The sequence below is a fragment of the Aestuariivirga sp. genome (assembly GCF_037139295.1).
GTDB lineage: Bacteria > Pseudomonadota > Alphaproteobacteria > Rhizobiales > Aestuariivirgaceae > Aestuariivirga.
In genome coordinates this window covers 1-41,480 of the sequence record NZ_JBAXGR010000031.1, presented here as the reverse complement: position 1 = coordinate 41,480, position 41,480 = coordinate 1, and the positions used below count along the sequence as shown (strand labels likewise).

The window sequence follows — 41,480 nt, the reverse complement described above, 5'->3', positions numbered from 1 at the left end:
CCTGCCCGCCCTCGACAGATCCGCGACAATGTCGCAGAGGCGCGGCGCATCGCCCTCGGCCTGCGCGACAGGCCAGATGAGGGCCACCGTCTCCGCCGTGTCGCCCAGGTCGTCGCGCGACATGCGGAAGAGTTCCGGGTCGAAGCGACTCTCGCCGATTTCCGAGAGAACGCGGCGCAACGGGAATGCGATGGGCAGGCCGTCAGTCAGTGCAGCCAGCGCAAATCCGCGATCGGGATCGGGCGTTGCCAGAAAGTAATTGCGCATCAGCATGAGCTTGGCGTTGCGCGCCGGCGTGTAGGTGAGGCGGTCGAGGAGCTGCGAGAAGGCCTTCATTCGGCATCGTCCTCGCGGCCCACGAGGCGCAGTGCGCGCGCCGTGATCTGACGCTTGCCAAGTTCGTGGACCAGCGCCTCCTCGCGGCCATGGGTCACCCAGACTTCGCGCGCACCCGTCTCGGTGACGGTGCGGATGAGCTCCGGCCAATCGCAATGATCCGATATGATAAGTGGCAGCTCGACGCCGCGCTGGCGCACGCGCCCACGGATGCGCATCCAGCCCGAGGCGAACCCCGCAAGCGGATCGGCAAAGCGGCGCGACCAGCGGTCGCCTAGGGCGGAGGGTGGTGACAGCACGATCTCACCCGCAAGCTTGCCGGGTGCTTCCATGGCATTGGGAACCTCGCCGAGGTCAATGCCGCGCGACACGTAGTAATCCGACATCGCGCGCAGTGCACCGTGCAGCCAGATGGGCCGCTCATAGCCTGCCTGACGAATGAGCTTGATGAGGCGCTGGCACTTGCCGAGGCCATAGACGCCGATCTGGTGGGTGCGCTCGGGAAAGTCCCTGAGTGAGGCGAGAAGCTTTTGGACTTCCGCCATGTCGGGCTCATGGCGATAGACGGGAAGGCCGAAAGTGGCCTCCGTCACGAAGAGATCGCAGGGCACGAGTTCGAAGGGCTCGCAGGTCGGGTCCGCATGGCGCTTGTAATCGCCCGAAATCACGGCGCGCTGGCCGTTGTAGTCGATCACCACCTGGGCAGAGCCGAGAATGTGCCCGGCAGGCACGAGCGTGACCGTGACGTCCTTCACCTTCAATGCTTCGCCATAGCCAAGTGCCTGCGCCTGCCCCAACGCGCCAAGGCGCAGGCGCATGATGGCGAGTGTATCCGCCGTGGCCAGCACCGCGCCGTGACCGGCGCGCGCGTGGTCCGAATGGCCATGCGTGATGACAGCGCGCGGCACCGGCCCCGAGGGATCGATGAAAAAATCGCCGGGTACGCAATGAAGCCCGGAAGGACCGGGCATCAGCCAGCTTTCGAAGGGAGGGGAAAATGCCATGACCCGCCCAATGTCATGCGCGGGAGGATGTTTCGCAATGGGGATGGCGGAAATGGGTGCGGGGAGCCCGAATTGGGGCTCCCCGCCCAAACAGAGGCACCGGGTACGCAGTACATGATCCCGGATCGCCGTGGCACTGGGACTGCAAATGTCGCCGTGGCCATGGATGCATCATGGGGTGTTGCGGTTTCCAAACGGTTTAGAGGGTGCGAAGAAAGGCTTAACGCCCAAGGGGTTGCCGTCTCAGCGCGGCACAGGCAGGCTTGAAGAACCCAACCAGCGGTCGAGGAAACGCGAAAGCCAGTCCTTGACGGGCGCATCATGCAGCAGGTTGCCTTCGAGATGGGCGGCTGAATTCTGCGCATTGGGAAGCACGAAGCGGTGCGCCCCGGTGACACCCCACCGGTGCATGGTGAGGCGCGTGACCTCCGGGTGGAACTGGATGCCATAGGCCTGCGCCCGATAGCGGAAGGCCTGGTTCTCGAAGGTGTCGCCCGTGGCCAATCGCACCGCGTCCTTCGGCAGCGTGAGGCCTTCGCGGTGCCAGTGATAGACATGGGGCGGCCAGGGGCCATGGTCGCTGCCCTCTACCGTGGGCCGGAGCGGATAGTAGCCGATCTCGACAAGGCCATCGGCATGGGGCCCGACGGTGCCACCCAAATGCTTCGAGAGCATCTGCGCGCCGAGGCAGACGCCAAGGAAGGGCTTCTCCTCCTTCAACGGCACGCCGATCCAGTCGATCTCGCGGGCAATCCAGGCGTCAGGATCATTGGCGCTCATCGGGCCACCGAAGATGACGGCACCGGCATGATGCGCCAGCGTTTGCGGCAGCGGGTCACCGAGGCAGTGGCGGCGAATGTCGAGGCGATAGCCCTTGTCCTGCAGCATGTGGCCGATGCGGCCCGGGGTGGAGCTTTCCGAGTGAAGGACGATGAGAATGTCGCGCGCCTCGCTCATCCGCGCCGCCCCAGCATGTGGTCGAGCGAGAAGCTTCCCGGCCCGGCCTTGATGATCAGCAGCAGCAGTGCCGCCCAGGCGCCGTGGAGCGCATAGGGGCCGGCATGCACGAAGATTTCGAAGACGATGAGCAGCACGAGAAGCCCCAGCGCCACAAAGCGGCTTGCCAGCCCGACGGCGAGCAGGATGGGCAGCGCGAACTCCGCCAGCTGCGTGGCGATCGCCGCTGCCTCATAGGGAATCCAGCGAATGTTCCAGCCGCCGAGATACATGGTCATCGTGGCGGAGCGCGGCTCGATGATGTTCCAGCTTCCGGAGACGCGGGCGCGGCCCGCTTCCCAGATCAGCCATGCCACCGAGAGGCGCGCCAGCAGCGCGATGAAGGAATAGGGAATGCGCTCGAGCAGGCGGATGAGCGGGTCGAACAGGCGCATCACGCTAGACCTCCGCCACGGCGGGTGTGGCCTGCCGGCTGCGGCCCTCGAGGAAGACGATGGCAAGGCCGGCCGCCATGATAAGCGCCATGCCGGCGATGGCCAGCGCATTGGGGATCTGGCCGAAGACCAGCACGCCCGAAATGCCGGCCCAGATCATGAAGGCATAGTTGAAGGGCGCCACCACGCGGGCGGGCGACATGCGATAGGCCATGTAGATGAAGGAGTGGCCGCACATCAGGAAGAAACCCGCGATGAACATCAGCCAGCCGTGGCGGAAGGTGGGGGATACCTGTGTTTCGAACAGAAACGACATGATGAGTGCGCCCACCATGACGATGAACAGCGTGGAGAAGGTGACGGCGAGTGCCGGCGTGCGGGCCGGCACCTTGCGCGAGAGGATGTCACGGAAGGCAGCACCCACCGCTGTGAGGAAGCCAAAGATGGCGAAGGGCGAGGAGGCCACGCCGCCAGGCTGCGCCACCATAAGCGCACCGGTGATGCCGAGGCCGACGAGGAAGAGGCGGAGGCCGCCCACCTTCTCGCCAAAGAACACCCACATGCCGAGCAGCACGATCAGGGGCGAGATCTGGGCGATGGCGGTGACATCGGCGATCGGCATGTTGGCCAGCGCCGTGATGAAGGCGAGGATGGCGAGAAGCTCGCAGCCTGAGCGCAGCAGCACCCAGGGGTGGAAGGCCTTGGGCAGTTCACGGATGAGGCCCAGCGCGAAGATCAACGGCAGGCACCAGATGATGGCCGCGATGCCGCGCATGACCAGCACCTGGAAGGGGGGCGCATCCTCCAGCGCCAGCTTCATGCAAGTGTCGTTGGCGACGAAACTGCCGGTGGCCACGAGGATGGCGGCGATGCCGCGAAGGTTCTGGGAAAGGGCCATTCAGTCCGGACGGGGTGAAACGTGATTCGGCAGAGGATAAAGCAATTCGGGAGCGGGCGAAGGGGTGTCGTTGGCTGGGCGCCATGCGTTCGCCCCCCCCTCCGTCATCATGCCCGGGCGTGACGCGGGCATCCGCTTCGCGACCACGGCGAAGGATCGCAGGGTCAGGCCCGGCGATGATGAGCCTGGGGATGCCCATCTCACCTAAAATAAGATTTTAGTCCTTGACAGCGCGCGCTCGATGTGCTAGAAAGGGGCATACTCCGAAATTGGGTCTCACGATTTCATCATGCGCAGGCTTGACCCGGGCAGCTTCTTTGGCGGGCACCAGAGAGGATCGTCGAGACAAGCCCGGCGATGATGATTGGAGCGGGAGAGCTGGGGAGCGGCGGCTAGTTCGGCAGTGTGATCGGCACCTTCAGATAATGCACGCCGTTGGCCTCCGCCGGGGGAAGCTTGCCGGCGCGCATGTTGACCTGGATGGACGGCAGGAGAAGCGTGGGAGCGGAGAGCGTGGCGTCACGCGTGGTGCGCATCTTGACGAAGTCGTCTTCCGAGACGCCCTCGTGAACGTGGACGTTGCGGGCCTTCTCCTCGGCCACCGTCGTCTCCCAGGCATAGTGCTTGCGGCCATCCTTGGGCAGGTAGTCGTGGCACATGAAGAGGCGGGTCTCGGGCGGCAGCGCCATGAGGCGGCGGATGGAGCGGTAGAGGATGCGGGCGTCGCCGCCGGGGAAGTCGGCGCGCGCCGTGCCGTAGTCGGGCATGAACATGGTGTCGCCGACGAACACGGCATCGCCGATCTTGAAGGAGACGCAGGCAGGGGTATGGCCCGGCGTGGCCAGCACTTCGCCGGTGAGGTTGCCGATCTGGAAGCGGTCGCCGTCCTTGAACAGCATGTCGAACTCGGAGCCTTCGCCGGAGACGTCGATTGCATTGAACACCGGGCGGAAGATCTTCTGCACGTCCTTGATGTGCTCGCCGATGGCCACCTTGGCACCGGTCCTGAGCTTGACGTAGGGGGCGCCCGAAAGATGGTCGGCGTGGACATGGGTTTCGAGCACAAGCTTGATGGTGAGGCCCAGGTCCTTCGCCTTGGCGAGGATGGCATCGGCCGAGGTGACGTTGGCCTTGCCGGACTTGTGGTCGTAGTCGAGCACCGGATCGACCACGGCGGCATCCTTCGTCTCGGGATCGCCGACGAGATAGCTGACGGTGTTGGTCGGCTCGTCGAAGAAGGCTTGGATGATGGGCTTGCTCACGATCGGCCGCTCCTCGGTCACGAATTCGCTTGACAGTATATTAGAGAATTCTAACTTATCAAGCATCGAAATGGAGGTGCCGATGGGCACGATGATGCTCGACCGCTCGCTCGCGGGCTTCGAGGAAAAGGCCACCGAGGCGGCACAGATGATGAAGGCGCTCAGCAACGAGAAGCGCCTGATGATCCTGTGCAAGCTGCTGGAACATGGCGAGATGAGCGTCAACGCGCTGATCGAGCATGTCGGACTTTCGCAATCCGCCCTGTCGCAGCACTTGGCCCGCATGCGCGAGGAAAAGATCGTCGACACCCGGCGCGACGCGCAGCAGATCTTCTACCGCGTCGCCGACCCGCGGGTGAAAGATATTCTCACCACGCTCAAGAACACTTTTTGCTGAGGAATTTCACGATGGCGCTCAAGCACATCAACGCGGCGGAAGCCAAGAAACTCGTGGACCAGGGCGCACTGCTCATCGATGTCCGCGAGGACCATGAATATGACGACGAGAACATTCCCGGCGCGCGCAATGAGCCCTTGTCACGCATTGCCGGCGCGGAGATCACGGGCGTGCCGGCCGTGGTGTTCCACTGCAAGTCGGGTGCCCGCACGCGGATGAGTGCCACAGCACTGGCCCACTGCACCGATGCCGAAGTTTACATCCTCGATGGCGGCATCGAGGCATGGAAGGCGGCGGGGTTTCCGGTGAAGCGCGGGTAGGCTCGACCGCATCTCTTGAAGTCATCATCGCCGGGCGTGACCCGGCGATCTCTTTTGGTGGCGGAGATGAGGATGCCCGGGTCAAGCCCGGGCATGATGAGTTGGAGAGTTGGCTAGATCGCGCGCGTCAGGAACACGCTGTTCGGATCAAGCTTGTAATCGCCGAACGGCAGACACTCCTCGAAGCCGTGCGCCTTGTAGAGCGCTACTGCGGGTTCGAAATAACCGAAGGAACCCGTCTCGAGGCTGAGGCGTGTGAGGCCCCTCGCTCGTGATGTCTCGACGATGTGCGTCAGCAGGGCGCTGCCGACGCCGCGGCGTCGGGCAGCCTCCGAGGTGTGCATGGATTTTACTTCACCGTGGGTTTGATCCAGCGGCTTCATGGCGCCAACGCCGAGCAGGGTTTCACCGTCCCAGGCGGCCCAGAAGTCAATCTCGGGTGCGGCCAGCCGGGACACGTCGAAGACATGGGCGCTGCCCGGCGGCGTCACCTCGTGGCACTTGTCGAAGTGGTAACGCAGCAACCGGAGGATGCGGTCGTCGGTCAGGTTGCCTCTTGAGATTTGCATTTTTTGCTCCTCTGGGCAGGATGGTAACGTCGCGCCCACGAAATTTTATTGCTGATTTTGGGGCTGCCTGATTCCTATCTTGCGCTACGCCCCTCATTCTGTCATACAGAGATAGGACAGCGACACTGTCCTTTCGTGGCATTCTCAAGGTAAGTGGACCCCGGATGATCCGGAATACGACCACCAAGACCCTGAAAACGACGGCCAAACCGGCCGGCGATGCCTCTCGGCTGCCCCGCGCTACGCTCCGCAAAAGCAACTGAGGGCGAGCGCTCAGGGCGAAAATGCCCAGGAGTTTGATCGCCCTGACGGGTCCGGCGCCACCCGAAGGCACCACCCTCAAGAGATCGACACCTGCGCAAGATACGAGGAAGACCCACCGGGCCCAGGACGGCCCCGGCGGGAGGATGGGATGAGGACGAGGCAAGGAGAGTTGGCCATGAACATTCAATACCGGCCAGAAGGTCTTCCGGAGGCGCACGGTCTTTATGACCCGCGCAACGAGCATGATGCCTGCGGCATCGGCCTCATTGCCAATATCCAGAATGTGAAAAGCCACCGCATGGTGGCTGATGGCCTGTCCATCCTCAAGAACCTCGAGCATCGCGGTGCCGTGGGTTCCGACCCCAAGGCGGGCGACGGTGCGGGCCTGCTGCTGCAGATCCCGCATGGCTTCTTCGCCGAGGAGGCCAAGCGCTTGGGCTTCGAGCTTCCCGCTGCAGGCCATTATGGCGTGGCCCAGCTGTTCATGCCGCGCGAGCCCCTGTACCGCCAGGACGTCGAACGCATCTGGTGGGAAACGACGCGCGAAGAGGGCCTGAAGGTTCTGGGCTGGCGCGACGTGCCGGTTGATTCCACCGTGCTCGGTTATTCGGTGAAGGGCACCGAGCCCTTCCACCGCCAGCTGTTCATCGGCCGCGGCCCCACGATCCGCGACGAGGCGCATTTCGAGCGCAAGCTCTTCGTCTGCCGCAAGGTCGTGTCCAACCGCGTGCTGGAAGTGCTGGGTGGCAAGGCCCGCACCTATTACCCGGTGTCCGTGAGCGCACGCACGCTGGTCTACAAGGGCCTGGTGCTCGGCAAGGACCTGGGCGCTTACTATCGTGACCTCGAGGACGAGCACCTCGAAAGCGCTTTCGCCATGGTGCACCAGCGCTTCTCGACCAACACCTTCCCCAGCTGGCCGCTGGCACACCCCTATCGCTTCGTCTGCCACAACGGCGAAATCAACACGGTGCGCGGCAATTACAACTGGATGGCCGCGCGCCAGGCCAACATGCGTTCCGACATTTTGGGCGAGGACCTCTCGAAGCTGTGGCCGATCTCCTATGAGGGCCAGTCAGACACCGCGTGCTTCGACAACGCGCTCGAATTCCTGACCATGGGCGGCTATTCGCTGCCCCATGCCATGATGATGCTGATCCCCGAGGCCTGGGCGGGCAATCCGTTGATGGACGAGGACCGCCGCGCCTTCTACGAATATCACGCTGCCCTGATGGAGCCGTGGGACGGCCCCGCCGCAATGGTGTTCACCGACGGCAAGATGATCGGCGCCACGCTGGACCGCAACGGCCTGCGCCCGTCCCGCTACATGACGAGCGATGACGGGCACATCCTGCTCGCCTCGGAAATGGGCTGCCTGCAGTTCGCCGAAGAGCACATCACCCACAAGTGGCGCCTGCAGCCGGGCAAGATGCTGCTCATCGACCTCGAGCAGAAGCGCATCATCGCCGACGAAGAACTGAAGAAGCAGCTCTCCACCGCACATCCCTACAAGGAGTGGCTGAAGCGCACGCAGATCGTGCTGAAGGACCTGCCCGCCTCCAAGACGCGCCGCGCACATTCCACCGTGCCGCTGCTCGATCGCCAGCAGGCATTTGGCTACACGCAGGAAGACCTCAAGGTCCTGATGGCGCCCATGGCCCAGACGGGACAGGAGGCCGTGGGCTCCATGGGCAATGACGCGCCGATCTCGGCGCTTTCCGACCGGCCCAAGACGCTTGACACCTATTTCAAGCAGAACTTCGCGCAGGTGACGAACCCGCCCATCGACCCAATCCGCGAGGAGTTGGTGATGTCGCTCGTCTCCTTCATCGGGCCGAGACCGAATCTGCTCGATCTCAAGGGCACCTCGACGCACATGCGCCTCGAGGTGGCCCAGCCGATCCTCACCAACGAGGACCTCGAGCGCATTCGCACCATTGGTGCGGTGGCCGACAACCCGTTCCGCACCGCCACCATCGACATCACCTATGACGTGGCCAATGGCCACAACTACATGGAAGCGGCGCTTGATTCCGTCTGCGCTCTTGCCGAGCGGGCGGTGAAGGATGGCTACAACATCATCATCCTGTCGGACCGCGCGGTGTCGGCCGAGCGCGTGCCGATCCCCGCGTTGCTGGCGACCTCTGCCACGCATCACCATTTGATCCGCAAGGGACTGCGCACGCAGGTTGGCCTCGTGGTCGAGACGGGCGAAGCGCGCGAGGTGCACCAGTTCTGCGCGCTTGCGGGCTACGGCGCAGAAGCCATCAACCCCTATCTCGCCTTCGAGACGCTGGAGCACATGCTCCCCACGCTCGAGGAAAAGATCACGGCCTATGAAGCGCTGAAGCGCTACATCAAGGCTGTCGACAAGGGCATCCTGAAGGTCATGTCCAAGATGGGCATCTCGACTTACCAGTCCTATTGCGGTGCCCAGATCTTCGATGCGGTCGGCCTCTCCACCGATTTCGTAGCCAAGTATTTCACCGGCACGGCAACGCAGATCGAGGGCGTGGGCCTTCTCGAGATTGCGGAGGAAGCCTTCCGCCGCCACGAGAACGCCTTTGGCGAAAATCCGGTGTTCCGCGCGGCCCTCGACGTCGGTGGCGATTATGCACAGCGCATTCGCGGCGAGGCGCATGTGTGGAACTCCGACACCATCTCCAACCTGCAGCACGCAGTGCGCGGCAATGCCAAGGACAAGTACGTCGCCTTCGCCAAGGCGGTGAACGAGCAGTCCGAGCGGCTGAAGACCATGCGCGGGCTGTTCCGCATCCGCACGGCCGAGGAGATGGGCCGCAAGGCGATCGACATCGCGGAGGTCGAAACCGCCGCGAGCATCGTCAAGCGCTTCTCGACGGGTGCGATGTCCTATGGCTCGATTAGCCGCGAGGCACATACCACGCTCGCCATTGCCATGAACCGCATCGGCGGCAAGTCCAACACCGGCGAAGGTGGCGAGGAGTCAGACCGTTACACGCCGATGGCCAATGGCGACTCCATGCGCTCGGCGATCAAGCAGGTGGCGTCGGGCCGCTTCGGCGTGACGACGGAATATCTCGTCAACTCTGACATGATGCAGATCAAGATGGCGCAGGGTGCGAAGCCCGGTGAGGGCGGCCAGTTGCCGGGCCACAAGGTGGATGCCACCATCGCCAAGGTGCGCCACTCAACGCCGGGCGTCGGCCTCATCTCGCCACCGCCGCACCATGACATCTATTCGATCGAAGACCTGGCGCAGCTGATCTTCGACCTCAAGAACGTGAACCCGGCGGGGCAGGTTTCCGTCAAGCTCGTGTCCGAAGTGGGCGTGGGCACGGTGGCGGCCGGCGTTTCCAAGGCGCATGCCGACCATGTGACGATCTCGGGCTATGAGGGCGGCACAGGCGCTTCGCCGCTCACATCCATCAAGCATGCGGGCCTGCCGTGGGAGATTGGCTTGGCCGAAACCCAGCAGACGCTGGTGGCCAACGACCTGCGCGGCCGCATTGCGGTGCAGGCCGATGGCGGCATCCGCACCGGCCGCGACGTGCTGATCGCTGCACTGCTCGGTGCCGACGAGTTCGGCTTCGCCACGGCACCGCTGATCGCGGCGGGCTGCATCATGATGCGGAAGTGCCACCTCAACACCTGCCCCGTGGGCGTGGCGACACAGGACCCGGAGCTCAGGAAGCGCTTCAAGGGCCAGCCGGAGCACGTCATCAACTACTTCTTCTTCGTGGCCGAAGAGCTGCGCGAGCTGATGGCGGCGATGGGCGTGAAGAGCTTCAACGATCTCGTCGGCGAAACATCTTGGCTCGACCAGGCCACGGCGATTGCCCACTGGAAGGCGCGCGGCCTCGACTTCGCGAAGATCTTCGCGAGGCCCGACGTCGTGGCCCCTGTTGCCACCAAGAAGGTGAGCGCGCAGGACCATGGCATCGACAAGATCCTCGACCGCAGGCTGATCGCGGAAGCAAAGCCCGCCCTTGAGAGCGGCACGCCGGTGGTGCTCAATTCCGAGATCCACAACTATGATCGCACGGCGGGCGCCATGCTGTCAGGCGAAGTCGCCCGGCGCTATGGTCATGCCGGGTTGCCGGAGGACACCATCACGGTAAAGTTCAACGGCATCGCGGGCCAGAGCTTCGGCGCATGGGCGGCCCGCGGCGTGACGCTGGAACTGACGGGTGAAGGCAACGACTATGTCGGCAAAGGCCTGTCGGGCGGCAAGCTGATCGTGCGTCCGCAGGACAAGATCGGCTTCGTGCCCGAGAAGTCCATCATCGTCGGCAACACGGTGCTCTATGGCGCGATCACTGGCGAGTGCTACTTGCGCGGTGTTGCGGGCGAACGCTTCGCGGTGCGCAACTCCGGTGCTGTTGCCGTCGTCGAGGGCGTGGGCGACCACGGCTGCGAATACATGACAGGCGGCGTTGTCCTCGTGATCGGCGAGACCGGCCGCAACTTCGCGGCGGGCATGTCAGGCGGTGTCGCCTATGTGCTCGACGAGGCGGGCGACTTCGCCAAGCGCTGCAATCTCTCCATGGTCGACCTGCAGCCGGTTCCGGCAGAGGAGAAGACCACCGAGAAGCTGCTGCATGCGAGCGGAGACCTGATCAGCCATGGCCTCGTCGACGTGACCTCGCACATGGACCGGCATGATGCCGAGCGGGTGCGCGAACTGCTGAGCCGCCACATGAAGTATACGAACTCCTCACGCGCCAAGGACATTCTCGACAACTGGGCGGACTTCCTGCCGAAGTTCGTGAAGGTGATGCCGGTCGAATATGCCCGCGCCCTGAAGGAACTCGAAACGGCACAGAAGACCAGCGACGGCATGACGATCGGCGTGAAGAGGAGCGCATAAGATGGGAAAGATTACGGGTTTCCTCGAGATCGAGCGGCAGGACCGCAAGTACACGCCAGCCGCCGACCGGGTGCGGAACTACAACGAGTTCGTCATTCCGCTGTCGGCGGAAGCAGTGAAGAACCAGGCGGCGCGCTGCATGAACTGTGGCATTCCGTTCTGTCACAGCGGCTGCCCGGTGAACAACCAGATCCCCGACTGGAATGACCTCGTCTATTTGGGCAACTGGGAAGAGGCCTCGCGCAACCTGCACTCGACCAACAACTTCCCCGAATTCACCGGCCGCGTTTGCCCCGCCCCTTGCGAGGCGTCCTGCACGCTGAACATCGAGGATACCCCGGTCACCATCAAGACCATCGAATGCGCCATCGTCGACCGCGCCTGGGAGAGCGGCTGGATCAAGCCCGAATCCTACCGCGACAAGACCGGCAAGAAGGTGGCCGTGATTGGCTCCGGCCCCGCAGGCCTTGCCGCCGCACAGCAGCTGGCGCGTGCGGGCCACAATGTTCATGTGTTCGAGAAGAACGCGAGGGCTGGCGGTCTTCTTCGCTACGGCATTCCTGACTTCAAGATGGAGAAGCACCTCATCGACCGCCGCGTCACGCAGCTGGAAGCGGAGGGCGTCACCTTCCATTATGGCGCACACATCGGCGTCACGCAGGATGCACAACAGCTGATTGACAGCTTCGACGCGGTGGTGCTCTCGGGTGGATCCGAGAAGCCGCGCGACCTGGCCGTGCCGGGGCGCGAGCTTGGCGGCGTTCACTTCGCCATGGAGTTCCTGCCGCAGCAGAACCGCCGCGTGGGCAAGGAAGCCCCGCTCGACAACCGCCCTATCACGGCGGAAGGAAAGCACGTCGTGGTCATCGGTGGCGGTGACACGGGCTCGGACTGCATCGGAACGTCGATCCGGCAGGGAGCGCTGTCGGTCGAGCAGCTCGAAGTCATGCCGAAGCCGGCGGAGAAGGAGGACAAGCTGCTCACCTGGCCGAACTGGCCGCTGAAGCTGCGCACCTCGTCCTCCCACATGGAAGGGGCCGACCGCGAGTTCTCGGTTCTCACCAAGTCGTTCTCGGGCGAGAATGGCCAGGTGAAGAAGCTCAACTGCGTGCGCGTCGATGGCGCGATGAAGGAAATTCCAGGCTCGGAATTCGAGCTGAAGGCCGACCTCGTGCTGCTGGCCATGGGCTTCATCTCGCCCGTGCAAGACGGACTGCTGAAGTCGCTAGACGTCAAGATCGACGCGCGCGGCAATGTCGAAGCCAATGTGATGAACTACAAGACCTCGGTGCCGAAGGTGTTCTCGGCAGGCGACATGCGCCGCGGCCAGTCGCTCGTCGTCTGGGCCATCCGCGAGGGCCGCCAGGCGGCGCGCGCGGTGGACGAATACCTGATGGGATCGACCACCCTGCCGCGCTGAGGCGGCACATATGACTGACGACCATCATCGCCGGGCTTGACCCGGCGATCCTTTTTTTGTGGCAGTGGAAAGGATGCCCGGGTCAGGCCCGGGCATGATGCGTCTGGTTAAGGCGCTGGCGCCGCGAAATCATCGGGCCTGCCGGCGGGCGCGGTCTCCGGATTGCCGAGCTTGAACAGGCGCTCCGCACCGCTGCCCGTGGGGGCGATATCACGCAGGGTCTTGAGTGCTGCTTCCGGCCCCAAGTCACCCGCCGCCAGCAGGATGGCGTTGGCGGTGACGCCCTCGGGCTGCACGGTATAGGACCCGCCGTCCGTTATCGCCTGGCCGAACAGCGGCACGGCATCGGGCTTGGCCTCCGAGTCGGACTTGTTGAGTTCGGGGACATCGAGCCGCGAGGTCTTTTCGCCGGGCGCGCTTTCGGACACATCAGCGGCCGCGGGCGCTTCGCCTGCCTTGATGGCGGCGAGCACCTGCTCGCCCATCAGGTTGTTGCCGGCCTTGAAGAAGGAGATGCCGTCACGCCCTCGCAGCTTGATGATGTTGGCGGCACCATCGGTGGTGGAATCCGTGTAGGTGCCGTCCGGGTTGGTGAACTGCTTGCGGAGGTCGAGGAAGGTCATGCCGCGCTTCTCGACAAGGTCCTTCTGCAGGGCGGCAATCGACGTCATTGCGGCGTCGTAGTCCGGATCGCGCATAGGGGGCGGCGCCACCCAGATGACGCGCGCCTTGGACGCCGCCAGCTGGTCCAGCAGCAGGTTTGCCTGCTTCGTATAGGCAGCCGCCCATTCCGGCGTTCCAAAATCATAGCGCATCTCGCCGTCGCGGATCATCTGGCGATCATTGGCGCCGAGCATCACCACGATCACGTCATAGGCGTTGCCTTCGAGGATCTTCGGCACGGTGGCGGCCCAGTCATAGACCTCCGGGCGCGCGAGGCCTGATTCCTCGTTGAAGCGGATCGACACGTCATAATCGCCGCCAGGTTCGGTGACACGGGAAAGACCTGCGCCGAGACCCCCGCCCAGCGCATCGCCAATCGACAGCACCTCGAGGATGCGGCGTTCATCCGTTGGCTGTGACTGATCGGACGCAGCCGGTCTTTCGGCGGAGGGCTGCGGCTGCGCCATGCCATCTGTTGCGGAGGAACCCATGATCGGCGCATCCGTCGTCTGCGCGACGGCGGGCACGGCCCACAGCAGCACGGCGGCGAGAATGGCGACGACACACTTCATCAGCTGTTCTTCTGGATCGACTGCAGGAGCTTGACCGAAGGCACGCCGTCGAGCGGCAGTCCGTTCTTCTTCTGGTAGGCGAGTATCGCCTCATAGGTGCGGGCACCGAAGCGGCCGTCTCTGCCACCGGTCTCGAAGCCCAGCGCGTTGAGGCGGTTCTGCAACTCGACGCGTTGCTTGTAGGTGAGGTCGTAATTGACGTCCGGCCAGGACGCAACGAATTCGCCCTTGCCGCGGATACGATCGCCCAGATGGCCCACTGCCAGCGCATAGGAATGCGAGAGATTGTAGTCCATGATGGCGAGGAAGTTCCTTGTCACCAGGAAGCGCGGGCCGGAAACGCCTTGCGGCACCATGACGAAGGCATCGGCACCAGGCGAACCGAACTTGGCGCCGTCGGCGCGCTTGAGACCAAGCTTCTCCCACTCTGCCACCGTCTTCCAGTGCGAACGGCCGACAAGGGCCATGTTGAAGCCCTTGGGCAGCGTCACTTCCCAGCCCCAAGGGCGGTCCATCTTCCAGCCGGCCTTGGCGAGATAGTTGGCGGTGGAAGCGAGCGCATCCTGGTAGTTGTTCCAGATGTCCTTCTTACCATCGGCATTCCAGTCGACTGCATAGGAGACATAGGAGGACGGGATGAACTGCGTGTGGCCCATGGCGGCAGCCCATGATCCATCGAAATTGTCGGGCGTCACGATGCCGCTTTTGAGGATCTTGAAGGCCGAGACCATCTGCTCATAGGCATATTTCTTGCGGCTGCCGGAATAGGCCAGTGTCGCCAGCGAGCGCATGACGCTCATTGAACCCTTCAGCTTGCCGAAATTCGACTCCATGCCCCAGATGCCGAGCACGACGTAGCGGTCGACGCCATACTTGGCTTCGATGGCATCAAGCAGCTTCGCATCGTCCTGCGCCTTGGTCTTGCCGGTCTCGATGCGGATGGGTGTTACCGCTTTTTCGAGATAGGCGGAGGTGGTGGAGTTGAATTCCGGCTGGTTGTCGGCGAGCTTCAGCACCACGGGGTCAGGTTCAGTGATGCCAGCGAAGGCCGCATCGAACAGCTTGCGCGAAACGCCCGCCGACTTCATGCGCGGCCAGATAGTGTTCTGGATGAAGGCCACGAATTTAGGGTCGTCGGCAAGGGCGGGCCGCGCCAGGAAGGGCGCCAGCACGAGAAGCGAGATGAAAATCCGCCGGTCCATTGTGTCCCCACGATTCGGGCGCGCCCTGCCCGGACGCACCAATACTCTACAGGCAAGCGTTTCAACCGCCAAATGCGGCCTCAATCAGGCGTCAGCCCTGCCCCGTGGTGTTCCGCTGCGCCAGCTTGCGCTCCCAGTTGAGCGCTGTTTCGACAATGAAATCGAGATTTTCATGCTTGGGCTGCCAGCCCAGCACCTCACGCACGCGGTTTGCACCCGCCACGATGGCCGGCGGATCGCCCGGCCGCCGCGGGCCATATGTAACGGGAAGCGAGGCGCCATTGACGCGCTCCACCGCCTTGATGACCTCCAGCACGGAGTAGCCCTTGCCATAGCCGCAGTTGAAGATGCCGCTGTCGCCACCCTTGCGGAGATATTCCAGCGCATCGACATGGGCCGCGATGAGGTCGCTCACGTGGATATAGTCGCGCAGGCAGGTGCCATCCGGCGTGTCATAATCCGTTCCGTAGACCTCCAGCCGATCGCGCTGCCCGAGCGCGGTCTGGCAGGCGACCTTGATCAGGTGCGTGGCGTTGGGCGTCGACTGGCCGATGCGGCCCCTGGGATCACCACCTGCCACGTTGAAATAGCGCAGTGCCACATATTTCAGGCCATAGGCGAAGGCGGAGTCCTTCAGCATCTGCTCGGTCATGAGCTTGGAGAAGCCATAGGGCGATACAGGTGCTGGCGGCCTGTCCTCGAACACCGGCTCGGCGGGGACATCGCCATAGACGGCGGCCGTGGAGGAAAAGATGAAGCGCGGGATGCCGGCCTTCACGGCGCAGGCCATGAGCATGCGCGACTTGACCGTGTTGTTGAGATAGTAGCCCAGCGGGTCCTTCATCGAATCCGGCACCACGATGGAGCCGGCGAAATGCACCACGGCGTCAAACTTGCTTTGCGACATGACGCGGTCGAGCAATGCTTCATCGCCGATGTCGCCCTCGACGAGGCGGGCTTCCGGCGGGATGGCCCACCACATGCCGGTCGACAGATTGTCAAGGACGACGACCTCCTCGCCCCGCTCCACCAGCGCCTGAACCATGTGGCTGCCGATGTAGCCGGCGCCGCCCGTAACCAGAATGGCCATTGAAATCTCCTGCGGGTAGAGTGTAGCGAAGTTTCCGGAACTGCCCAAAGCAAACCTTATTTGGGGTGCAAGGCGGCTTTCGAGGTTAACACGAGGTTATTCATGGTCCGTCCGATCAAGACTGCCGTTTTCCCGGTCGCGGGGCTCGGCACCCGTTTCCTGCCCGCCACCAAGGCGATGCCGAAGGAAATGCTGACCGTGGTCGACCGCCCGGTGGTCCAGCTGGCCGTCGACGAGGCGCGGGAAGCAGGAATCGAGCACTTCGTGTTCGTGACCGGGCGCGGCAAGGCAGTGATCGAGGATCATTTCGACAAGGCCTTCGAGCTGGACGCCACGCTGGCCGCGCGCGGCAAGACGAAGGAACTGGACGCGCTGGCCCGCGACCTGCCCAAGGCCGGCCAGGCAAGCTTCACCCGCCAGCAGGAGCCGCTGGGGCTGGGCCACGCCGTGTGGTGCGCGCGCCAGATCGTCAAGGACGAGCCCTTTGCGCTGCTCCTGCCCGACATGGCGATGTATGCGAGCCCCGGCTGCCTGAAGCAGATGATCGACGTCTATCAGTCTCGCGGCGGCGGCAACGTGGTGGCAGTGGAGGAGGTTCCCTGGGACCAGGTGAGCCGCTATGGCGTGGTGGGTGCGAAGGACTGGCAGGACAATGCCTTCACCATCACCGGCATGGTGGAAAAACCCAAGACGCGCGAACTGGCGCCGTCGAACCTCATCATCTCGGGCCGCTACATCCTGCAGCCTGAGATCTTCGGTGAGATCGAACGGCAAGAACCCGGCGCCGGCGGCGAGATCCAGCTGACCGATGCGATGATCCGGCTCATGCAGCGCGAGCGCTTCCATGGCCTCAAGTATCGCGGCACCACCTATGACTGCGGCGACAAGGTGGGCTTCCTCGCCGCCAACGTGGCCTTTGCGCTCGACCGACCGGACGTGGCCCCGGGGTTCCGCGAGGCGCTGAAGAAGATATTGGCGGAGAAGGGCGGGTTGTAACCAGCCCGCTCCTGCCCCACACATCATCATCACCGGGCTTGTCTCGACGATCCTCTTTGGCGGCCGGGGAAAAGGATGCCCGGGTCAAGCCCGGGCAAGATGACTGGAGGGGAAGGCGCCGCCGAATTCCGCCCGGCGATGATGAATTGTAGGGCGACGGCAAAAGGTCTAGAACCCCGACCATGCCGAACCGACACCTCAATCCCGTCCCGCTGGGGGCCCAGTGGCGCGAGTCTGCCAAGCGGGCGCTCGTCACCGAAACCGAAGGCATGCAGCAGCTGATTGCCGCCCTTGAGGGGCCACTGGGCGATGGGCTGGCGCAATCCGTCGAGGTCATCCGCAAAGCCAAGGGCCGCGTGGTAATGACCGGCATGGGGAAAAGCGGCCACATCGCGCGCAAGATCGGCGCGACGCTCGCATCCACCGGCACGCCCGCCAGCTTCGTGCACCCGGCTGAAGCCAGCCACGGCGACCTCGGCATGATCACGCCCGACGATGTCGTCGTGATGATATCCAATTCAGGCGAGTCGCCGGAACTGCGCGACATCCTCACCTATGCCAAGCGCTTTGCCGTGCCGCTGATCGCCATCACCTCGGTGCCGGACTCGACGCTCGGCAAGGAAGCCGACATCGTGCTGCCGCTGCCGCGCGCCAAGGAGGCCTGCCCCAATGGCCTCGCGCCGACGACCTCGACCCTGCTGCAGCTGGCGCTGGGCGATGCGCTGGCCATCGCGCTGCTCGAAGACAAGGGCTTCAGCGCGCATGACTTCCGCAAGTTCCACCCCGGCGGCAAGCTGGGCGCACAGCTGAAGCACGTGCGCGACATCATGCATGCGAAGGAAGAACTGCCGCTCGGCCCTGAATCGATGCCGATGGCCGACGTGCTGATCGTGATGACGACGCGAAGCTACGGCTGTTTCGGCGTGCTCGACGGCAATGGCCAGCTGATGGGCATCGTCACCGACGGCGACCTGCGCCGCAACATGTCGCCCGACCTTTTGAAGCGCACGGCCGGAGCCGTGATGACCAAAGCACCCAAGACCATCGAGCCCGATGCACTGGCATCGGAAGCCCTCGAGCAGCTGAACTCGCTGAAGATCACCAGCCTGTTCGTGATCGACGCCGAGAAGAAGCCTGTGGGGCTTGTGCACATCCACGACCTGCTACGGATCGGGTTGGTTTAGGACGCCCCCTACCCCGCCGCCACCACCAGCGTCATGTCATTCACTGCCGTCACCTTGATGCGCGTGCCGGCGTCCATGTCGGGACCTTCGATCTCCCACACCGTGTCCTCGATGGTCAGCTTGCCACGACCATTCACGATGGGCTGCTTCAGCGTGAAGCTGCGGCCGACGTAGCCCAGCTGGCGGCGGTTGAGAAAGGGGTTGTCGGCAGGCTCCATCGCGGGGCCATTGTAGAAGCGGCGGCCGACGACCACCGAGATGACAGCCAGAACCGCAAAGACCGCGAGCTCGCCCTGCCATGTCAGGTCATGCAGATTGTCGATGACGCCGGTCAGCGCCGCGGCAATGCCGAGCCAGATGAAGAACACGCCGGGCGAAACGAGCTCGAGCAGCAGGAAGATGCCCGCTGCCACGAACCACACCCAGTTGCCGAGGATGGGGAAGAGCTGCTCCATGATGCGCTATCTCACTTCGCGGGGCCGGTGGACGGCACGCTGCCACGATTGCGCATCGGCTGCGCGGGTGGGCCGCCGCCGAAGGCCTCCCTGGCGATCTCGGAGATGCCCGCGATCGAGCCGATGACCGAGGCAGCTTCGAGCGGCAGCATCAGGACCTTTTGATTGGGCGAAACGGCGATCTGCTCCAGCGCCTTGATGTAGTTGTTGGCCACGAAATAGTTGATGGCCTGCACGTCGCCCTCGGCGATTGCCTGCGACACCATCTGTGTGGCCTTGGCTTCAGCTTCTGCCGAACGCTCGCGCGCCTCGGCGTCGCGGAAAGCTGCTTCCTTGCGGCCCTCGGCCTCGAGCACCACCGATTGCTTCTCGCCCTCGGCCTTGAGAATGGCGGCCTGGCGCAGGCCTTCGGCCTCAAGGATGGCGGCACGCTTGTCACGCTCGGCCTTCATCTGGCGGGCCATCGAGTCGATCAGGTCACGTGGCGGGTTGATGTCCTTGATCTCGATGCGGTTCATCTTGATGCCCCAGGGCTGGGTGGCCTGGTCCACGACGTTGAGCAGGCGATGGTTGATCTCGTCACGCTGCGACAGCAGGTTGTCGAGGTCGAGCGAGCCCATCACGGTGCGGATGTTGGTCATCACGAGGTTGATGATGGCGTTCTCGAGATTGCGCACTTCGTAGGCCGCACGTGCTGCATCGACGCATTGATAGAAGGTGACGCCGTCGACCTTTACCATGGCGTTGTCCTTGGTGATGACTTCCTGCGAGGGAATGTCGAGCACCTGTTCCATCATGTTCTGCTTGGCGCCGATGCGGTCGATGAAGGGCACGATGATGCCGAGGCCCGGCTGCAGCGTGGCGATGTATTTGCCGAAACGCTCCACCGTGTAGTTGTAGCCCTGCGGCACCATGCGGATGGCACGGATGAGGTAGAAGATCACCACCGCCAGAAACACCAGCACGAAAATGCTCAGGCCCTCATACATCGCACCGTCCCCCGTGATGCCGCGCAGCCCGCGGTCAACCGAACATGGCGGTATCGGCCCGAGACTTCAAGTGGCTAGAGCCAGCCCTTCAACTCGTTGCGGACGATGCTTTCGAGCATGGTGATGGAGGGATCGGAATCATTGAGACAGGGAACAACCGAGAATTTCTCGCCGCCGGCTTCCTCGAAGGTCTCCCGGAGGCCGATGGCGACCTCTTCCAGCGTTTCCACACAATCGGATGCAAAGCCCGGGCACATCATGACCAGCTTCTTGACACCCTTCGAGGGAAGCTCTTCCACCGTCTGCTGGGCATAGGGCTGCAGCCACTCGGCCTTGCCGAAGCGCGACTGGAACACGACCTGCAATTTCTCGCGCGGCAGCTTCAGCCGCTCGCCCAGAAGACGCGCGGTCTTCATGCAGTGGCAGTGATAGGGGTCGCCCGCCATGAAGTAGTCCTTCGGCAGGCCGTGGAAAGAGGCGAGGATAAGGTCCGGCTCCCAGTCCAGCGTCTTGAGGTGCGCCTCGAGTGACAGCGCCAGCGCCTCGATATGGGCCGGGTTGTCGAAATAGGGTGGCACGGTGCGGATGGCAGGCTGCCAGCGCATGGCCTTCAGCGCGTCATAGGCCTTGTCGAGCGCCGTCGCGGTGGTGGAGGCCGAATACTGCGGATAGAGCGGAAACAGCAGGATGCGGTCACAGCCCTGGTCCTTGAGGGCCTGGATCCGCTCGGCGGTGGGCGGCAGGCCATAGCGCATGCCCCAGTCGACGATGACGTTGGGCGCATCCGAAAGGCGCGCCGCCAGCTTTTCCGCCTGCGAGCGGGTGATGGTCTTGAGCGGTGACTCGTTCCTCTCCCGGTTCCAGATCTGCTCATAGGCATGGCCGGACTTCTTGGGGCGGGTCGTCAGGATGATGCCGTTCAGCAGCACCCACCAGAGGACGGGGTTCACCTCGATCACCCGGCGGTCGGACAGGAATTCCTTAAGGTAACGCCGCATCGGCCAATAGGACGTGCCCTCGGGCGTGCCGAGGTTGATCAGCAACACGCCGAGCTTGCCCACCTTGAAAGGGGGGTGGCCCTGGGGAAGAACACTCATGAAACTCTCGATACCGTTCTGTTGGCCGAAACCGCCGTTCGGCAGTGACTACCCTGCCGTTAACGGCTTGAAAATGCCAAAAGATCATATTGGGCCGGAATTTGCCTTTTGGCAGGGATATGACGTCCGATGCGCCTGTTGCCTGGGATTGATCCGGGAAAACTGCCTGTTCTGGCGGCACTGGGTGCCGCCGGGGGCTTCACCTTGCTGCTGGCAGGGGCGGTTGCCGTTTATGCCGCAGTGGACGTGCTGGGCGCCCTGCTGATCGCCGCCTTCCTGCTGGCAAGCCTCGGACTGGCCGCCTCGGGCTGGCTGGCCTACTGGCGCTCGCTGGAAAGCACGCCAGCGGCTCACCTCATGGTCGAGCGCCGCTCGCCCCTGCGCAATGCCGGGCAGGATTCCCCCGCCCACCGGCTGCTCGAAGCCGTGGCCGTCGAGATCAAGACCACGGCCACGACCCTCAAGGGCTTTGCCGAGGTGCTGCCGGCCACCGGCGATGATGCGGCGCGCCGTCACATCCTCGACGGCAGCCGCGGGCTGTTGTCCTTCGCCAGCCAACTCCATGATTACATCCGTTTCGAGCGCGGTCGCCTGCGCCTCAAGGAGCAGCAGGTCGACGCAGGTGAACTGGTCGAGGCCGCCCTTGCCTCCTGCCGGCTGCCCGCAGAGGAGGCGGACACCACCATCGCCGCCACCATACCGGTGGGGATCGAACTCGCCTGCGATGCCGAGCGCATCCGCCAGACCATCGTGAGCCTGGTGATGTGGGCGGTGCGCACCTCCGCGCCCGGCGGCATTGTCGACGTGACGCTGCACCGGATGCCGGACCGGGCGCTGGCCATCGACATCGTGAGCCGCGCGGAAGCCACGGGCGGCATGCAGCCACGCGACAGGCTGTTCGAGCCGCAACTCTCCCTCACGGGCCTGCGCGGGTTTGCCCTTCCCATTGCAAGGCGTGTGGCGCTCCTTCATTCTGGCGAGGTGACGGCGGCGTCGAGCCCCGGAGAGGGCACTACGGCCCGCCTCACGCTTCCGGCCGCGCGCGTGGCCTGGCCGGACCAGCAACGCTCCGCCCGCGCCGCCTGAAGGACTAGGCCTCATCGACCATGACTGCCCTCACCGTCGTTCCGCCCTTCAAGGGCACAACCCGCGCCGCGAGCCCCAAGGGCTTTGATGCCGCCGTGTTCGGCGCGCCGCACGGCACGCCCTACCCCGAGATCGACAACTCCATCCACCGTGGCGCGCCGGACGCCTTCCGCACCGCGCTGGCGGTGGATGCCGAATGGCTGGACCACTGGGACTTCGACCTTGGCGGCCCGCTGCTGCAACACGGACAGAAGATCTGCGACCTCGGCAACCTGAAGACCAAGCCCAAAGACGGCGCACACAACCGCGCCCTGATCGAGCAGACGACGCGGCAGATCCTCGAGGCCGGTGCCGTGCCGATCATGTTCGGTGGTGACGACTCGGTGCCAATCCCCTTCATCGCCGCCTATTCGGAACAACCCGCAATCGTCATCCTGCAGATCGACGCGCATATCGACTGGCGGCAGGAGCGGCGCGGCGAGAGCCTGGGGTTCTCCTCGACGATGCGCCGCGCCTCTGAGCATGACCATGTCTGGCGCATCGTGCAGGCGGGTGCGCGCGGCATCGGCAGCGCGCGCGAGGGCGAACTGCGCGACGCGCTGGCCTGGGGCGCACATATCGTCACGGCGCGCGAAATGCACCACAATGGCGTTGGCGAAGTGCTGCGGCAAATTCCAGAAGACTGCGACTGCGTCATCTCGTTTGACTGCGATGCGCTGGATGCCGCCGAGATGCCGGCGGTGGCCTATCCCACGCCGGGGGGCCTCAGCTACACGCAGGTGACGGACCTCATCGCCGGTGTTGCAGCCAAGGCGAGGATCGCCGGCTTCTGCATGGTGGAATTCGTGCCGCTGCGCGACCGCTCGAAGATCGCCGCCTTCACGGCAGCACGGATCGCCGCGAATGTGGTGGGGCGGATCGGGCGGCGGGGCGCTTCATGAAATCCGTCATGCCAGCGAAAGCTGGCACCCAGCTTTCTATCCGCACGCTCTGAAGCAAAGCTGGGCCCCAGCTTTCGCTGGGGTGACGGCATTAAACACTATTCGGCCGCTCTCCGCACGGCGCCACCATCAAGCATCGCCAGCAACTCCGCCTCGCGCGCCTTGGCCTTGTCGATGTTCGTGTCCTTCACGTGGCCGAAGCCACGTATCATGTCCGGCAGGCCGGCGAGTTCGAGAGCCGTGGCGCTGCGGGCGCTTGCAGGGTTGGCGATGAGGCGCTCCACAACGGCGCGATAGTCGGCAATCAGCTGTCGCTCCATCCGGCGCTCCGCCGTGCGGCCGAAGATGTCGAAGCGCGTGCCGCGCAGGTGCTTCATCTTCGCCAACATCCTGAAGCCGGTCATCATCCACGGCCCATATTCACTCTTGAGCGGCTTGCCGGTGAAGCTGTCGATGCGGCCGCGGATCGGCGGTGCAAGATGGAACTTCAGGGTGAAGCTACCCGTGAACTGCTTGGCGAGCTTCTCGGCGAAGCTGCCATCGCTGTAGAGGCGGGCCACTTCATACTCGTCCTTGTAGGCCATGAGCTTGAAGAGGTTCTTTGCAACGGCGTGCGCCAGCGGTTCGGACACGTCGCGCACCTTGCCTACGAATTCGCGATAGCTGTCGGCATAGGCAGCATCCTGATAAGCAGTGAGGAAATCGACGCGGCGCGCAATCAATTCGTCCAGCGTTTCCGCTTTCTTCTCCACCTTCGCGCCGATCACCGCGCGCACCGCGGCCTCATCAACCGCGGCACGGCGGCCCCAAGCGAAAGCGGCAAGGTTCATCTTCACTGACACGGCGTTGAGTTGCACGGCCGCCTCGATCGCCTCGCGCGACAGCGGCACGAGGCCCTTCTGCCAGGCGAACCCGAGCGTGAAGAGATTGGCAGCAATCGAGTCGCCCATGAGCTTCGTGGCGATGTCGGTCGCATCGATGGCGGAAAAGCCGCCCTGCTTCACCGCGGCAGCAATGCGCAGCGAGAGGGCCTGCCCCTGCACGTCGAAATTCGCATCATGGGTGAAGTTGGCCGGCATCACTTCGTGGCTGTTGATGACAGCATGCGTCTTGCTGCGCGCGGCGGCGGAGAGGATGCGCTCCGACCCGCTGGTGACGAGATCGCAGCCAAGGATCAGGTCTGCGTGGCCGCGTGCCACGCGTACGGCAGAGATCGACGCCGGTGTCGCGCCGATCTTCAGATGCGTGACCACCGTTCCGTTCTTCTGCGAGATGCCGACCATGTCGATGAGGGCCGCACCCTTGCCTTCGATGTGCGCGGCCATGCCGAGCAAGTGCCCTATGGTGACGACGCCGGTGCCGCCGATGCCGGAGACAAGGATGCTCCAGGGCTTGTCGAGCGACGGCAGAACGGGCTCCGGCACGGGCGGGAAGGGAATCTTGTCGATATCGATGGCGGGGCCATTGCTGCCCTTGACCAGTTCGCCGCCTTCCACCGTCACGAAGCTGGGGCAGAAACCCTTGAGACAGGAGAAATCCTTGTTGCAGCTCGACTGATCGATCTTGCGCTTGCGACCGAACTCGGTTTCCACCGGCTGGATCGCCACGCAGTTGGACTGCACGCCGCAATCGCCGCAGCCCTCGCAGACGAGCTCATTGATGAACACGCGCTTCTGCGGATCGGGGAACTGGCCCTTCCTGCGGCGGCGACGCTTCTCGGCGGCACAGGTTTGGTCATAGATGAGGACGGACACGCCTTTGACGCCCATCAGCTCCGTCTGCACCGCCTGCAACTCGCTGCGGTGGTTGAAGCTGGTGAGGGCGGGGAACGCGGAACGCGATGGGTACTTGTCCGGCTCATCGGAGACGACCGCGATACGTTCGACGCCGATCGCCCGCATCTGCTGGGCGATCTGCTCCACCGTCAGGCCGCCGTCATTGCGCTGGCCACCGGTCATCGCCACGGCATCGTTGAACAGGATCTTGTAGGTGATGCTGGTGGAGGTCGCCACCGCATGGCGGATGGCCATCAGGCCAGAGTGATTGTAGGTGCCATCGCCGATGTTCTGGAACACGTGGCCGCGCGTCGAGAACGGCGCCTCGCCGATCCAGTTGGCGCCCTCGCCGCCCATGTGGGTGGCGCCCTCGGTCTTGCGGCCCGGCACGAACTGGGCGAGCCAGTGGCAGCCGATGCCGGCATAGCCGCGCGAGCCCTCCGGCAGCACCGTCGAGGAATTATGCGGGCAGCCTGCGCAGAAATAGGGAATGCGGGCGACGAGGTCCGCCTGGTTGCGGCTGGTGGATGAATCCTGCAGCGCCGAGGCACAGTCCGAGGTGGCACGGTCCTGGATGCGGGCGGCGATGGCGAAAGCGATCTGGTTCGGCTCCAGCACGCCATGGGGTGCAAACAGCGTTTTGCCCTGCTCGTCCTGTTTGCCGATAACGGCGGGTCTGCCTTCCTCCGCATAGAGGATATCGCGCAGCTGCGCCTCGATGAGCGAACGCTTCTCCTCCACCACCATGATGGTGGAGAGGCCCTTGGCGAAGTCCTTCACCACTGTCTCTTCCAGCGGCCAGACCATGCCGATCTTGAGCAGGCGGAGGCCGAGGCGGGCCGCCTTCACCTCGTCGATGCCGAGATCGTCCAGCGCTTGCCTTACGTCGAGATAGGCCTTGCCGGCAGCGACGATGCCGAGCGTGGGCTTGTCACCGCCGCGCAGCACGATGCGGTTGAGGCCATTGGCCCGCGCGAAGGCCTTGACCGCCGGAAGCTTGTGCATGTGGATGCGCTCTTCCTGCACGATGCGGTCATCGCCGGGGCGGATCGACAGGCCACCGGGGGGCGGAGCAGGTTCGCTGGGGATGACGGGGTTCACCCGGTCGAGGCCCGCTTCGATGACGGCGGAGGATTCCACCGTGTCGTGCACGCACTTCAAGCCCACCCACACGCCCGCGTGGCGCGACATGGCGAAGCCCAGAAGGCCGTAGTCGATGATCTCCTGAACGCCGCCGGGTGCCAGCACCGGGATCAGCGCATCCATCAGCGCCACGTCGCTGGCATGGACGACGGTCGATGATTCGCCCGAGTGATCGTCACCCGCGATGGCCAGCACGCCGCCATGGGGCGAGGTGCCGGCCATGTTGGCATGGCGGAACACGTCTCCCGTGCGGTCGACGCCCGGGCCCTTGCCATACCACACGGCGAAGACGCCATCATGCTTGCCCTCGCCGCGCATCTCGGCCTGCTGGGTTCCCCAGCAGGCAGTGGCGGCGAGATCCTCGTTGAGGCCGGGCTGGAACACGATGTTGCGCGGCTCCAGCACCTTACGGGCTGCCACGAACTGGTTGTCCACCGTGCCGACGGGTGAACCGCGATAGCCCGAAATGTAGCCCGCCGTGTCAAACCCTGCCAGCCGGTCACGCTCCGACTGCATCAGCACCATACGCAGGATGGCCTGCGGCCCGGTCAGGAACAGGCGCGTGATCGAAAGGTCATAAAGGTCGGCGAGGCTGTGGGTCGACTTGGACATGGACGCAACTATACTGGAACGCATGGCATCTCCAAACGCTTCCACCGCAGGGGTCACATTCGGCGAGGCCCTGAAGGTCTGGGCGCGGATCGGGCTCCTGTCCTTCGGCGGGCCTGCCGGGCAGATCGCGCTGATGCACCGTGAGATCGTGGAAGAGCGCGGCTGGCTGAGCGAGAAGCAGTATCTCGCAGCCCTCAACTTCTGCATGCTGCTGCCCGGCCCCGAGGCCATGCAACTTGCCACCTATGCGGGCTGGAAGTTGCATGGAACCAGGGGCGGGCTCGCGGCGGGGCTGCTGTTCGTACTGCCGGGCGCTCTGATCGTGCTGGCGCTCTCCATGCTTTATGCAGCCTTCGGCAAGATCCCGGTGATTGAGGCGGTGTTCTACGGGATCAAGGCGGCCGTGCTGGCCATCGTCATCGAGGCGCTGCTGCGCGTGGCAAGACGGGCGCTGAAGAGCCCGGGCGACTGGGTGATCGCGGGGCTCGCCTTCCTCGCTCTGTTCTGCTTCGGCCTGCCCTTTCCGCTCGTTATCCTGGTCGCTGCCCTTTACGGCTTCTGGCGCGGCAGCGGCGAGGCAGAGGTGCATGAGGGCGCGCTTCCGTCATGGCGTGAGTTGGCAGGCACCGTGTTGCTATGGGCGGCAATATGGCTGGTGCCGCTGGGCTTGATTGCCGTCATTTTCGGGCCAGACCATGTGCTCACGCAGGTGGGCGTGTTCTTCTCCAAGCTCGCGGTGGTCACCTTCGGCGGCGCCTATGCGGTGCTGGCCTACATGGCGCAGGCGGCGGTGGAGACCAAGGGCTGGCTCTCCGCGAAAGAGATGATCGACGGGCTGGCGCTGGCCGAGACGACGCCGGGGCCCCTGATCCTCGTTACCGAATTCGTTGGCTACTTCGCGGGGCTTCGCGGCATGGGCTCCATCTGGGGTGGCATCGCCGGGGCGGTGGTGACGCTGTGGGCCACCTTCGCCCCCTGCTTCCTGTGGATCTTCGCCTTCGCCCCCTACGTGGAGGCCATCGGCAAACGGCCGAAGCTTGCAGGTGCGCTGGCCGCCATCACTGCGGCGGTGGTGGGGGTGATCCTGAACCTGTCACTATGGTTCGGCCTGCACGTGCTGTTCGGCCATGTGGAGCGCATTCCGGGCTGGTTCCGGCCCTGGGTTCCGGATTGGGCAATGCTCGATTGGTTCTCGCTGTGCCTCAGCCTGTTCGCAGCCGTGGCGCTGCTCGGCTTCCGCTTCGGCGTCATCGGCACGCTCGCCCTGTGCGGGCTGGTCGGGGCGATCTGGCAGCTTCTGGGCTGAGCTAGCCCCAGCTCCAGAAATCATTGCCTTCCTTGGCGAGGCTGCGGGCGAGTACCATCTTGTGCACTTCGGATGCGCCATCCACCAGCTTGGCGCAGCGGGCGTAGCGGTAGATCCATTCGAGCACGGTGTCCTTCGAATAGCCGCGCGCCCCGCAAAGCTGCACGCCGACGTCGGCCGCGCGGTTCAAGGTATCCGCCACGTGGATCTTGGCCATGGAGATTTCCTTCTGCGCCTTTGAGCCCTGATCGAGCTTCCACGCCGCATGCATGGTGAGGAGGCGGCCCTTCTCGATCTCGGCGGCCACTTCGCCCAGCATGATCTGCACGCTCTCGTGCTCAGCAAGTGTCGAACCGAAAGCCTTGCGCTCTTTCACATAGGCGTGCGCAATCTCGAGGCAGCGCTTGGCCAGTCCCGTCCAGCGCATGCAATGGGTGAGGCGCGCCGGACCGAGCCTGATCTGGGTGAGGCGCAGCCCGTCGCCCTCCTCCATCAGCCGGTTCTCTTCCGGGATCTCGAGGCCGTCGAATTCGAGTTCGCAGGTGCCCCCCAGTTCCTCCGGCCCCATGGTGGGCACGCGGCGGACAATGCGCCAGCCCGGTTGGTCCTTGTGATAGAGGAAGGCCGACAGGCCGTTGCGCGGATCATCGGAGGTGCGGGCGACGAGGATGAAGTGCGTGGCGCCATCAGCCCCCGAGATGAACCATTTTCGTCCGTATACGACGTATTTGCCTTGGCGCTTCTCGGCGCGGGTGAGCATCATGCCCCCGGGGTCTGATCCGGAGCCCGGGTGCGGCTCCGTCATCACGAAGGACGAGCGGATCTTGCCGTCGATGATGGGCTGCAGCCACTGGTCCTTTTGCGCATCCGTCTTCAGCACCTTGTTGAGGACGTTCATGTTGCCGTCATCGGGGGCCGAACAGTTGAAGGCGAGCGGCCCGAAGATCGAGCGGTTGGCCTCCTCGTAGAAGGCGGCCCAGCCGACCATGGGAAGACCCAGCCCCCCGCGCTCCTTCGGCATCTGCGGCGCCCAGAGCCCTGCGGCCTTGGCCTTGTCGCGCAGAGGTCTCAGCACTTCGAGGCTGATGTTCTCATGCGCATCGTAATTGGCGCGGTCGGCTTCGAGCGGTATCATGTGCTCTTCCACGAAGGCACGGACCTTCAGGCGCAGCGTGTCGATTTCGGGTGAGAGTGAGAAATCCATGGGCTTATCCTCAGGCCAGCGCGTGGCCGCCGTCGACGTTGATTTCCGCACCCGTCATGAAGCCGGATGCTTTCGTTGACGCCAGCAACAGCAGCGTGGCGTCAAGGTCGGAAGGTTGGCCAGAGCGGCGCTGCGGCACGCGCTTGATCATCTCCTGTCCGGCGGAGCTCGCGAGATAATCATCCGTCATCTCGCTGGAGATGAAGCCCGGCGAGATGGCGTTGACGCGAATGCCGAAGCGCGCCCATTCCATCGCCTGAGCCTTTGTCATGTGAAGCACGGCGGCCTTGCTGATTGCATAGCTCGCGGATGACATGCCGACGCGCCCCGCCACCAGCGACGCGATGTTGATGATGGCGCCACCTGCCTTGCGGGCGATGAGGCGCTGCGCGAAGACACGGGAGAGATGCCAGACCGAATTGACGTTGGTGTCCATAACCCGGTCCCACTCCGCATCCGGCGTGTCGACGATGCGGCCGCCGCCGGCGATGCCGGCATTGTTGACGAGCAGCGTCAGCGGCCCGAAGGCGCGTTCAGCCTCGTCCAGCGTCGGGCCGATGGCCGCAGTGTCGGTCACGTCCAGCGCCAGTGGAGCGATGTTCGCCGAGGAGGCCGCAAGGTCCTTCAACCGGTCGGTGCGGCGGGCGGCAGCCACCACCTTCGCACCATGGGCGGCCAGCACCTCGGCGAAGCGGCGACCCAGGCCGGAAGAGGCGCCGGTGACCAGGGCAACCTCGTCGGTCAGGTCGAAAAGCTGTTGCGCGGGCGTAATTTGGCTCATCGGTTGGACTTTCCCCCCATCTCCTTGCTATCTAGACGGCAAATCAGCGTTCCCACAAGGTTCGGAAATGACTTACCTGCCCCTCGTCGGCCTGCCGGCGGATACCTATGACGCCCATGGCTTCCAGTACCACTCGATCGGCGACAAGTACGTGCGCGCCGTGGCCGAGGTGGCGCTGTGCTCGCCTGTCATGATCCCCTCGATGATCGACGCGCTGCAGCTCGATGACCTGCTGGAGCATTTCGACGGCATCGTGATGACCGGGGCCGTTTCCAACGTGCACCCGCCGCATTACGGCGAGCAGCCCTCGCCCGCCCATGAGCCCTATGACCATGGCCGCGACGCAACCACCCTGAAGCTGATCGAGAAGGTGCTGAAGCGCGGCTTGCCGCTGTTCTGCATCTGCCGTGGCTTCCAGGAGCTGAACGTGGTGCTAGGGGGAACGCTCGAAACCGAACTGCAGACCTTTGAGGGCCGCCTCGACCACCGCGCGCCGCAGCATGACGACGTCGACGTGCGCTATGCGCCGTCCCATGCCATCAACATCCGCTCCGGCGGGATGCTCGAACAGATCCTCGGCAAGCGCGAGACGATGGTCAACTCTATCCACCGCCAGGGCATCAAGCGGCTGGCCAAGGGCCTCGCCGTTGAGGCGACGGCGCCCGACGGCATTATCGAGGCGGTGTCGGTGCGTGACGCCAAGACCTTCGCCCTCGGCACGCAATGGCACCCGGAGTTCAAGGCGCTGAACAACCCGGACTCGGTGAAGCTGTTCACCGCGTTTGGCAATGCGGTTCGGGGCTATGCCGCTTCACGGGGCAAGACGCTGCGGGCGATTGCCTGACAGCTCCACCACACACCGTCATCATGCCCGTGGAGAACGGTCAGAAGCCTCACAGCATCGACGGCAGCACGCGATCCGGCGGGTTGTGGCCGTCGACCCAGGTCTTGATGTTGATGATCACCTTCTCACCCATGTCGATGCGGCCCTCGATGGTGGCGGAGCCCATGTGCGGCAGCAGCACGGCCTTCTTGGCCTTGAGCAGGCGCGGGTTCACGGCGGGCTCATGCTCGAACACGTCGAGGCCAGCGCCGCCCAACTCACCAGCTTCCAGCATGCGGGCCAGCGCGTTCTCGTCGATCACCTCGCCGCGCGCGGTGTTGACGATGATGGCCTCCGGCTTCATCAGCTTGAGGCGGCGGGCCGAGAGCAGGTGATAGGTGGCTGGCGTGTGCGGGCAGTTGACCGACACGATGTCCATGCGCGCCAGCATTTGGTCGAGGCTTTCCCAGTAGGTGGCCTCGAGCTGTTCCTCGATCTTGGAATGGACGGGCTTGCGGTTGTGATAGTGGATCTGCAGGCCGAAGGCCTTGGCGCGACGTGCGACAGCCGTGCCGATGCGACCCATTCCGATGATGCCCAGCCGCTTGCCCCAGATGCGATGGCCCAGCATCCAGGTGGGCGACCAGCCGCCCCAGGAATTGTCGGCGCCGATGACCTTCGCGCCCTCGATGATGCGGCGGGACACAGCCATGATGAGCGCCATGGTGAAGTCGGCGGTATCTTCCGTCAGCACGCCCGGCGTGTTGGTGACGGTGATGCCACGCGAAAGTGCGGTCTCCACGTCGATGTTGTCGACACCGTTGCCGAAGTTGGCGATCAGCTTCAGCTGGTCACCCGCCTGAAGGAGCACCGCCTTGTCGATGCGGTCGGTGACGGTGGGGACGAGGACTTCAGCCGTCTTCACCGCCTCGATCAGTTCGGCGCGGCCCATGGGCGCGTCGGAGGCGTTGAGACGGGTGTTGAACAGCTCCATCATCCGTGTCTCGACGACGTCGGGCAGCTTGCGGGTGACGACGACGAGTGGCTTGCGCTTGCTCATGCGGTGATCCTGGCTCCGGTCTCAATGCTCACACAATCTTAACCCTGCAGGATCAATCCTGCTACCGGTCACGACCAGTGTTTCCTTCGTTTGCACGGGCTGGTCGGTGGTGTAAACTGGCTTTGTGGCGTAGGGGCCCGTCGCCCGCATGGCAGCGGCCGGGCCGTGAAGAGGATTTTTGTAAATCATGGTGGCAAGCGCAGCCAAGAAACGGCGTTTTGGCTCCCTCATCCTTGGTTTGGCCTGCCTGCTCGTCGCGGCGGGGGTGGCCTGGTCGCTGTTCAGCAAGCGCGCTGATTCGCAGGCCAGTGCCGAAAAGGGCGCCGTTACCGGCTCGATCGGGCAGGAAGGCGCGAAGCCCGTCGGCCCCTCGGGCCTGCCAATCCCGCGTTTCGTGTCGCTGAAGGCCGAGAAGGTGAATGTCCGCCGCGGCCCCTCCAGCGATCATCCGGTGGCCTGGGTATTCCAGCGCAAGGGCTTGCCGGTCGAGATCGTCGCCGAGTTCGAGAACTGGCGCCGGGTGCGTGACTCGGACGGTGAGGAAGGCTGGATCCTGCAGAACATGCTGGCGGGCAAGCGCACCGCCGAGATCGCCCCCTGGAAGCAGGGCCAGAACGTGCCGCTGATGACCGGGCCGAAGAACGGCGCCGGCGTGGTGGCGGAAGTGGGCTCCGGCGTCGTCGCCGAGGTCGAGAACTGCGACGGCGACTGGTGCGAATTGAGCGCCGGCGGCTATGACGGTTTCGTACAGCAGACCCAGCTGTGGGGAGTCTACCCCGGCGAAAAGGTGGACTGAGATTTTCGTCGTCTCCCGTTCCTTCAACGGGAGAGGACAAGACATCAGCTCCCGAAGCCGTCCCAGAAGGCCTTGGCCTTGGCGAAGAAACCTTCCGACTCGGGGCTGTTGTTCTTGGCTTCCGTCTCGAACTCCTTGAGGAGCTCCTTCTGGCGGCGCGACAGGTTGACGGGGGTTTCCACCGCCACCTGGATATACATGTCGCCCATCTGAGACGAGCGCAGCACCGGCATGCCCTTGTTCTTGAGTCGGAACTGCTTGCCCGTCTGGGTGCCTTCGGGAACCGAGACACGGGCCTTCTTGCCATCGATCGTCGGCACCTCGATTTCGCCGCCCATGGCAGCCGCCGTCATCGAGACGGGCACCTTGCAGAACAGGTCCGCGCCATCGCGTTGAAAGAACTCATGCGGCTTTACCGAGAGGAAGATGTAGAGGTCGCCCGACGGGCCGCCCCGCATGCCCGCCTCGCCCTCGCTGGCGAGCCGGATGCGCGTGCCATCTTCGACGCCAGCCGGAATGTTGACGGAGAGCGTGCGCTCCTTGGTGACGCGGCCCTGGCCCGAACAGGGGTTGCAGGGGTCCGAGATCACCTGGCCGCGGCCCTGGCAGGTGGGGCACGTGCGCTCCACCGTGAAGAAGCCGGACTGCGAACGCACCGCGCCCTGGCCACCGCAGGTCGAACAGGTCTTGGGCGAAGTGCCCGGCTTGGCGCCTGTGCCGCTGCACACCTCGCAGGACACGGATGAGGGCACGCGAACTTGTGCCGTCTTGCCGGCAAAGGCTTCGGTGAGGCTGATCTCCATGTTGTAGCGCAGGTCGGCGCCACGGGCAGCGCCGGTGTTGCGTCCGCCACCACCGCGGCGGCCACGCCCGCCACCGCCACCGCCCATGAAGTCGCCGAACAGGTCCTCGAAGATGTCGGACATCGAGGAATTGAAATCCGGTCCGAAGCCAGCACCGCCGCGCCCGCCGCCCATGCCGTTCTCGAAGGCCTGGTGGCCGAACCGGTCATAGGCCGCGCGCTTCTGCGGGTCCTTCAGCACGTCATAGGCTTCGTTCAATTCCTTGAACTTGGCTTCGGTCTTGGCATCGCCCGGATTGGCATCGGGATGAAGCTGCTTGGCGAGCTTGCGATAGGCGGCCTTGAGTTCCTTCTCGTCGGCCGACCGGCCAACGCCCAGAACTTCATAATAGTCACGCTTGGCCATGAATGCGTACCGCTGTCGGTTGTCGTCCGTGGGTGAAATGCACGCAGGAACGGAAACAATTGGGAATAGGAGAGAGCAGAACCCCGCCCCGCGAGGCGCGCCTCATGCGAGGCGCACGACGTGAAGCGGGGTTCCTGGTCTTCAAAGGCCTCAGGCCTTCTTGTCGTCGTCTTTCACTTCCTCGAAGTCGGCATCGACCACGTCGTCCTCGGCAGCACGGCCGCCGCCGGCATCACGCTGCGCGTCGGCTTCGGCCTGGCCGGCCTGGGCCTTGTACATGGCCTCGCCAAGCTTCATCGCGGCCTGCGACAGGGCGTTGGTCTTTTCCTTCACAGCTTCAGCATCGCCATTTTCGAGCGTGGACTTGACGTCCGCGATGGCGCTCTCGATGGCCGACTTGTCGGCTGCCGAGACCTTGTCGCCGAACTCGGAGAGCGACTTGCCGGTCGAGTGGACGAGGGCTTCGGCGTGGTTCTTGGCTTCCACCAGGTCCTTGCGCTTCTTGTCCTCGGCGGCGTTGGCTTCCGCCTCCTTGACCATCTTGTCGATCTCGTTGTCCGACAGGCCGCCGGAGGCCTGAATGCGGATCTGCTGCTCCTTGTTCGTCGCCTTGTCCTTGGCGGACACGTTGACGATGCCGTTGGCGTCGATGTCGAAGGTCACCTCGACCTGCGGAATGCCGCGTGGCGCGGGTGGAATGCCCATCAGGTCGAACTGGCCGAGCATCTTGTTGTCGGCCGCCATTTCACGCTCGCCCTGGAAGACACGGATGGTCACGGCCGTCTGGTTGTCGTCAGCGGTCGAGAACACCTGGCTCTTCTTGGTCGGGATCGTGGTGTTGCGGTCGATGAGGCGGGTGAACACGCCACCCAGCGTCTCGATGCCCAGTGACAGCGGCGTCACGTCGAGCAGCAGCACGTCCTTCACTTCACCCTTGAGCACGCCACCCTGGATCGCGGCGCCGATAGCCACGACTTCATCCGGGTTCACACCCTTGTGCGGCTCCTTGCCGAAGAACTGCTTCACCACTTCGATGACCTTGGGCATGCGGGTCATGCCGCCGACGAGAATGACCTCGTCGACCTGGCCTGCGGTGAGGCCCGCATCCTTGAGTGCAGCGCGGCACGGCTCGATGGTCTTCTGGATCAGGTCATCCACGAGAGCCTCAAGCTTGGCGCGGGTGAGCTTGATCGTCAGATGCTTCGGACCCGACGCATCAGCCGTGATGAAGGGCAGGTTGATTTCGGTCTGCGTCGCGGACGACAGCTCGATCTTGGCCTTTTCGGCAGCTTCCCTCAGGCGCTGCAGCGCAAGCTTGTCCTTGCGCAGGTCGATGCCCTGCTCCTTCTTGAACTCATCGGCGAGGTAATCGACGATGCGCATGTCGAAGTCTTCGCCGCCGAGGAAGGTGTCGCCGTTCGTCGACTTCACCTCGAACACGCCGTCGCCAATCTCGAGGATCGACACGTCGAAAGTGCCGCCGCCGAGGTCATAGACCGCGATGGTGCCGGCTTCCTTCTTGTCGAGGCCGTAGGCCAGGGCCGCAGCCGTCGGCTCGTTGATGATGCGCAGCACTTCGAGGCCGGCGATCTTGCCGGCATCCTTGGTGGCCTGGCGCTGGCTGTCGTTGAAGTAGGCCGGGACGGTGATGACCGCCTGGGTGACGGGCTCGCCCAGATAGCGCTCCGCCGTTTCCTTCATCTTGGTCAGCGTGAAAGCCGAGATCTGCGAGGGGGAGAACTTCTTGTCGCGGCTCTCAACCCAGGCATCGCCGTTGTCGGCCTTGACGATGGAATAGGGAACGAGCTTCTTGTCCTTGGCAACCATCGGGTCGTCAAAGCGGCGGCCGATCAGGCGCTTGATCGCGAAGAAGGTATTCTCGGGGTTGGTGACCGCCTGGCGCTTTGCCGGCTGGCCAACCAGAGTTTCTCCGTCCGCGGTAAACGCGACGATCGAGGGGGTGGTACGCGCACCCTCGGCATTCTCGATCACTTTGGGACTCTTGCCTTCGATCACCGCAACGCAGGAGTTGGTGGTGCCGAGGTCGATACCAATCACTTTCGCCATCTTGATCCTCCAATTGGCAGGCGGAGCTTGGGAAAGCCCTATAGGCACTTGCCCGACCCCCAATTGGCTAAAGGGGGGTCCGCCTCCTGATTAAGATTAGGTCCCGGTTGCCCGATTCTTCGGGTGACCGGCTGTCGAGGGCTATATAGGCAGGGGGGTACGGGCTATCAAGCGGTTCCCCCACGCAATTTTGTTGGGGTTAATCGAGAAGTACCACACTTTCCTGCTCATTGGGGTCCGTCCGGGCGATGACCGCCCTGACCGGCTTGTCGGTCGGGTTGTAGGGCTGGTGCGGAACGCCCGCGGGAATGTAGCAAAAATCCCCCGCCTTGATCGCCATGACGTGCTCAAGGTTGGGCCCGTGGCGTATCTCGGAATAGCCTTCCAGCACGAAAATGGCGGACTCATGGGCCTCATGATAGTGCGGCCGGGCCGAGGCTCCGGGCGGAATGGTCACGATGTGCATGCAGAGCTTCTCGGAGCCTGCCGATTCCGCCGAGATTCCCGAGAAATAGGACAGCCCCTGCTTGCCGTCATAGGCCTCCCCACCGCTGATGAGCCTGCAGGACTTCATGGCCACGCCTCCCCTTAAAGTCGATTGTTTTCAATCATGCGGAGAAACGGCTTGCCCGCGCAAGTCCGGTGGTGGGAAAAGCGGCGAATGCAACCCGGACTTCGATATTATCCCGGCCGCCTGGACGCGGACGCGCAGCGCCAGCTGGTGGAGACCCTGCGCGGCACCGTTGCGGAGGCCCCGCTGTTCACCCCCGTCATGCCCCGCACCGGGCGGCCCTTCACGGTGCGGATGACCAATCTGGGCGTCCTCGGCTGGGTGTCGGATCGGGAGGGCTACCGCTACCAGCCGACCCACCCCGAGACGGCCAGGCCCTGGCCAGCCATCCCCGGGGCCCTGCTGGAACTTTGGCGGGCGGTGTCCGGCTACCATCATGATCCTGAAGCCTGCCTCGTCAATTTCTACAACGGCGGCGCCAAGATGGGCCTGCACCGGGACGAAGACGAGGACGACGTCTCGGCCCCGGTCCTCTCCGTCTCGCTGGGCGATACGGCGGTGTTCCGCATGGGCGGGCCGGAGCGCGGCGGCAAGACGGAGACCCTCAAGCTCGCCTCCGGCGACGTGCTGGTCATGGGCGGGGCTTCGCGCCTCTGCTATCATGGCATCGACCGCATTCTGCAAGGCACATCCACCCTGCTGAAGGACAGCGGGCGCATCAACCTCACGCTCAGACGGGTGACCAGACCATGACACACTACGACGTCGCCGTGATTGGTGCTGGCGCCGCCGGCCTTGCCGCGGGGCTGACGCTGCAGGCGGCAGGCAAGAGCTTTATCGTACTTGAGGCGCGTGACCGGATTGGCGGCAGGGCCTTCACCGACACCGCCACGCTTGGCCTGCCCTTCGACTGCGGCGCCCACTGGCTGCATGCGGCGAGCCAGAACCCCTTCACCACGATCGCCGACCGGCTGGGCTTTGCCTACAATGACAAGATCAGCTGGGCCGATGTCGTCCGCATGGGCAAAGGCGGACCGCTGCCGGACGCGGTGCAGGCAGAGGCTGTCGACTACATCATCGACGTGCTGACGAGAATTTCGGAGGTGAGGGAGGATGTGCCCTTCTCCGCCTATCTCGAACCCGGCAACCGGTGGAACCCGCTGATGGACCAAATCATCGGCCAGATCACCTCGCATGCCCCTGAGAGCTGTTCGACCCTCGATGCCGCCCGCTACGTTGACGAAGGTGGCGACTTCCCGGTCAAGGACGGCTATGGCGCGCTGGTGGCGCGCAACGCGGCGGGCCTGCCGGTGACGCTCGCAACACCGGTCAGCCGCATCGACTGGTCCGGCCCACAGGTTCGGGTGGAAACGGAAAGAGGGACGGTGACGGCCTCCACCATTATTCTTGCCGTTCCCATCAACGTGCTGATCGCCGATGGCATCCGCTTCGACCCCGCACTTCCGGCAGAGCTGGTGCGGGCCTTCCACGACTGCCCGATGGGCGTTTCGGAGAAGCTCGCAGTCCTGCTGGACAAGCCCATCGAAGGCTTCGGCCACATCTATGGCGATGTGATTTTCGAAGATCCGGCGAAGCGGCCCTTCAACCTCCATATCAACCCCTTCGGCAGGCCACTCCTCGTCTCGCACATGGGTGGTTCCTATGGTGCCGAGATGGAAAGGCTCAGCGACGACGCAATGATGGCGCTGGCCATGGAGGCAATGGTGGAAGCCTTCGGATCAGGCATCAAGACGCGCGTGGTGAAGGCACTCCGCACCCACTGGGCTTCCGACCCCTATGCGCTCGGCGGTTATTCCCACGCCAAACCTGGCAAGGCGGCGTCACGTCTCAGCTTCCAGGAGCCGGTGGGCGACAGGATCGTGCTGGCGGGAGAACACTGTTCGATCCCCTTCTACTCCACCGTTCACGGCGCGCATCTCTCCGGGATCGCCGCCGCTGACAAGGCGATTGGTCTTATCTGATCCGACAGGCCTACGGAACGCACCCCGACGAGGCGGGCTTCGTAACGATTGTTTTTGGCAAAGAATTCCTAGTAGTAGGCCCCTAGCCTACCCCTGCAGGAGGGCCGTCAGAACCTCTCCAAAGGCCTTTGAAGGGCAGTTGCTTCCGCCTTATGCCGGTCCTATCCGCGCGGGATGGGCTTCATCCAGCCGATGAGGGCACTCGTCGGATCCTGCAGGATGGCGATGCGGCCCACCGTCGGCACCTCGAAGACCGGCATGCAGAGTTCAGCACCGGCCGCCAGCGCCCCCTTCACCCGGGCATCGACATCGTCGACCACCATGTAGGTGAACCAGCCGGTGGGACCGCCGGGCCTCTGCGTCATGTCCATCAGGCCCCAGATCGGCCGTCCATCGATGGTGGCGAGCCAGTATCCGGGGTTGTTGGCACCAAAGACTTCAAATTCCAGGCCGAGCGTTTGACTGTAGAACGCCTTGGCCTTGTCCACCTCGGTGGTCATCAGTTCGGACCAGATGACGGTGCCGGTGTCAGTCATGGGAACCTCCGTTCGACGGTCGCGTCATAGCACAACCGGAGGCTTCATCCCACGCCCGCGTGACTGTTTCATGGCCCAAAGAAAATGCCCGGGTTGAGCCCGGGCATGTTGAAACCATTCGCGAGGGATAGCCTCAGTCGGCGGCCTTGGCGACGCCAACCATGGCGGGGCGCAGGCAGCGGTCGCCAATGGCGAAGCCGGACTGCATTTCCTGCACCACGGTGCCCGGCGGATGGTCATTGGTCGGCATCTCGAACAGCGCCTGGTGGAAGTTGGGGTCGAACTTGGCGCCCACCGTCTCCACCTTGCGGATGTTGTAGCGCTGGAAGATGTTGAGGAGCTCGCGCTCCGTCATCTCGATGCCGGTAAAAAGATTCTTGGTTTCATCGCTGGCATCGTCCGCCGGCTTGTGGGCCAGGGCGCGCTGCATGTTGTCCGACACGCTCAGCAGATCGCGGGCGAAATTGGTGGCGGCATAAAGCGTTGCCTCCGCCTTCTCGCGCTCGCCGCGCTTCCGCAGATTGTCCATGTCGGCGGCAGTGCGCAGCAGCCGGTCCTTGTACTGGGCGGCCTCTTCCCGCAGTCTCGCGATCTCGATGTCGCGCTCGTCGAGTTCTTCCACCAGCGCCTCTTCGAGGGCGATGTCGGGGTTCGGCTCGTCGGTGGGGTTCTTGTCTTCGGCCATGGCTAAGGGCTTTCCAGTCCTTGGGAATTGAGTGATGGCTGCCATATCGGCTGCCCGGGTGCAAAAATCAAGTGAGCAGCCGTCCGATTGCCTTGGCCGTGTAGTCGACCATCGGGATGATCCGGGCATAATTCATGCGGGTGGGGCCGATGATGCCCATGACGCCGACGATCTTTTCCTCGGCATTGCGGAAGGGTGTGACGATGATCGAGGAGCCCGACAGCGAAAACAGCCGGTTCTCCGAACCGATGAAGATGCGCACGCCTTCGCCGGATTCAGCGGCTCCCAGCAATTGCGCCAGCTCTTTCTTGTTCTCGATGTCCTCGAACAGCTTGCGGATGCGCTCGAGGTCGGCCGCCGCAGTGCCATTCTCAATGAGATTGGCCTGGCCACGGACGATCAGCGTCTTGTCGTCGGCCTCCGCCTCGCCCGACCATTGCCCGATCCCGGCCTCGACGATGCGGGCCGAGATTTCGTCCAGTTCCGAACGGAGCAGTTGCATCTCGTCGCGCACGAAGCGCTGAACCTCGTCGATGGTCTTGCCCTGGAAGCGGGTTGAGAGATAGTTCGAGGCCTGCGCGAAGGTGGACGGCGGCAGCCCGCGCGGCACCTCGATCACCCGGTTTTCCACGCTGGCATCCTCGCCGACGAGGATGACCAGCGCCCGGCCCGGCCCCAGGTTGACGAATTCGATGTGCTTCAGCCTGGCATTCATCTTGGGCGCGAGGATGACGCCGGCGCAGTGCGACAGGCCCGAAAGCAGCGTCGTCGCCTCGCCCAGCACGTCCTCCACCCGGCGCTGGCGGTTCGACGCCGCCATCTGCGCGTCGATCATCGCGCGCTCGTCGGTGGGCATGGCACCCACCTCCATCACCGCATCGACGAAGAAGCGCAGGCCCTGCTCGGTGGGAACACGCCCTGCACTGGTGTGGGGCGAGAAGATCAGGCCTGCGTCCTCAAGGTCCATCATGACGTTGCGGATGGACGCCGGGGAGAGATTGTGCGGCAGGATGCGCGAAATCGTCCGCGAGCCCACGGGCTCGCCAGTGGCGAGGTAGGTGTCCACGAGGCGGCGGAAAATGTCACGCGAGCGCTGGTCGAGCCCGGCAATGCCGGAAAGCCGCTCCTCGGTGAATGGTTTGGGCGGGATCACACTCATGGGCTCAATGTAGGAATCAACTTGGCTGAGGTCAATCAAAGGGGCTAGAAGCCCCCTTTTCAGGACAAGGAATGACCAAAATGCGTCCATCCGGGCGGAAACCAGACGAATTGCGCGCCGTCAGCTTCACCCGTGGCTTCACCCGCCACGCCGAAGGCTCCTGCCTCGTCCGCTTCGGCGACACGCATGTGCTGTGCACCGCCTCGCTGGAAGAGCGTGTGCCGCCGTGGCTGAAGGGTGGCGGAAAGGGCTGGGTCACCGCCGAATACGGCATGCTGCCGCGCGCCACCCATGATCGCACAAGGCGTGAGGCCTCCGCCGGCAAGCAGTCCGGCCGCACCCAGGAAATCCAGCGCCTCGTCGGCCGGTCGCTCCGCGCCGTTGTCGACCTGCCCGCCCTGGGCGAACGCCAGATCACGCTCGACTGCGACGTGCTGCAGGCCGACGGCGGCACCCGCACCGCCGCCATCACCGGCTCCTGGGTCGCCCTCTTCGACTGCCTGAAGTGGATGGAGCAGCGCTCGATGTTCAAGACCTGGCCCTTGAAGGACCATGTCGCCGCCATCTCCTGCGGCATCCACAACGGCACCCCTGTGCTCGACCTCGACTATCCGGAAGATTCCTCCGCCGGCACCGACGCCAACTTCGTGATGACGGGCTCCGGCGGCATCGTCGAGATTCAGGGCACGGCAGAGGGCGAACCCTTCTCCGAGGCCACGCTGGGCGAACTTCTGGCACTGGCCAAGAAGGGCATCGGCGAGCTCGTGGCGAAGCAGAAGGAAGCCATCGCCTGATGCGTACGCTCCGCGATGCGAAGATCGTCATCGCCACCCACAACAAGGGCAAG

The 41,480-nt window shown here is 64.1% G+C and carries 36 protein-coding genes and 1 pseudogene; 14 read left to right on the top strand and 23 right to left on the bottom strand.

Annotated features, from left to right (window positions below):
- The 6 genes and pseudogenes from WCJ41_RS10340 to WCJ41_RS10315 form a co-directional block, all read right to left on the bottom strand.
- Nucleotides 1–336: pseudogene (locus tag WCJ41_RS10340) on the bottom strand (ATP-dependent DNA ligase); the annotation flags it as partial.
- Complete coding sequence (locus WCJ41_RS10335; protein ID WP_336905775.1) at nucleotides 333–1,340, bottom strand: ligase-associated DNA damage response exonuclease; 1,008 nt, start codon at nucleotides 1,338–1,340, stop codon at nucleotides 333–335. The gene WCJ41_RS10335 and the pseudogene WCJ41_RS10340, both read right to left, overlap by 4 nt.
- Before the next feature lie 243 nt (nucleotides 1,341–1,583).
- The gene (locus tag WCJ41_RS10330) at nucleotides 1,584–2,297 is read right to left on the bottom strand and encodes a glutamine amidotransferase (protein WP_336905774.1); all 714 of its coding nucleotides are present in this window, start codon (nucleotides 2,295–2,297) and stop codon (nucleotides 1,584–1,586) included.
- Nucleotides 2,294–2,731: a DoxX family protein gene (locus WCJ41_RS10325; RefSeq protein ID WP_336905773.1), complete on the bottom strand. Its 438-nt coding sequence runs from the start codon at nucleotides 2,729–2,731 to the stop codon at nucleotides 2,294–2,296. Before WCJ41_RS10325 ends, WCJ41_RS10330 begins: the two co-directional genes overlap by 4 nt.
- A 4-nt stretch (nucleotides 2,732–2,735) precedes the next feature.
- The gene (locus WCJ41_RS10320; RefSeq protein WP_336905772.1) at nucleotides 2,736–3,629 is read right to left on the bottom strand and encodes a DMT family transporter; all 894 of its coding nucleotides are present in this window, start codon (nucleotides 3,627–3,629) and stop codon (nucleotides 2,736–2,738) included.
- A gap of 392 nt (nucleotides 3,630–4,021) precedes the next feature.
- Complete coding sequence (locus tag WCJ41_RS10315; protein WP_336905778.1) at nucleotides 4,022–4,894, bottom strand: MBL fold metallo-hydrolase; 873 nt, start codon at nucleotides 4,892–4,894, stop codon at nucleotides 4,022–4,024.
- 88 nt (nucleotides 4,895–4,982) lie between these two features.
- Here WCJ41_RS10315 and WCJ41_RS10310 point away from each other — a divergent pair, with 88 nt between their 5' ends.
- On the top strand, nucleotides 4,983–5,288 hold the full coding sequence (locus tag WCJ41_RS10310) for a metalloregulator ArsR/SmtB family transcription factor (RefSeq protein WP_336905777.1): 306 nt from the start codon (nucleotides 4,983–4,985) through the stop codon (nucleotides 5,286–5,288).
- An 11-nt stretch (nucleotides 5,289–5,299) separates the two neighbouring features.
- Complete coding sequence (locus WCJ41_RS10305; protein WP_336905771.1) at nucleotides 5,300–5,608, top strand: rhodanese-like domain-containing protein; 309 nt, start codon at nucleotides 5,300–5,302, stop codon at nucleotides 5,606–5,608.
- Nucleotides 5,609–5,721: 113 nt separating this feature from the next.
- On the opposite strand, the gene WCJ41_RS10300 is transcribed toward WCJ41_RS10305, so the two are convergent.
- Entirely contained in the window at nucleotides 5,722–6,177 is a 456-nt protein-coding gene (locus tag WCJ41_RS10300; RefSeq protein ID WP_336905770.1) for a GNAT family N-acetyltransferase, read from the bottom strand.
- Between the two features lie 439 nt (nucleotides 6,178–6,616).
- On the opposite strand from WCJ41_RS10300, the gene gltB reads away from it, so the two are divergent.
- The gene (gltB, locus tag WCJ41_RS10295; protein ID WP_336905769.1) at nucleotides 6,617–11,290 is read left to right on the top strand and encodes a glutamate synthase large subunit; all 4,674 of its coding nucleotides are present in this window, start codon (nucleotides 6,617–6,619) and stop codon (nucleotides 11,288–11,290) included.
- 1 nt (nucleotide 11,291) lies between these two features.
- The gene (locus WCJ41_RS10290) at nucleotides 11,292–12,710 is read left to right on the top strand and encodes a glutamate synthase subunit beta (RefSeq protein ID WP_336905768.1); all 1,419 of its coding nucleotides are present in this window, start codon (nucleotides 11,292–11,294) and stop codon (nucleotides 12,708–12,710) included.
- A 107-nt stretch (nucleotides 12,711–12,817) separates the two neighbouring features.
- Here the strand turns inward: WCJ41_RS10290 and WCJ41_RS10285 are convergent, their stop codons facing one another.
- From WCJ41_RS10285 to galE, 3 genes are all read right to left on the bottom strand, one after another.
- Nucleotides 12,818–13,945, bottom strand: a complete 1,128-nt coding sequence (locus WCJ41_RS10285) for a DUF459 domain-containing protein (protein WP_336905767.1) — start codon at nucleotides 13,943–13,945, stop codon at nucleotides 12,818–12,820.
- Nucleotides 13,945–15,147: a lytic murein transglycosylase gene (locus WCJ41_RS10280; protein WP_336905766.1), complete on the bottom strand. Its 1,203-nt coding sequence runs from the start codon at nucleotides 15,145–15,147 to the stop codon at nucleotides 13,945–13,947. The genes WCJ41_RS10285 and WCJ41_RS10280 overlap by 1 nt, the downstream gene beginning before the upstream one ends.
- A 91-nt stretch (nucleotides 15,148–15,238) precedes the next feature.
- Nucleotides 15,239–16,237, bottom strand: coding sequence for a UDP-glucose 4-epimerase GalE (gene galE / locus WCJ41_RS10275; RefSeq protein ID WP_336905765.1), 999 nt, complete (start codon nucleotides 16,235–16,237; stop codon nucleotides 15,239–15,241).
- Between the two features lie 102 nt (nucleotides 16,238–16,339).
- Here galE and WCJ41_RS10270 point away from each other — a divergent pair, with 102 nt between their 5' ends.
- The gene (locus WCJ41_RS10270) at nucleotides 16,340–17,233 is read left to right on the top strand and encodes a UTP--glucose-1-phosphate uridylyltransferase (RefSeq protein ID WP_336905764.1); all 894 of its coding nucleotides are present in this window, start codon (nucleotides 16,340–16,342) and stop codon (nucleotides 17,231–17,233) included.
- A 182-nt stretch (nucleotides 17,234–17,415) separates the two neighbouring features.
- Nucleotides 17,416–18,417 (top strand): KpsF/GutQ family sugar-phosphate isomerase, encoded by a 1,002-nt coding sequence (locus WCJ41_RS10265; protein WP_336905763.1) that lies wholly within the window; start codon nucleotides 17,416–17,418, stop codon nucleotides 18,415–18,417.
- A gap of 8 nt (nucleotides 18,418–18,425) precedes the next feature.
- Here the strand turns inward: WCJ41_RS10265 and WCJ41_RS10260 are convergent, their stop codons facing one another.
- The 3 genes from WCJ41_RS10260 to hemH form a co-directional block, all read right to left on the bottom strand.
- On the bottom strand, nucleotides 18,426–18,872 hold the full coding sequence (locus WCJ41_RS10260; protein ID WP_336905762.1) for an NfeD family protein: 447 nt from the start codon (nucleotides 18,870–18,872) through the stop codon (nucleotides 18,426–18,428).
- An 11-nt stretch (nucleotides 18,873–18,883) separates the two neighbouring features.
- Nucleotides 18,884–19,861 carry an SPFH domain-containing protein gene (locus WCJ41_RS10255; protein WP_336905761.1) on the bottom strand — a complete coding sequence of 326 codons (978 nt, stop codon included), beginning with the start codon at nucleotides 19,859–19,861 and terminating at the stop codon, nucleotides 18,884–18,886.
- A 74-nt stretch (nucleotides 19,862–19,935) separates the two neighbouring features.
- Nucleotides 19,936–20,958, bottom strand: a complete 1,023-nt coding sequence (hemH, locus tag WCJ41_RS10250; protein ID WP_336905760.1) for a ferrochelatase — start codon at nucleotides 20,956–20,958, stop codon at nucleotides 19,936–19,938.
- A 129-nt stretch (nucleotides 20,959–21,087) separates the two neighbouring features.
- Between hemH and WCJ41_RS10245 the strand changes: the two genes are divergently transcribed.
- Nucleotides 21,088–22,044: a HAMP domain-containing sensor histidine kinase gene (locus WCJ41_RS10245; RefSeq protein ID WP_336905759.1), complete on the top strand. Its 957-nt coding sequence runs from the start codon at nucleotides 21,088–21,090 to the stop codon at nucleotides 22,042–22,044.
- Nucleotides 22,045–22,064: 20 nt separating this feature from the next.
- The gene (locus WCJ41_RS10240; RefSeq protein ID WP_336905758.1) at nucleotides 22,065–22,985 is read left to right on the top strand and encodes an arginase family protein; all 921 of its coding nucleotides are present in this window, start codon (nucleotides 22,065–22,067) and stop codon (nucleotides 22,983–22,985) included.
- A 98-nt stretch (nucleotides 22,986–23,083) separates the two neighbouring features.
- Here the strand turns inward: WCJ41_RS10240 and WCJ41_RS10235 are convergent, their stop codons facing one another.
- Entirely contained in the window at nucleotides 23,084–26,539 is a 3,456-nt protein-coding gene (locus tag WCJ41_RS10235; RefSeq protein ID WP_336905757.1) for an indolepyruvate ferredoxin oxidoreductase family protein, read from the bottom strand.
- On the opposite strand from WCJ41_RS10235, the gene chrA reads away from it, so the two are divergent.
- Nucleotides 26,538–27,821, top strand: a complete 1,284-nt coding sequence (chrA, locus tag WCJ41_RS10230) for a chromate efflux transporter (RefSeq protein ID WP_336905756.1) — start codon at nucleotides 26,538–26,540, stop codon at nucleotides 27,819–27,821. The two genes, WCJ41_RS10235 and chrA, sit on opposite strands and share 2 nt — an antisense overlap.
- 1 nt (nucleotide 27,822) lies before the next feature.
- On the opposite strand, the gene WCJ41_RS10225 is transcribed toward chrA, so the two are convergent.
- Together WCJ41_RS10225 and WCJ41_RS10220 are read right to left on the bottom strand one after the other, a co-directional pair.
- Entirely contained in the window at nucleotides 27,823–29,025 is a 1,203-nt protein-coding gene (locus WCJ41_RS10225) for an acyl-CoA dehydrogenase family protein (protein WP_336905755.1), read from the bottom strand.
- A gap of 10 nt (nucleotides 29,026–29,035) precedes the next feature.
- Nucleotides 29,036–29,806, bottom strand: a complete 771-nt coding sequence (locus WCJ41_RS10220) for an SDR family oxidoreductase (protein WP_336905754.1) — start codon at nucleotides 29,804–29,806, stop codon at nucleotides 29,036–29,038.
- A gap of 67 nt (nucleotides 29,807–29,873) precedes the next feature.
- On the opposite strand from WCJ41_RS10220, the gene WCJ41_RS10215 reads away from it, so the two are divergent.
- Nucleotides 29,874–30,650 (top strand): gamma-glutamyl-gamma-aminobutyrate hydrolase family protein, encoded by a 777-nt coding sequence (locus WCJ41_RS10215; RefSeq protein ID WP_336905753.1) that lies wholly within the window; start codon nucleotides 29,874–29,876, stop codon nucleotides 30,648–30,650.
- A gap of 49 nt (nucleotides 30,651–30,699) precedes the next feature.
- On the opposite strand, the gene WCJ41_RS10210 is transcribed toward WCJ41_RS10215, so the two are convergent.
- Entirely contained in the window at nucleotides 30,700–31,689 is a 990-nt protein-coding gene (locus tag WCJ41_RS10210; protein WP_336905752.1) for a D-glycerate dehydrogenase, read from the bottom strand.
- Nucleotides 31,690–31,876: 187 nt separating this feature from the next.
- On the opposite strand from WCJ41_RS10210, the gene WCJ41_RS10205 reads away from it, so the two are divergent.
- Nucleotides 31,877–32,485, top strand: a complete 609-nt coding sequence (locus WCJ41_RS10205; RefSeq protein WP_336905751.1) for an SH3 domain-containing protein — start codon at nucleotides 31,877–31,879, stop codon at nucleotides 32,483–32,485.
- Between the two features lie 44 nt (nucleotides 32,486–32,529).
- Here the strand turns inward: WCJ41_RS10205 and dnaJ are convergent, their stop codons facing one another.
- The 3 genes from dnaJ to WCJ41_RS10190 all read right to left on the bottom strand — a co-directional run bounded on the left by dnaJ (nucleotide 32,530) and on the right by WCJ41_RS10190 (nucleotide 36,334).
- On the bottom strand, nucleotides 32,530–33,693 hold the full coding sequence (gene dnaJ, locus WCJ41_RS10200; RefSeq protein WP_336905750.1) for a molecular chaperone DnaJ: 1,164 nt from the start codon (nucleotides 33,691–33,693) through the stop codon (nucleotides 32,530–32,532).
- A 150-nt stretch (nucleotides 33,694–33,843) separates the two neighbouring features.
- On the bottom strand, nucleotides 33,844–35,760 hold the full coding sequence (gene dnaK / locus WCJ41_RS10195) for a molecular chaperone DnaK (RefSeq protein ID WP_336905749.1): 1,917 nt from the start codon (nucleotides 35,758–35,760) through the stop codon (nucleotides 33,844–33,846).
- Nucleotides 35,761–35,959: 199 nt separating this feature from the next.
- Complete coding sequence (locus WCJ41_RS10190; protein ID WP_336905748.1) at nucleotides 35,960–36,334, bottom strand: cupin domain-containing protein; 375 nt, start codon at nucleotides 36,332–36,334, stop codon at nucleotides 35,960–35,962.
- An 87-nt stretch (nucleotides 36,335–36,421) separates the two neighbouring features.
- On the opposite strand from WCJ41_RS10190, the gene WCJ41_RS10185 reads away from it, so the two are divergent.
- Nucleotides 36,422–37,024, top strand: a complete 603-nt coding sequence (locus WCJ41_RS10185) for an alpha-ketoglutarate-dependent dioxygenase AlkB (protein WP_336905747.1) — start codon at nucleotides 36,422–36,424, stop codon at nucleotides 37,022–37,024.
- Nucleotides 37,021–38,253 (top strand): NAD(P)/FAD-dependent oxidoreductase, encoded by a 1,233-nt coding sequence (locus tag WCJ41_RS10180; RefSeq protein WP_336905746.1) that lies wholly within the window; start codon nucleotides 37,021–37,023, stop codon nucleotides 38,251–38,253. The genes WCJ41_RS10185 and WCJ41_RS10180 overlap by 4 nt, the downstream gene beginning before the upstream one ends.
- Before the next feature lie 161 nt (nucleotides 38,254–38,414).
- On the opposite strand, the gene WCJ41_RS10175 is transcribed toward WCJ41_RS10180, so the two are convergent.
- The 3 genes from WCJ41_RS10175 to hrcA form a co-directional block, all read right to left on the bottom strand.
- Nucleotides 38,415–38,789, bottom strand: a complete 375-nt coding sequence (locus WCJ41_RS10175) for a VOC family protein (protein ID WP_336905745.1) — start codon at nucleotides 38,787–38,789, stop codon at nucleotides 38,415–38,417.
- Nucleotides 38,790–38,922: 133 nt separating this feature from the next.
- A complete protein-coding gene (gene grpE / locus WCJ41_RS10170; RefSeq protein ID WP_336905744.1) occupies nucleotides 38,923–39,474 on the bottom strand; it encodes a nucleotide exchange factor GrpE in 552 nt (183 codons plus the stop codon).
- A 67-nt stretch (nucleotides 39,475–39,541) separates the two neighbouring features.
- Nucleotides 39,542–40,633: a heat-inducible transcriptional repressor HrcA gene (gene hrcA / locus WCJ41_RS10165; protein WP_336905743.1), complete on the bottom strand. Its 1,092-nt coding sequence runs from the start codon at nucleotides 40,631–40,633 to the stop codon at nucleotides 39,542–39,544.
- An 80-nt stretch (nucleotides 40,634–40,713) separates the two neighbouring features.
- Here hrcA and rph point away from each other — a divergent pair, with 80 nt between their 5' ends.
- Entirely contained in the window at nucleotides 40,714–41,427 is a 714-nt protein-coding gene (gene rph, locus WCJ41_RS10160) for a ribonuclease PH (RefSeq protein ID WP_336905776.1), read from the top strand.
- Nucleotides 41,428–41,480: the final 53 nt, after the last annotated feature.

Bases quoted from the DNA above. Each gene is read 5' to 3' on its own strand.
- WCJ41_RS10305 (WP_336905771.1), top strand. From the start codon at position 5,300: ATGGCGCTCAAGCACATCAACGCGGCGGAAGCCAAGAAACTCGTGGAC.
- gltB (WP_336905769.1), top strand. From the start codon at position 6,617: ATGAACATTCAATACCGGCCAGAAGGTCTTCCGGAGGCGCACGGTCTT.
- WCJ41_RS10310 (WP_336905777.1), top strand. From the start codon at position 4,983: ATGATGCTCGACCGCTCGCTCGCGGGCTTCGAGGAAAAGGCCACCGAG.
- WCJ41_RS10325 (WP_336905773.1), bottom strand. From the start codon at position 2,731: ATGCGCCTGTTCGACCCGCTCATCCGCCTGCTCGAGCGCATTCCCTAT.
- WCJ41_RS10280 (WP_336905766.1), bottom strand. From the start codon at position 15,147: ATGGACCGGCGGATTTTCATCTCGCTTCTCGTGCTGGCGCCCTTCCTG.
- dnaJ (WP_336905750.1), bottom strand. From the start codon at position 33,693: ATGGCCAAGCGTGACTATTATGAAGTTCTGGGCGTTGGCCGGTCGGCC.
- WCJ41_RS10175 (WP_336905745.1), bottom strand. From the start codon at position 38,789: ATGACTGACACCGGCACCGTCATCTGGTCCGAACTGATGACCACCGAG.
- WCJ41_RS10335 (WP_336905775.1), bottom strand. From the start codon at position 1,340: ATGGCATTTTCCCCTCCCTTCGAAAGCTGGCTGATGCCCGGTCCTTCC.
- WCJ41_RS10215 (WP_336905753.1), top strand. From the start codon at position 29,874: ATGACTTACCTGCCCCTCGTCGGCCTGCCGGCGGATACCTATGACGCC.
- WCJ41_RS10245 (WP_336905759.1), top strand. From the start codon at position 21,088: ATGCGCCTGTTGCCTGGGATTGATCCGGGAAAACTGCCTGTTCTGGCG.
- chrA (WP_336905756.1), top strand. From the start codon at position 26,538: ATGGCATCTCCAAACGCTTCCACCGCAGGGGTCACATTCGGCGAGGCC.
- grpE (WP_336905744.1), bottom strand. From the start codon at position 39,474: ATGGCCGAAGACAAGAACCCCACCGACGAGCCGAACCCCGACATCGCC.
- WCJ41_RS10260 (WP_336905762.1), bottom strand. From the start codon at position 18,872: ATGGAGCAGCTCTTCCCCATCCTCGGCAACTGGGTGTGGTTCGTGGCA.
- WCJ41_RS10265 (WP_336905763.1), top strand. From the start codon at position 17,416: ATGCCGAACCGACACCTCAATCCCGTCCCGCTGGGGGCCCAGTGGCGC.
- WCJ41_RS10220 (WP_336905754.1), bottom strand. From the start codon at position 29,806: ATGAGCCAAATTACGCCCGCGCAACAGCTTTTCGACCTGACCGACGAG.
- WCJ41_RS10290 (WP_336905768.1), top strand. From the start codon at position 11,292: ATGGGAAAGATTACGGGTTTCCTCGAGATCGAGCGGCAGGACCGCAAG.
- WCJ41_RS10240 (WP_336905758.1), top strand. From the start codon at position 22,065: ATGACTGCCCTCACCGTCGTTCCGCCCTTCAAGGGCACAACCCGCGCC.
- hrcA (WP_336905743.1), bottom strand. From the start codon at position 40,633: ATGAGTGTGATCCCGCCCAAACCATTCACCGAGGAGCGGCTTTCCGGC.
- WCJ41_RS10180 (WP_336905746.1), top strand. From the start codon at position 37,021: ATGACACACTACGACGTCGCCGTGATTGGTGCTGGCGCCGCCGGCCTT.
- rph (WP_336905776.1), top strand. From the start codon at position 40,714: ATGCGTCCATCCGGGCGGAAACCAGACGAATTGCGCGCCGTCAGCTTC.
- WCJ41_RS10210 (WP_336905752.1), bottom strand. From the start codon at position 31,689: ATGAGCAAGCGCAAGCCACTCGTCGTCGTCACCCGCAAGCTGCCCGAC.
- dnaK (WP_336905749.1), bottom strand. From the start codon at position 35,760: ATGGCGAAAGTGATTGGTATCGACCTCGGCACCACCAACTCCTGCGTT.
- WCJ41_RS10190 (WP_336905748.1), bottom strand. From the start codon at position 36,334: ATGAAGTCCTGCAGGCTCATCAGCGGTGGGGAGGCCTATGACGGCAAG.
- WCJ41_RS10270 (WP_336905764.1), top strand. From the start codon at position 16,340: ATGGTCCGTCCGATCAAGACTGCCGTTTTCCCGGTCGCGGGGCTCGGC.
- hemH (WP_336905760.1), bottom strand. From the start codon at position 20,958: ATGAGTGTTCTTCCCCAGGGCCACCCCCCTTTCAAGGTGGGCAAGCTC.
- WCJ41_RS10255 (WP_336905761.1), bottom strand. From the start codon at position 19,861: ATGTATGAGGGCCTGAGCATTTTCGTGCTGGTGTTTCTGGCGGTGGTG.
- WCJ41_RS10285 (WP_336905767.1), bottom strand. From the start codon at position 13,945: ATGAAGTGTGTCGTCGCCATTCTCGCCGCCGTGCTGCTGTGGGCCGTG.
- WCJ41_RS10330 (WP_336905774.1), bottom strand. From the start codon at position 2,297: ATGAGCGAGGCGCGCGACATTCTCATCGTCCTTCACTCGGAAAGCTCC.
- WCJ41_RS10320 (WP_336905772.1), bottom strand. From the start codon at position 3,629: ATGGCCCTTTCCCAGAACCTTCGCGGCATCGCCGCCATCCTCGTGGCC.
- WCJ41_RS10225 (WP_336905755.1), bottom strand. From the start codon at position 29,025: ATGGATTTCTCACTCTCACCCGAAATCGACACGCTGCGCCTGAAGGTC.
- WCJ41_RS10185 (WP_336905747.1), top strand. From the start codon at position 36,422: ATGCAACCCGGACTTCGATATTATCCCGGCCGCCTGGACGCGGACGCG.
- WCJ41_RS10235 (WP_336905757.1), bottom strand. From the start codon at position 26,539: ATGCGTTCCAGTATAGTTGCGTCCATGTCCAAGTCGACCCACAGCCTC.
- galE (WP_336905765.1), bottom strand. From the start codon at position 16,237: ATGGCCATTCTGGTTACGGGCGGCGCCGGCTACATCGGCAGCCACATG.
- WCJ41_RS10205 (WP_336905751.1), top strand. From the start codon at position 31,877: ATGGTGGCAAGCGCAGCCAAGAAACGGCGTTTTGGCTCCCTCATCCTT.
- WCJ41_RS10300 (WP_336905770.1), bottom strand. From the start codon at position 6,177: ATGCAAATCTCAAGAGGCAACCTGACCGACGACCGCATCCTCCGGTTG.